39 protein-coding genes and 1 pseudogene (1 of these 40 running past the window's edge) are annotated in these 57,671 nt (G+C 64.2%); 21 read left to right on the forward strand and 19 right to left on the reverse strand.

Going from position 1 to position 57,671, the window contains the following annotated elements; translation table 11 throughout:
• Positions 1-487 precede the first annotated feature (487 nt).
• On the reverse strand, positions 488-1,654 hold the full coding sequence (locus AC1DGE_RS09285) for a TerC family protein (protein WP_476917324.1): 1,167 nt from the start codon (positions 1,652-1,654) through the stop codon (positions 488-490).
• 313 nt (positions 1,655-1,967) lie between these two features.
• On the opposite strand from AC1DGE_RS09285, the gene AC1DGE_RS09290 reads away from it, so the two are divergent.
• Complete coding sequence (locus AC1DGE_RS09290; RefSeq protein WP_441419458.1) at positions 1,968-2,861, forward strand: glucose 1-dehydrogenase; 894 nt, start codon at positions 1,968-1,970, stop codon at positions 2,859-2,861.
• Between the two features lie 118 nt (positions 2,862-2,979).
• Here the strand turns inward: AC1DGE_RS09290 and AC1DGE_RS09295 are convergent, their stop codons facing one another.
• Both AC1DGE_RS09295 and AC1DGE_RS09300 read right to left on the reverse strand, forming a co-directional pair.
• Positions 2,980-4,599 (reverse strand): alkaline phosphatase D family protein, encoded by a 1,620-nt coding sequence (locus tag AC1DGE_RS09295; protein WP_476917325.1) that lies wholly within the window; start codon positions 4,597-4,599, stop codon positions 2,980-2,982.
• 85 nt (positions 4,600-4,684) lie between these two features.
• Positions 4,685-4,879 (reverse strand): hypothetical protein, encoded by a 195-nt coding sequence (locus tag AC1DGE_RS09300; protein ID WP_476917326.1) that lies wholly within the window; start codon positions 4,877-4,879, stop codon positions 4,685-4,687.
• Between the two features lie 99 nt (positions 4,880-4,978).
• Between AC1DGE_RS09300 and AC1DGE_RS09305 the strand changes: the two genes are divergently transcribed.
• A complete protein-coding gene (locus tag AC1DGE_RS09305) occupies positions 4,979-6,823 on the forward strand; it encodes an AfsR/SARP family transcriptional regulator (protein ID WP_476917327.1) in 1,845 nt (614 codons plus the stop codon).
• A gap of 127 nt (positions 6,824-6,950) precedes the next feature.
• On the opposite strand, the gene AC1DGE_RS09310 is transcribed toward AC1DGE_RS09305, so the two are convergent.
• The 3 genes from AC1DGE_RS09310 to AC1DGE_RS09320 all read right to left on the reverse strand — a co-directional run bounded on the left by AC1DGE_RS09310 (position 6,951) and on the right by AC1DGE_RS09320 (position 9,347).
• Positions 6,951-7,415 carry a hypothetical protein gene (locus AC1DGE_RS09310; RefSeq protein ID WP_441419462.1) on the reverse strand — a complete coding sequence of 155 codons (465 nt, stop codon included), beginning with the start codon at positions 7,413-7,415 and terminating at the stop codon, positions 6,951-6,953.
• A 279-nt stretch (positions 7,416-7,694) separates the two neighbouring features.
• Positions 7,695-7,898, reverse strand: a complete 204-nt coding sequence (locus AC1DGE_RS09315) for a cold-shock protein (RefSeq protein WP_011690916.1) — start codon at positions 7,896-7,898, stop codon at positions 7,695-7,697.
• A 228-nt stretch (positions 7,899-8,126) separates the two neighbouring features.
• Complete coding sequence (locus tag AC1DGE_RS09320) at positions 8,127-9,347, reverse strand: acyltransferase family protein (RefSeq protein ID WP_476917328.1); 1,221 nt, start codon at positions 9,345-9,347, stop codon at positions 8,127-8,129.
• A 264-nt stretch (positions 9,348-9,611) separates the two neighbouring features.
• On the opposite strand from AC1DGE_RS09320, the gene AC1DGE_RS09325 reads away from it, so the two are divergent.
• Positions 9,612-10,790, forward strand: coding sequence for an aminotransferase class V-fold PLP-dependent enzyme (locus AC1DGE_RS09325; RefSeq protein ID WP_476917329.1), 1,179 nt, complete (start codon positions 9,612-9,614; stop codon positions 10,788-10,790).
• A 129-nt stretch (positions 10,791-10,919) separates the two neighbouring features.
• On the opposite strand, the gene AC1DGE_RS09330 is transcribed toward AC1DGE_RS09325, so the two are convergent.
• Positions 10,920-12,176, reverse strand: coding sequence for an NAD-dependent epimerase/dehydratase family protein (locus tag AC1DGE_RS09330; protein ID WP_476917330.1), 1,257 nt, complete (start codon positions 12,174-12,176; stop codon positions 10,920-10,922).
• 252 nt (positions 12,177-12,428) lie between these two features.
• On the opposite strand from AC1DGE_RS09330, the gene AC1DGE_RS09335 reads away from it, so the two are divergent.
• The 4 genes from AC1DGE_RS09335 to AC1DGE_RS09350 all read left to right on the forward strand — a co-directional run bounded on the left by AC1DGE_RS09335 (position 12,429) and on the right by AC1DGE_RS09350 (position 16,378).
• A complete protein-coding gene (locus tag AC1DGE_RS09335; RefSeq protein ID WP_476917331.1) occupies positions 12,429-12,881 on the forward strand; it encodes a DUF4383 domain-containing protein in 453 nt (150 codons plus the stop codon).
• 152 nt (positions 12,882-13,033) lie between these two features.
• Positions 13,034-14,614 (forward strand): alkaline phosphatase D family protein, encoded by a 1,581-nt coding sequence (locus AC1DGE_RS09340; RefSeq protein WP_441419467.1) that lies wholly within the window; start codon positions 13,034-13,036, stop codon positions 14,612-14,614.
• A gap of 94 nt (positions 14,615-14,708) precedes the next feature.
• Entirely contained in the window at positions 14,709-15,110 is a 402-nt protein-coding gene (locus tag AC1DGE_RS09345; protein WP_441419468.1) for a TfoX/Sxy family protein, read from the forward strand.
• A 47-nt stretch (positions 15,111-15,157) separates the two neighbouring features.
• The gene (locus AC1DGE_RS09350) at positions 15,158-16,378 is read left to right on the forward strand and encodes a flavin-containing monooxygenase (RefSeq protein ID WP_441419469.1); all 1,221 of its coding nucleotides are present in this window, start codon (positions 15,158-15,160) and stop codon (positions 16,376-16,378) included.
• Between the two features lie 9 nt (positions 16,379-16,387).
• Here the strand turns inward: AC1DGE_RS09350 and AC1DGE_RS09355 are convergent, their stop codons facing one another.
• The 3 genes from AC1DGE_RS09355 to AC1DGE_RS09365 form a co-directional block, all read right to left on the reverse strand.
• Complete coding sequence (locus tag AC1DGE_RS09355) at positions 16,388-16,738, reverse strand: hypothetical protein (protein WP_476893043.1); 351 nt, start codon at positions 16,736-16,738, stop codon at positions 16,388-16,390.
• Between the two features lie 180 nt (positions 16,739-16,918).
• The gene (locus tag AC1DGE_RS09360; RefSeq protein ID WP_441419471.1) at positions 16,919-17,974 is read right to left on the reverse strand and encodes a 2,3-butanediol dehydrogenase; all 1,056 of its coding nucleotides are present in this window, start codon (positions 17,972-17,974) and stop codon (positions 16,919-16,921) included.
• Between the two features lie 96 nt (positions 17,975-18,070).
• Entirely contained in the window at positions 18,071-19,861 is a 1,791-nt protein-coding gene (locus AC1DGE_RS09365; RefSeq protein ID WP_441419472.1) for an NAD(P)/FAD-dependent oxidoreductase, read from the reverse strand.
• 162 nt (positions 19,862-20,023) lie between these two features.
• Between AC1DGE_RS09365 and AC1DGE_RS09370 the strand changes: the two genes are divergently transcribed.
• The 3 genes from AC1DGE_RS09370 to AC1DGE_RS09380 all read left to right on the forward strand — a co-directional run bounded on the left by AC1DGE_RS09370 (position 20,024) and on the right by AC1DGE_RS09380 (position 24,390).
• On the forward strand, positions 20,024-21,340 hold the full coding sequence (locus AC1DGE_RS09370; protein WP_441419473.1) for a GAF domain-containing protein: 1,317 nt from the start codon (positions 20,024-20,026) through the stop codon (positions 21,338-21,340).
• 364 nt (positions 21,341-21,704) lie between these two features.
• The gene (locus AC1DGE_RS09375; RefSeq protein WP_441419474.1) at positions 21,705-23,081 is read left to right on the forward strand and encodes an FAD-binding oxidoreductase; all 1,377 of its coding nucleotides are present in this window, start codon (positions 21,705-21,707) and stop codon (positions 23,079-23,081) included.
• Positions 23,082-23,151: 70 nt separating this feature from the next.
• The gene (locus tag AC1DGE_RS09380; protein WP_441419475.1) at positions 23,152-24,390 is read left to right on the forward strand and encodes an NAD(P)-binding domain-containing protein; all 1,239 of its coding nucleotides are present in this window, start codon (positions 23,152-23,154) and stop codon (positions 24,388-24,390) included.
• Here AC1DGE_RS09380 and AC1DGE_RS09385 read toward each other — a convergent pair.
• Positions 24,381-25,319, reverse strand: a complete 939-nt coding sequence (locus AC1DGE_RS09385; protein ID WP_476917332.1) for a LysR substrate-binding domain-containing protein — start codon at positions 25,317-25,319, stop codon at positions 24,381-24,383. The two genes, AC1DGE_RS09380 and AC1DGE_RS09385, sit on opposite strands and share 10 nt — an antisense overlap.
• A gap of 251 nt (positions 25,320-25,570) precedes the next feature.
• Here AC1DGE_RS09385 and AC1DGE_RS09390 point away from each other — a divergent pair, with 251 nt between their 5' ends.
• The 7 genes from AC1DGE_RS09390 (at position 25,571) to AC1DGE_RS09420 (ending at position 31,851) form a co-directional block, all read left to right on the forward strand.
• Positions 25,571-26,689 carry a PrpF domain-containing protein gene (locus AC1DGE_RS09390; protein ID WP_441419477.1) on the forward strand — a complete coding sequence of 373 codons (1,119 nt, stop codon included), beginning with the start codon at positions 25,571-25,573 and terminating at the stop codon, positions 26,687-26,689.
• Between the two features lie 12 nt (positions 26,690-26,701).
• Positions 26,702-28,177: an SLC13 family permease gene (locus tag AC1DGE_RS09395; RefSeq protein ID WP_476917333.1), complete on the forward strand. Its 1,476-nt coding sequence runs from the start codon at positions 26,702-26,704 to the stop codon at positions 28,175-28,177.
• A 323-nt stretch (positions 28,178-28,500) separates the two neighbouring features.
• A complete protein-coding gene (locus tag AC1DGE_RS09400) occupies positions 28,501-29,133 on the forward strand; it encodes a hypothetical protein (protein ID WP_476917334.1) in 633 nt (210 codons plus the stop codon).
• A 203-nt stretch (positions 29,134-29,336) separates the two neighbouring features.
• The gene (locus AC1DGE_RS09405; protein ID WP_476917335.1) at positions 29,337-30,626 is read left to right on the forward strand and encodes an ATP-binding protein; all 1,290 of its coding nucleotides are present in this window, start codon (positions 29,337-29,339) and stop codon (positions 30,624-30,626) included.
• Positions 30,627-30,652: 26 nt separating this feature from the next.
• On the forward strand, positions 30,653-31,243 hold the full coding sequence (locus AC1DGE_RS09410; protein WP_476917336.1) for an HNH endonuclease family protein: 591 nt from the start codon (positions 30,653-30,655) through the stop codon (positions 31,241-31,243).
• 93 nt (positions 31,244-31,336) lie between these two features.
• Positions 31,337-31,534 carry a hypothetical protein gene (locus AC1DGE_RS09415; protein ID WP_476917337.1) on the forward strand — a complete coding sequence of 66 codons (198 nt, stop codon included), beginning with the start codon at positions 31,337-31,339 and terminating at the stop codon, positions 31,532-31,534.
• Positions 31,531-31,851 carry a hypothetical protein gene (locus tag AC1DGE_RS09420; RefSeq protein ID WP_476917338.1) on the forward strand — a complete coding sequence of 107 codons (321 nt, stop codon included), beginning with the start codon at positions 31,531-31,533 and terminating at the stop codon, positions 31,849-31,851. Before AC1DGE_RS09415 ends, AC1DGE_RS09420 begins: the two co-directional genes overlap by 4 nt.
• Here AC1DGE_RS09420 and AC1DGE_RS09425 read toward each other — a convergent pair.
• The 7 genes from AC1DGE_RS09425 to pglW are packed head-to-tail and all read right to left on the reverse strand — an operon-like array spanning position 31,848 to position 53,171.
• Positions 31,848-33,968 (reverse strand): DEAD/DEAH box helicase, encoded by a 2,121-nt coding sequence (locus AC1DGE_RS09425; protein WP_476917339.1) that lies wholly within the window; start codon positions 33,966-33,968, stop codon positions 31,848-31,850. The genes AC1DGE_RS09420 and AC1DGE_RS09425 overlap by 4 nt on opposite strands.
• Positions 33,969-33,973: 5 nt before the next feature.
• Positions 33,974-35,299 (reverse strand): BREX system ATP-binding protein BrxD, encoded by a 1,326-nt coding sequence (gene brxD, locus AC1DGE_RS09430; protein ID WP_476917340.1) that lies wholly within the window; start codon positions 35,297-35,299, stop codon positions 33,974-33,976.
• Positions 35,296-38,043 carry a BREX-2 system phosphatase PglZ gene (gene pglZ / locus AC1DGE_RS09435; RefSeq protein WP_476917341.1) on the reverse strand — a complete coding sequence of 916 codons (2,748 nt, stop codon included), beginning with the start codon at positions 38,041-38,043 and terminating at the stop codon, positions 35,296-35,298. Before pglZ ends, brxD begins: the two co-directional genes overlap by 4 nt.
• Positions 38,040-41,807 (reverse strand): BREX-2 system ATPase PglY family protein, encoded by a 3,768-nt coding sequence (locus AC1DGE_RS09440; protein WP_476917342.1) that lies wholly within the window; start codon positions 41,805-41,807, stop codon positions 38,040-38,042. Before AC1DGE_RS09440 ends, pglZ begins: the two co-directional genes overlap by 4 nt.
• Positions 41,808-41,811: 4 nt before the next feature.
• Positions 41,812-45,351, reverse strand: coding sequence for a BREX-2 system adenine-specific DNA-methyltransferase PglX (pglX, locus tag AC1DGE_RS09445; protein WP_476917343.1), 3,540 nt, complete (start codon positions 45,349-45,351; stop codon positions 41,812-41,814).
• A 51-nt stretch (positions 45,352-45,402) separates the two neighbouring features.
• Complete coding sequence (pglX, locus tag AC1DGE_RS09450; RefSeq protein ID WP_476917344.1) at positions 45,403-48,924, reverse strand: BREX-2 system adenine-specific DNA-methyltransferase PglX; 3,522 nt, start codon at positions 48,922-48,924, stop codon at positions 45,403-45,405.
• Complete coding sequence (gene pglW, locus AC1DGE_RS09455) at positions 48,921-53,171, reverse strand: BREX system serine/threonine kinase PglW (protein ID WP_476917345.1); 4,251 nt, start codon at positions 53,169-53,171, stop codon at positions 48,921-48,923. The genes pglX (AC1DGE_RS09450) and pglW overlap by 4 nt, the downstream gene beginning before the upstream one ends.
• Positions 53,172-53,365: 194 nt before the next feature.
• On the opposite strand from pglW, the gene AC1DGE_RS09460 reads away from it, so the two are divergent.
• Together AC1DGE_RS09460 and AC1DGE_RS09465 are read left to right on the forward strand one after the other, a co-directional pair.
• Positions 53,366-53,866 (forward strand): DUF1643 domain-containing protein, encoded by a 501-nt coding sequence (locus AC1DGE_RS09460; protein ID WP_476917346.1) that lies wholly within the window; start codon positions 53,366-53,368, stop codon positions 53,864-53,866.
• Positions 53,867-53,965: 99 nt separating this feature from the next.
• Positions 53,966-55,681 carry a GmrSD restriction endonuclease domain-containing protein gene (locus AC1DGE_RS09465; RefSeq protein WP_476917347.1) on the forward strand — a complete coding sequence of 572 codons (1,716 nt, stop codon included), beginning with the start codon at positions 53,966-53,968 and terminating at the stop codon, positions 55,679-55,681.
• Between the two features lie 121 nt (positions 55,682-55,802).
• Here the strand turns inward: AC1DGE_RS09465 and AC1DGE_RS09470 are convergent.
• Positions 55,803-56,135: pseudogene (locus AC1DGE_RS09470) on the reverse strand (DUF3427 domain-containing protein); the annotation flags it as partial.
• Positions 56,136-56,333: 198 nt separating this feature from the next.
• On the opposite strand from AC1DGE_RS09470, the gene AC1DGE_RS09475 reads away from it, so the two are divergent.
• The gene (locus AC1DGE_RS09475; RefSeq protein ID WP_476917348.1) at positions 56,334-57,656 is read left to right on the forward strand and encodes a DUF262 domain-containing protein; all 1,323 of its coding nucleotides are present in this window, start codon (positions 56,334-56,336) and stop codon (positions 57,654-57,656) included.
• Positions 57,656-57,671: the beginning of a DUF262 domain-containing protein gene (locus AC1DGE_RS09480; RefSeq protein ID WP_476917349.1), read on the forward strand. 1,940 nt of this gene lie beyond the right edge of the window; 16 of the gene's 1,956 nt are visible here — the first part of the coding sequence; its start codon is at positions 57,656-57,658; its stop codon lies off the right edge, out of view. The genes AC1DGE_RS09475 and AC1DGE_RS09480 overlap by 1 nt, the downstream gene beginning before the upstream one ends.

Consider the following 57,671-nt stretch of genomic DNA (forward strand, 5'->3'; position numbering starts at 1 on the left):
CAAAATTGGTATCAACAAACTTGGCACACTATTGAGTTCTCAAACAACAGACACACCCGGCACCACCCAAACCCAACGGTCCAGGATCGCTCCGGAGCAACTTTTCAAACTTACCCGAATCCATGAAGCTTTGCAAACCGGCGTTTCCGTCATTCACAATTCCACAGGGGGTCCCCACCCTTATAAAGCGCGCAACATTCCGCGCCATTTTCCAGGCCGTTTATCAGGGGGTCGGTCGCTATCTTTCCGCTTCAGCGGCGGCGACTCGAACTACTTTACACACCAACCCGACCCCATACAAATCGGCCCCCGCAAGCACCTCCCCGCGCCACAAGCCCCGGAAATCCGCGGGTTTCAGCCCCTGCGGCGGGGTCAAAGCGCCCAGCCGTTCGACGTCGGACTTCTGTGGAGTGGGTCACAGTCGGAATGCCGGCCCCGCCACGGCGGAGGGTGAAACCAATCCGATCAGCCCGTTGCACGCCGTCGTTCACCTGCCCTCACTCTCTGCGGGCGCGGGCGGGACGGCGTCGGGTGCCGCCGCATGCGGGTCGCCGCCGGGTTCGCCGGCGCCGGGCTTCCCCGCCTCCCCGCCACGCGCCGTCGTCGTCGTCGTCGTTGTCCTTGACGTCGCTGCCTTCGCACCCGAACGGCCCCGCCGCCACAGCGGTTCCAGCTCCGCCACTTCCGCAGCCGTGGCGGTCCCGAACGGAGCGTGGGCCGGCCCCGCGGGAGCCCTGCGCTCCTGGCCGCGGGTGGCCCAAAGGCTTGCGCCGATGGACACGCCGAGAATTGTGGCGATGACGCCCAGCGACAGCGGGGTGGGGATGTAGTAGATGTCGATCTTGAGCAGCATCTTGATACCGACCCAGACCAGCACGAGCGCCAGCCCGATTTTCAGGTAGATGAACCGGTGGATCAGGTCGGCGAGCAGGAAGTACATGGCACGGAGGCCAAGGATCGCGAAGGCGTTAGCGGTGAAGACCAGGAACACCTCGTCGGTGACGGCGAAGATCGCGGGGATCGAATCGACGGCAAAAATGATGTCCGTAACCTCGACCAGGGCCAGGACGGCCAGCAGCGGGGTGGCCAGCACCAGGCCGTTCTTGCGGACCAGGAATTTCTGCCCGTGGAACTTGTCGGTCATGGGCACGTACCGGCGGAAAAGTTTCAGCGCCCGAGACTTCTCCGGCTCCGGGTGGTCGTTGCGCTGGCGGATCATCCGGTAGCCGGTGAAGAGCAGGAACGCCGCGAAGAGGTAGAGTACCCACCCGGCGCTGGCGATAATGGCGGAGCCCGCGGCGATGAAGATGCCGCGGAACACCAGGGCGCCCAGCACGCCGAGGAAAAGCACCCGGTGCTGGTACTCACGGGGCACGGCTAAATACGTGAAGATGATCGCCCAGATGAAGACATTGTCCACCGCCAGGGATTTCTCAATCAGGTACCCGGCGAAGTACTGCTGGCCGAATTCGGCCCCGTACAGCTGCCACACGAGCGCGCCGAATCCGACGCCGAAGGCGACCCAGACGGCGGACCACAACGCCGCTTCACGGACGCCGATCACATGCGCTTTGCGGTGGGCGAACAGGTCCACCGCCAACATCAGGACGATCACGCCAAGGACGGCCAACCAGGCCCACAGAGGAACATTCATCGAAGAGCACCCGCTTCCAGTCAGTCAACACCAACTGGAGGTCTCTCCCGGCCCCAAGGGGCCTGCCCGCCGGGCCGCTCAGGGGCGGCCGTACTGACGACGGAACATTTGGGGGATACTCCCCTCCACCTAAAAAGTGAAACACACTTCACCTCTGCCGACAATGGCCGGCAGAGCATCCCCGTTGCATCCGCTCCCCCGAACTGGCTAGGGTAATTACTAAGCATGCTTAGCGTGTTGTGGGATCCACCCCGCCGTCGATGTCCGGCCCTGCAAAAGGTACCGGGCGCAACGCAACCATCGGAGGAGAACTATGACTGACCAGTACACGTTCAGGAACCCCGTTACGGCGTACGAGCAGATCGAGCCGCCCGAGCAGAGCCAGCCGGAGCCCGGCCTGGACGCCAAGCTCACGCCCAAGGCGGATCTGGGCGAGGACACGTACCGCGGCACCGGCCGGCTGGAGGGCCGCAAGGCGCTCGTCACCGGCGCGGACTCCGGCATCGGTGCCGCGACGGCGATCGCCTTCGCCCGCGAGGGTGCCGACGTCGTGATGTCCTACCTTCCCGAGGAGGAAGAGGACGCCACCCGGATCGCGAACCTGATCGAGAAGGCCGGCCGCAAGGCGGTCAAGGTGCCCGGCGATCTGAAGGATTCGGCAGTGTGCCGGGAGCTCGTCGAAACCGCTGTCAAGGAACTCGGCGGCCTGGACATCCTGGTCAACAACGCCGGCAAGCAGGTCGCGCAGAAGGCGCTCGGCGACATCACCGATGTCGAGTTCGACCACACCTACAAGACCAACGTCTACGCGATGTTTTGGCTGACCAAGGAGGCGCTGCCGCACCTGCCGGCCGGCTCCAGCATCATCAACTCCACCTCCATCCAGGCCTACAGCCCTTCGGAAACCCTGGTGGATTACGCCTCCACCAAGGCGGCGATCAATAACTTCACCAAGGGTTTGGCCCAGCAGCTGGCACCAAAGGGCATCCGGGTGAACGCGGTGGCGCCCGGCCCCATCTGGACCCCGCTGCAGGCCAGCGGCGGCCAGCCCACCGAGGACCTGCCGGAGTTCGGCAAGGAGACCCCGCTGGGCCGCGCCGGCCAGCCGGCCGAGCTGGCGCCGGCGTACGTGTTCCTCGCCTCGTCCGAGTCCAGTTACGTCATCGGCGAGACGCTCAACGTCAACGGCGGCATGCCGACGCCGTAGGCGCCGTCTCCGTTCACGCCAGTGGGCCCCTCCCGGACTTTCCGGGAGGGGCCCACTCATGTTTGCGACGCCGGCCCGCCCACCCAAGTACGACGCCGACGCCGGCCCGCTCCCAGCGCTACCGCTCCGGCTGCAGGGCCTTGCTCCACAGCACAGCACCGTTGGCGTTGCGCAGGCTGACGGTGAAGACGTCGTCGGCGCCCAGGTCCACGTGGCCGAAGTACTGGCTCTCGCCGCTGCGCGGGGATTCGTTGGCGTAGGCGCCGGCCTTGAAGAACTTCACCTCCGGCCCGAAGGTGCCGTCCAGGGCGTTGGGTCCGAAGCTGCCGGCGTTGATGGGCCCGGCGACGAATTCCCAGAACGGGTCGAAGTCGGTGAACGCGGCACGCTCCGGCGCGTAGTGGTGCGCGGCGCAGTAGTGCACGTCGGCGGTCAGCCAGACCACGTTCTTAACCCGGCTGCGCTTGAACGCGGAGAGCACCCCGGCGAGCTCGAGTTCCTTGCCCAAGGGGGCGCCGGCGTCGCGGTTGGAGAGCGATTCCTGGTTGACCGGGCCATCGGGCACCACCAGCCCCAGCGGGAGGTCGTTGGCGATGACCTTCCAGGTGGCCTTGGATTTGCTGACTTCGCGGATCAGCCAGTCGGCCTGCTCCTGGCCCAGGATGTGCGTCAGCTGCCGTTCCTTGCCGTCCGTGTTGGCGTCCTTGTAGGTGCGCATGTCCAGGCAGAAGATGTCCAGCTGCGGGCCGCGGCTGATCTTCCGGTAGATCCGGGCCGGTTCGAAGCCGGTGCCGCCGGCGCTGACCCCGGCGATGGGCTGGTACTCCTGCCAGGCCTGCCGGCCGCGGGCGGCGAGCACGTCCACGCGGCGTTCGGTGTAGCGGCTGTCGGTGAGGATCTGGCCCGGGTACCAGTTGTTGTGGGTCTCGTGGTCGTCCCACTGCGCGATCACCGGGACCTCCGCGTAGAGGGCGCGGACGTTCCTGTCCATCATGTTGTAGCGGTGCCGGCCGCGGTATTCGTTGAGCGATTCGGCCACCTTCGACACTTCCTCGGTGACGAGGTTGCGCCAGATCTTGCCGTCCGGCTCGGTCACCTGCGCGCTGATCGGCTCGTCGGCGTAGATCGTGTCGCCGGAGTGGATGAAGAAGTCCGGCGCTGTGGCGTGCATGGCCGCGTAGCCGCGCATCCCGCCGATCTCCTCGTTGATGCCCCAGCCTTGGCCGGCGGTGTCGCCGCTCCAGACGAAGCTCTGGCCGCGGGCGGCGCGGCCACTGTGCAGCAGCCCGGTCTCCGGCGCGGTGCTGAACGATCCCTGCGCGGTCTCGCCGGCGTTGCCGTCGGCGTCCTCGAAGTGCAGGCTCACCGCGAAACGGGTGCCGGCGGGCAGGTGTTCGGCGTTGATCCTTGCGGTGAAGTCGGTCGCCTCACTGGCGGCGCTCCCCCGCAGCACCCGCCGGAAGGCGCGGCCGCCGCGGAGCGGGGACCCGCCGTCGTCGACGGCCAGCAGGTTCGCCACCAGCCGGCCGGGGCCCGACGCGCGGGACCACAGCACACCGGAGCCGGTGGTGACATCGCCGGTGGCGATGCCGGAGGGCAGGGTCAGGCGGTTGCGGACCAGTGCGACGCCGGCGGGCCGGGCGGCGCTGGCCGCTCCGCCCGTTGCGGGGACGACGGCGGCTGCGCCGGCGGCGGCCAGGGCACCTTTGAGGACATTGCGGCGGGTGAAATCAGTCATGGTGCCATCCTTGACCGCCCGCGTAAACCGTCGGTGGCGGGAGCGTGAACAGCGCCGGGCCAGTGGATGCGTCCGGCGCTGGTGTCTACCGGAACCAGAGGGTGGGCGGGAAGGCCCGGTTCGCCGACGCGTAGGGTTCGCTCGGCAGGTTGCCGGCTTTCCACGGTTCGTCGGACCGGACCTCCGGGGTGTGGCCGCGGCCGTCCCGCAGGATGGCGACGAACGTGCCCGGGATCGCGACCAGGGCGGATCCGGCGAGCAGGACTGCAAGTACTTCCATGGTGATGCACCTCGGTGGTGGGTGGCGGGTGGATGGCTTCAGTGTCTGCGGGCACCGTGTGAGCAGGCGTGTGAGGACGTTCCGGCGGTAAAATTCGGTATGGCCGACACCTGGATTCGGCTCCTCGGCCCGCCCCGGATCGAACCCCCTGACCCAGCACCCACGGACCTTGACTCCGCGGGCGGGGCTCCCCCGCAGCCCCGCGGCCGCAAGGCGTGGGCGGTGCTGGCCTACCTCGCCCTGAACCCGGCCGGCGTTGGCCGCGCGCGGACCGCCGCGCTCCTGTTTCCCGACGCCGCGGATCCCCTCGGCGCGCTGCGCTGGAACCTCTCCGAGCTGCGTCGGGTGCTCGGCGGCGCGGCGATCGCGGGCGATCCCCTGCGGCTGGAGCTGCAGCCGGGCTGGCGCTGCGACGTGCTGGAGCTCCTGGGTTCGACAGGGGGCCGTGACGTCGATCCGCGTCGGTTCGAAGGCCAGCTGCTGGAAGGCCTGAACTTTGCTGATAGCCCGGTGTTTGAATCCTGGCTCGCGGACCAGCGCTACCGGATTGAGAACGCGCTGCAGTCCTTGCTCTACGACGCCGCGCTGGCGGCGCTGGCGGCCGGCGCCCCGGCGGACGCCTCCGCCCTCGCATCCCGGGCGCTGCAGCGGGATCCGTTCAACACCGACTGCACCGCCGTGCTGGTCAAGGCGCTGGTGGCCCTCGGTGAGCAGCGCCGCGCCCGCGAGCAGGTCACCAAGTTCGGCGAGCTGTACCGCGCGGAGCTTGGGCTGCCGCTGCCCGAGGAGGTCCTCCGGGCGCTCTCGGAACCGGGGACCGCCGCGGATTCCGGTACCCCGGCGAACGCTGCCACCGTGCGGTCCTACCTCGACGCCGGTGCAGCCTCGCTCTCGGCCGGCGCGGTGGACCGCGGGCTGGCGCAGCTGCGCCTCGCCGTCGAACTGGCCCAGCGGGCGGGCGAACGACACCTGCTGGCCGAGTCGCTGGTGACACTGGCCGGGGCGGTCATCCACCAAGCGGGCGGCCGCGGCGCCGAGGTGGCGGACTTCCTACACCGCGCGCTGACGGCGGAGGCGCCCGACGGCGGCTCCCGCACCGCTGCTGCCGCGTACCGGGAACTGGGCTACCTGGCGGTGCAGCGCGGTGTGCCGGACCGGGCCGCCGGCTGGCTGGAGCGGGCGATGCGGGCCGCGAGGGGGTTCCCGGACGAGCAGTCGAGGATCCTGGCAATCCAGGGCATGCTGGCCTCGGACACCGCGCGCTACGCAGATGCGGTGGCCGCTCTGACCGAGTCGGTGCGGCTCGCCGCGGAGGCCGGGAACCGGCGGCAGCAGGCGTTCGGGGAGGCACTGCTGGGCCGGGTCCACCTCATCCGTGGCGAACTTGGCCCGGCCGGGGCGTGCCTGGACCGGGCCCTGGCCGGGGTGGCCGCGGAACACTGGACGGCGTTCGAGCCGTTCGTGGCCGGGCTGCGCGGCGAGACGTATCTGGCGGCAGGGGAGCTCGAGCAGGCGGCAGCGCTGATCGACCGGTCCTGGGTGATGGCGGAGCTGGCCGGTGACCACTGCTACATGGCCCTCGCGGCCGGGGCCGAGGCGCGGCTGTTCCTGGCACACGGCGATCTGGCCGCCGCCGAACACTGGGTGGGCCGGGGCATGGCGCCCAGCCCGTGGTACCTCTGGTACTCGGCCCGGCTGCTGGACGTGGCGGCGGAAGTGGCATTGGCCTCGGGTTCGCCGCGGGCCTCCGAGTTCGCGGACCGGCTGGGTGCGTTGGCCAGCCGGTCCGGGATGCGTGAGTTTGCCGTGCGGGCGCAGTCGCACCGGGCGGCCCTCGGCGATGCGGGCGCCGCCGAATCCGCGCAGTGGCTGGCGAAGGAGATCGACAACCCGGTGCTGGCCGGGTGGGTGGCGCGGCGGCAGGCGGGGCACCGGGCCGGGTGAGGCGGCCGACGTCGGGCGCTTCCGATGGGGAAAACGGTTGGTGCGAGGCGGATGCTCTATCAGCTTTGGCTGTTCCGACGGGCTCAGACCAGCCATAACTGACAGGGCATCGGCAGCAAGGCAGCCTTCACGCGTGCGCGGTTTCCACGAACGGGACCTGGCCGGCGTACTGCTGGTAGAGCTTGACCGCTTCGTCGACGTCGATGTGGCCGATGTCCAGGGAGACGGCGAGGCTTTCGAGCTGGGCGCTGCAGGTTTCGGCGGCGCTGACCCGGTCCGCGACGGCACGCGAGGTGGCGAAGTTGGTGGACAGCGCGGCGGCGACGGAGAGGATCACGGCCAGCAAGCACAGCACCCGCCAGACGATCGAGTCCTCGCTGAGCGAGAGCAGGTTTGCCGTGGCGTGGGTGAATCCCGTGCCGCCCACCGCGGGGCCGGCGGTGAGTGCAGCGGCCAGTCCGCTGCCCACAATGCTGACGTTGGAGAGCCGGTTCCGGCGGGGCCGTTCGCGGGCCAGGTAGGCGCGGACGGCGCGTTGCTTCTCGTCGATCCGGTCGGACAGTTTCTGCCGGGCGTCTGGTGATTCGCTCATGATCCTTGTGCCAGCTTCCCTCGCCAATCCCTGGGGGCCGCGTGGTGGCGAACGCGGACAGCAACAGGATGCTCCCGCACGTGGACGGTGTCTAGGGTGTGCGGTTCGGATACGCGGCGCTCCCCCAACTGACTCGCAGTTGTTGTCGTTTTGGGGCCTCAAAACGACAACAACCGCGAGCTACTTGGGCACGCTTGGCACATCCGGGTTAAACAAAAGCAGGGCCCGTCCGAAGACGGGCCCTGCTAGAAACCTAACGGTTCCGGGTATCTAAGGAAATTAGATAGCCTGGATGTTGGTGGCCTGAGGACCCTTGGGGCCCTGCTCGGTTTCGAAGGAGACCTTCTGGTTCTCTTCGAGGGAGCGGAAGCCGGAGGAGTTGATCGCGGAGTAGTGCGCGAAAACGTCCTGTGAGGAGTCATCGGGGGAAATGAAGCCGAAGCCCTTTTCAGCGTTAAACCATTTGACGGTACCAGTAGCCATTATTTTTGTCCTTCGTGAAGGTGGAGGAACTGTCCCGACTTTCGGGTCCTCCTGTTTGGGGTGCTCAAAACCGCTGCTTCAGAAGAACACGGGCTTTCGACCGTGCGTACTGCCTGAACTACGAACTGCATAAACACAACAACAAGAACTACTCTACAGGACGGATGGGCGGAGGATTACCACTCGTCATCATCGGCACCGTTTGGGACGCCCCCGCCGCGCACCTACTTACGAGACGGATTGCCGCGTCCGGCCGAGGTCCGCTGCCGACGACGTCGTTCCCACCTCGTGCGCGATGCCCGGTTCCGCCGGGGGATCCGCGCGGTCGCGGCGGCCGCCGAGCCGTCTCTCCACGGCCCGTCCTGCGGCTATGGAGAGGCGCTGGGCGGGCTGCTCCACGAAGCGGTAGAACAGTTCGGCCACCGCGAACGAGGCAACCGCGGAGACGGCGAGCGCCAGCGGAAGCGAGACTGACTGTAGCAGGGTGACGCCGGCCAGGATGATCGGCAGGTGCACCAGGTAGAGGCTGAAGGAGATCCGGCCCAGCCATTGGGCAACGGCGGTGTCTCCGAGCTTCTTCGCGGAGCCGGACAGCAGGAACACCAGGACGAGCAACGTCGCGCCGACCGTTACCAGCGCCTCGACGCCGTCGACCGGTTTGGCGGGGCTGAACCATTCTGCGTTAGCCAGGACCAGGCCGGCGGCGGTGACAGGCAGCCAGACGAAGCGCGGCCACGAGCGGGTCAGCTCGCGGATCCGTTCGCGCTCGGCACCGAGGATCGCGCCGATGGCGAAAATGGGCAGGTAGATCAGCCAATCGATGTGCTGCACCGCGCCCACCGCGGCCAGGGCCACGACGATGCCGAGCTTCAGGTGCCAGAAGCGCCGCCAGCGGAGGGCAACGAAGACGTACACCGGCAGCAGCAGGGAGAACAAGACCTCCCACCGGAGGGTCCACAGCGGGGTGTTGATGGTGCTCGCGCCCAACAGAAGCAGGCCGTCCTTGGCGACCTGGCCCACGCTGGGGTCGGTGACGTACATGTTCGCCCAGGAGCTCTGCAGCGAAGACACTGTGCGTGGGATAGTCACGACCAGCGCGACCGCCACGGCTAAGGCCGCCCAGGCTGGCAGGTAGAGACGCAGCAATCGCTTGGCGTAGTACGTGGTCCAGCGGGTGGCCTTGTCCCCACGGGTGAACGGCAGGATCAGGACAAAGCCGGACAGCACAAAGAAGACGTGGACCGCGGGAGTGCCGTTCCAAAGGACGTGCAGCGGGGAAAATACCGCCCAGTGCCCCGCAGCGTCCAGTGGTGCGGACCGGTCATCGAAGACCACGTTCCCGATTCCCGGGAGCGTGGAGAGCAAATGGCAGGCGATGACCACCAGGGCGGCTATCCCGCGGAGGCCGTCCAATTGGGTGACTCGTTTTTGACCAGACTGATTCGGCATCAGCCCTATGTTACCAGTTCGTTACATTGGGGCGGGTGGCTGGTGTTTGCTCGCGGGCATGGATTCGCGCCCTCGTCGCGGACCATCGCAGTCTGGTTCCCGACGGAAAATTCCCGGGCACATCCTCCCGGACACGCAGCGACATGGCCTCTGAAACCGGGCGCTTTCCGGGTAATGACTACTCGTGACACGGGATCACCGCGCCTATAACTTGAGCTTCACTCGGTACGGGTCGAGGTACAGGTGCCAAGCGGGGAGGCAACCATGCGTAAGGGTGCGACACTGGCCTCCACTGCGCAGGCAATCGAGGCGGCCGCGCTCCGCGGCCCAGTCCGCAAGGGCCCCACACCGATATCCGAGAAAATACTGTTCAACTATGCCACCGTTGCGCCGATGAGCCGGGCCGCTTATGAAGCCGCACGCACATTCATGGCGGATTTTTACCTCTACGGGCCCCCCGAAGTGCTCTACCAATACGACACACTGGCAGACGACATGGCCACCGAAGCCGCACGGCTGGTCAATTGTGCGGCTGAAGAAATCACGTACCTAAAAAATACGACCGAGGGCATCATCATGGCGAGTGAGGCCCTGCCGCTGCAGCGGGGCGATGAGGTACTGGTGCTCGGCAACGAATATCCCGCGAATCTGCTGCCGTGGTTGCGCAAGCGCCACGACGGCGTGACGGTGAGGGTAATTACGGGCCGCGACAATGAAGGCGCGTTCCTGCGTTTGCTCGAGAGCATCGGCCCGCGAACAAGGGCCATAAGCATCTCCTCGGCCCAGCAGTACGACGGATTCATGCCGGCCCTCGGCTTACTTTCGCGCAAGTGCCGCGGCCTGGGCATCTTCCTGGTTGTCGACGCCGTCCAGCACGTTGGTGCGCGGAGGATTGATCTAACCAGGACCCCGGTGGACATCCTGGTGTGCGGCGGCCAAAAGTATCTGCGCGCCGGCATGGGGATCGGCTTCATGTACGTCAACCGGAACGTCATGCCCCTCCTGCGTGACAGCAAAGCGGGCATTCGCAGCGTGGAACATTTCGACGAGAATTCCTACGTGCTCAAAAGTACGGCCGCCCGGTTTCAGGATGGGACCCAAAATGTCAGCGGCCTGGCGGCACTCCATGCAGCGCTCCGGGAAACCAACGCCATCGGGATGGGCGCCATCGAACAGAAAAACCTTGAGCTCCTGGCGGGGATCAAGGGTATTCTGCACGAACACAACCTGGACTTCATTGATCACGGCACGCATCAAAGCAACATCGTCTCGCTACGCATCCCTGATCCGGCCGGCCTATGCGGATTCCTGACGGAACGGGGCGTCTACCTAAAGCCCCTCCAGGACGTGGCCCGAATCTCCTTCATCCACGAGTCCAAGCTGGAAGACGTCGAGGTTTTGGCCCGGCTCACCCGAGAATTCCTCGACGGTGGTAGGAGCTAGGGTTCGCGCAGGTGGTCGCGGGTCACGCCGTCAGTGACGCCGCCGGCGGGCGGGGCCGGGGCGGTATGGGCAACGGTTTGGCGGGCGGGGCCAGGGCGGTGCGGGCGGCCACGGGCTTAGTGGGCAGGGTTAGCGGGCAGCGGCTTGCCTGGGCGACCAATTAACTCTTGGCATGATGATGGACGGCTCGATGTTGTCTTTGTAGCGTCGCGTGAACTCGAGCATGGCGGCCAATTCTGCCTGCAGCCGGGCCTCCAGGTCCCTGTGACAGGCCCTGATTGCCTCATGCACTTCCACGTGAGGTTCCAGCTTGCCGGTCGCTTCCTGGCGGGGGTTGGTGACATGCTCGATTTTGACCGAGGAATCGATTTCTGCGAGTTTTTGGGCTATTTCACCGACACTCAAACGATGGGTGAAGTTGTGCACCATCAGGTGTTCACCGGCCTCGACGTCGAGGTCGATCAACTTGAGGAAGTTGTCGACCGTGTCGGTCAGGCTGATCAGGCCGGTCTTCTGGGTCCCGTCGCCATAAACAGTCAGGGGATGGCCGACGACGGTCTGGCAGACAAAGCGATTGATGACCGTGCCAAAGACGGCGTCGTAATTGAATCTGGCGGCCAGTCCGCCACGCTCAGGTGAATGGTTTTCCGGAATTGTCGCTCCAAAGATGGTGGCTTGCTGGACTGTCATGACCTTCAAGCCCCACATTTTGGAACAAAGGTCATCGATCAGCAGGTCAGTGATCTTCGATTGATGGTAAAAGTCCGTGGCTTGCATCGGAAGGAAGCTTTGCAGGACCTTGTGCTGCCGGCCTTCATGTTCGAAAGCGAAGTCGTGCTTACCGAGCGGGACGGCATCGGTGTCGGTGGCCATGTAGCAGCCTCCGGAGCCAAGCTTGATGTATTTAGTGGCTCTGCTCAGGTGCGCGATAGCCCACAGCACGTTGAGGTGGCCGACGATATTATTCGTAAAGGTGGCTGCCGCATTCTCCGCACTACTCATTGAGAACGGCGCGGAGGGCTGTTGGGCCCCGTTGATGACGACGGCGGGCCGGTACTTCGCAATTACCTTCTCAACAGCCTTCGGGTCCAGGAGTTCGACATTCTCGAATGAAAGATTCTGTTTCCCGAAGATCCGTTCGTATTCGGCGATGCGCGCTTCGGGGCTCCGGAGTGGCACCAGGACCTTGGCCCCAGCCTCTTCTTCCCAGCGGCGCTTGATGAGGTTATCCACCAGAACCACCTGCCGGCCGGTGCGGTTGGCCAAGGCCAGTCCCAGCGTCCAGCCCAAATACCCGTCACCGCCAAGAATCATGAGCATATTGTCGTTCGTCTCAATCATGGCTGACCCCATGAAAATCACGCTTTCCGCTTTTACAAAATGCATGAGTGGTTCCGTAATTCGAGAACGTAGAGCAAACACTGCCCATGAGTCAATGCTTTGTGTCAGCGGAAGGGACGTACCGGCTGGTCGCACGGGAGTAGTCCCGCAGGATTCACTCGCCTTGCTGCTCCCGAAGCAAAATCCACCGGATGGAGCAATCCGCCGCTCAATGTCCTCCGAATTGCTGGCATAAGCATCGGAACGGCCGAACCAAAGGTCGCTCCCTCACCGCAAGCCCGCACCCAAGGAGCCAGCATGACAACCACGACCCACAACCGGACCGCAGCCCGCACCACCGTCCAGAAGGCGAGCCTCGCCGTCGGCGCCGTCTTCCTGCTGGTCGGCATCCTGGGCTTCGTCCCGGGCATCACCACCAACTACGAGTCGCTGCAATTCGCCGGCCACCACTCCGAGGCCATGCTGCTGGGACTGTTCCAGGTCTCGGTCCTGCACAACATCGTCCCCCTGCTCTTCGGCGCCGCCGGCCTGCTGCTGGCCCGTACCGCCACCGGCGCCCGCTCCTTCCTGCTCTACGGCGGTGTCATCTACCTGGTCCTGTTCGTGTACGGCCTGGTAGTTCCCGAAGATTCGGCCGGCGACTTCGTGCCGCTGAACAGCCTGGACAACATCCTGCACCTGGTGCTCGGCGCCGGCATGATCGCGCTGGCAGTCATCCTCACCAAGGGCCGCGCCAAGGCACACGCCTAAGCCAGCGCCGCACGGAGCACCGCGCCTCCACGACAACCGTGCCCGCCGGAACCCGGCGGGCACGGTTGTCGTGTCAGGTCTTGTCACGCAGTTAACTGCGCATTCATGTCTTCCTTGGATTGGGTCAATCCGGCGTGAATAGCGTGGCGGGCATGGACAACATTTCGCGCAGATCCGTTCTTTCCGCCGGCCTCGGAGCGGGGCTCGTCGCCGCCTGGCCGGGGGCCGCCGTCGCCGTTTCCACCGCGGACGACGCCGGTCTCCGCACCGATCCGTTCCGGCTCGGCATCGCCTCCGGCGAGCCGTGGCCGGACGGTTTCGTGATCTGGACCCGGCTGGCGGTGGACCCGGTGGCCGGGGACGGGCTGGGCGGGATGCCCGCACGCAACGTCGCGGTGGCGTGGGAAGTGGCGGAGGACGCAGGCATGCGCACGGTGGTGGCCCGCGGCGTCGAGCACGCCCGGATCGAGACCGCGCACTCGGTGCACGTGGAGCTGAAAGGCCTGCGGCCGGGACGCGAATACTTCTACCGGTTCCGCACCGGCCGGCACATCAGCCCGGTGGGCCGGACGCTGACCAGCCCGGCACCGCACGAGGTGCCGGCGGCGCTGGCCATGGCGTTCGCCAGCTGCGCGCAGTACGAGCACGGTTACTTCACCGCCTACGCCCGGCTGGCCCAGGACCACCCGGACCTGGTGCTGCACTTGGGCGACTACCTGTACGAGTACAAGAAGGACAGCTACGTGATCGGCGGCAGCAACCCGCGCGACCACGCAGGACCGGAGACGGTGAACCTGGCCGGCTACCGGCAGCGGCACGCGCAGTACAAGGCCGACGCCGACCTGCAGGCCGCGCACGCCGTGGCGCCGTGGCTGGTGGTGTGGGATGACCACGAGGTGGACAACAACTGGGCGGACGACGTCCCGGAGAACCGCGATGCCGGGCAGCTGAACGACACCACCCAGCACTTCCGGCAGCGCCGCGCCGCCGCGTTCCAGGCCTACTACGAAAACATGCCGCTGCGGCGCTCGTCCGTGCCGGCGGGTGCCGACATGAAGATCTACCGGAAGCTGCAGTGGGGCCAGGTGGCCAACTTCCACATGATGGATACCCGTCAGTACCGCGACGACCAGCTCGCCGGCGACGGCTGGCGGAAGAACGTTACCGAGCGCCTGGCGGAGGACCGCACCATCACCGGCGCGGAGCAGGAGAAGTGGCTGCTGGAGGGGTTCCGGAACTCCACGCAGCGCTGGGACATTCTGGGCCAGCAGGTGTTCTTCGCCGAGCGGGACCGGAACCAGGCACCGGAGATCGACGACGTCTCCATGGACGGCTGGGACGGCTACGCCGCGTCACGCCGCCGCATCACGCAGGGCTGGGTGGACGCGGACGTGCGGAACGCCGTCGTCCTGACCGGCGACGTGCACCGCAACTGGGCCAACGACGTCAAGGTGGACTACAAGGAGCCGGCCTCCCCCGTGGTCGGCTCCGAACTGGTGTGCACCTCGATCACCTCGACCGGCAATGGCACCGGCTCCACCACGGACGCCACGATGGCCTGGAACCCGCACCTGAAGTTCTACAACGACAACCGCGGCTACGTGAACACCCGCATCACCAAGGACGCCATGACCGCCGCCTTCCGGACGCTGGACTACGTCACGACGCCGGGCGCACCGGTGAGCACGAAGGCGTCGTTTGAGATCCGGGACGGGGTGCCGGGGCTGCAGTAGCGGGGGCAGAACACCGGCGGTCTGTACCGGGCGCGGCCCCGGGCATATCCTGCAGAAAGACCTGTTCAATGGCCCCCATTTCCGGGAGGTACGCATGGAAATGCCCAAAGCGTCCGACGCCGACAAGGAGCACTTCCGCTCGCTGATTCCGGACCATCCCGGGGTGGTCATCAAGCCGATGTTCGGAAACCTCGGGGCGTTCGTGAACGGCAACATGTTCGCCGGCTTGTTCGGCTCCACCATTGGCGTGAAGCTTTCCACTGCGGATCAGGCGGCGCTCGAAAGTTCGGAGCGGACCGTTCCGTTCGGCCCGGCCGAGCGCCCTATGGGCGGCTACACCGGATTGCCGGAGGTCTGGAACGGCGACGGCGGCGGCACCGGCGAGGAGCGCGCCAGGGCCTGGGTGGAAAGGGCGTTCGAGTATGTGGCCGGGCTGCCGCCTAAGGCCCCGAAGGCGGCCAAGGCCTCCAAGGCACCGAAAGCGCCGAGGAAGTAGCCATTCCCTCCCCCGGCGCGGGACCTGTCCAGTCGGCCGACACCCTGGTGGTCGGCGCGGGGCAGGCCGGCCTGGCGACCAGCTGCTGGCTGAGCCGGTACGGCGTCGACCACTACGTGTTGGAACGGCGGAGGGAGCTGGGCGGTGCCTGGCAGGACCGCTGGGATTCGTTCTTCCTGAACACCCCGAATTTTTCGTTCCTGCTGCCGGAGCTGAGCTACGACGGTCCCGAGCCGGACGCCTTCCTCCCCCGGGATGAGGTGATCAGACTGTTCCGCGACTACGCCGCGCGGATCAAGGCGCCGGTCCGGCTCGGCACGGAGGTGACCCGGGTCGGCGTCGTCGACGGCCGCTTCACGGTGGAGACCAATCAGGGCCGCTGGCTCGCGCGGAACGTGGTCCTCGCGAACGGCGCCTTCCAGCGGCCGCGTTTTCCGGCGTCGGCAGGCAATCTCCCCGGGCACATCCGCCAGCTGCACAGCCACGACTTCCGCAACGCGCAGCAGCTTCCCGACGGCGCCGTGCTGGTGGTAGGCACCGGGCAGTCCGGCGGGCAGATCACCGAGGACCTGCTCGATGCCGGCCGAGAGGTCCACCTGTCCGTCTCCACCTGCCCCGACGCTCCGCGGCGGTACCGCGGCCAGGATGTTTTCCAGTGGATCCTGCAGGTCAACCTCCACGGCCCCGAATTCGGCATCAACGGCCTCCAGGCGGACCATCTGCCGTCACCGGCCGCGCGGTTCATGTGCAACCCGCTGATCTCCGGCAACGGCGGCGGCCATGGCATCCACCTCCGCGACCTCGGCCGCCGGGGCGTCCGCCTGCACGGTCGGTTCGAGGGAACGGACGACGGCGGCCTCGTCTTCAGCGACGATCTCCCCGCACGCCTCGCCCTGGTGGAGGCGGGGTTCCGCGAGCGCCTTGGGCGGATGGCCGACGCCTACATCGCCGCGGCAGGCATCGACGCCCCGCCCGCGGAACCCGCGCCGGCGGACGAGTGGCTGCCCGCAGACTCGGGGGCGCGGCTCGACCTGGCAGCCGAGGGAGTCACCTCGGTCATCTGGTGCACCGGCTACGGCCTGGACTTTGGCTTCCTCGACGCGCCCGTGCTGGACAAGTGGAACTACCCGCGGCACCGCCGGGGCGTCACTGAGGTCCCGGGTCTCTATGCCGTGGGCCTGCCCTGGCTCACGAAGCACCTGTCGGCCACGCTGTCGGTGGTGGGCGACGACGCGAAGTTCGTGGCAGAGCACATAGCGGGGCGGTGACGGCGTGCGCTACCTCCGGGTGGCCCCCGGTCCGGCGGCGCAGACCTGCGCCTGAAGCTCGGCGTCCCGGAAGGCCTGGTCCCAGTCGTCCTTGTCACCGGCGACGACCCACCGGCGCTGGACCGACCACCGGGACAGATAGGCCGGCGCCGGGGCGGGGCGCGGGATAGCGCGCGGGACGGCTGGAGCGTTGTGGTGGAGCTTGGCTGCCGGGGCGGCCCGCGGGGCGACGCGGTGCCGGGTGCGTACATGTTTGACGATCGCCACGGTCACCACCAGCGCGAGGACGAACAGCCACGTTGCGGCGATCACGTAGACCACCACGGCCAGAAACAACAGGAACCCAAGAATTCGTGCCATGGCAGCATTGTTCCAACCCAGACCCGGGATGGGAACACCCGACTGTTACCCGGCTCAGAAGCTCTCCGCCGAGCCAGCGTCAGGCGGCGCCATGGGGCCCCGGGAGCCGTGCAACCCGCAGCGTTGCCGGAGACCGCATAGTCCCGGCAACGCCCGGCGCACCGCACAGGGCCCCGGCCCCTACGGGTGCACCAGCACCTTCACGGCCGTGTCCTTGTGGTTGATCAGGGTGTCGAAGCCCTGTTCCACGAGGTCGTCGAGCGCGATCCTTCCGGTGATGAAGGGCTTGAGGTCCACCTTGCCCTCCTGCACCATCCTGATCACGGCGGGGTGGTCCCGGACGTAGGCGATGGTGCCGCGCAGGTCGATCTCCTTCAGCACCAGCTTCTGCATGTCCACCGTGGCGGGCGCGCCCCAGATGGACACGTTGACCACCACTCCCCCGGGCCGGACGGCGTCGAGCATGGTGTCCAGCACCGCGTTCACGCCGGCGCATTCGAAGGCGACGTCGGCGCCGGTCCCGCCGGTGAGTTCCAGCACCCGGGCCGGAACGTTTTCCAGGCTGGGGTCCAGCACGTGGTCCGCCACCCCGCTGGAGAGGGCCTTTTCCTTCCGGGCCTGGGTCAGTTCGCTGATGATCGTCGTCACGCCCATGCCCTTGAGGACGGCCGCGGTCAGCAGCCCGATGGGGCCCGACCCGCCCACCAGGGCCACGTCGCCGGCCTTGGCGCCGCTGCGCGCCACCGCGTGGTGGGCCACGGAGAGCGGCTCGATCAGGGCCGCCTCGTCCAGCGGGATGTCGCCGATGGGGTGCACCCACCGCTGGTCCACCACGATCTTTTCGCTGAGCCCGCCACCGCCGCCGGAGAGCCCGATGAAGCCCATCTGCCGGCACAGGTGGTAACTGCCCGCCTGGCACATATCGCAGTCGCCGTCCACAAAATACGGTTCGACGACGACGTTGTCCCCCACCGCGAGCCCGTCCACGCCTTCGCCCACCTCAGAGACGGTCCCGGAGAACTCGTGCCCCAGGGTCACCGGCGACTCCTCGTGCGAGAGCGGGTGCGGGTGCCCAGGCGCCGGGCAGAAGATGGGGCCTTCCAGGTATTCGTGCAGGTCAGTGCCGCAGATCCCGCACCACGCGACGTCGATCTTCACCGCGCCGGCCCGGAGCTCCGGCTCCGGGACGTCCTCGATCCGGATGTCCTTGCGGCCATGGAAACGTGCTGCCTTCATGATGGTCCTTCCAATCAGTGGAACGGATATGGGGTTTCACCGGGCCGGCCGGTGGCCGCCGGTTGGGTCCAGCCGGCGGCCGCCGATTGAGCCCGGTCAGCGGGTGTGGTGACTTGGCTGCAGTTCGTAAACAGGCGTTTCGAGTCCTTCCATCCGGGCCTTCAGCTGCAGGGCCAGATAGGCGGAGTAGTGCCGGCTCTGGTGCAGGTTGCCGCCGTGGATCCACAGGCTGGGTACATTGGTCGGCTTCCACATGTTGCGCAGCTCACCCTCCCACGGACCAGGGTCCTTTGGCGTATCGGAGCCGTATCCCCAGCATTTTCCTACTTTGTCCGCAATTTCGGGAGAGACCAGGTCCGCCAGCCAGCCGTTCATCGAGCCGTAGCCGGTGGCGTAGACAATAAGGTCCGCCTCCAGCTCGGTCCCGTCGTCCATCACGACGGCGTTGCCGGTGATCTTGGCGACCTGGCCGGACTTCAGCTTCACCCGCCCGTCGATGAGCAGCTGGGAAGCGCCGACGTCGATGTAGTAGCCCGAGCCGCGCCGCAGGTACTTCACGAACAGGCCGGACCCGTCCACGCCGAAGTCCAGGTCGAAGCCGGCGGCCTCGAGCTGGGAGTAGAACTCCGCGTCCCGCTCGGCCATCTGCTGGTACACCGGCACCTGCGCCCCGGGAAGCACCCGCATGGGAAGCGAGGCGAACAGCAGGTCCGCCTTCTCGGTGGTGATGCCGTTGGCGAGCGCCCGCTCCGAGTAGAGATCACCCAGGGCCAGGTCCATCAGCGACTCGCTGCGGGCGATGTGGGTGGAGGACCGCTGCACCATGGTGACGTCGGCGCCGTGCTCCCAGAGGTCCGCGCAGATGTCGTGCGCTGAGTTGTTCGAGCCGATCACCACGGCCTTCTTGCCCGTCCAGTCGCCGCCGCCGGGGTGTTGCGAGGAGTGGCGCTGCTCGCCGAGGAAACTCTCGGCGCCGTCGAAGGCGGGGATGCTCGGGTAGCCGGAGACGCCCAGGGCAAACACCAGCTGCTTGGGCCGCAGCGTCACCGGTTCGCCGTTGCGGACGACGTCGACCGTCCATTCCTGCGCGCCGTCGTCGTACGCCGCTCCCACGCACTCGGTGCCGGACCAGTAGTTCAGCTCCATGATCCGGGTGTAGTGCTCCAGCCAGTCGCCGATCTTGTCCTTGGCGGCGAAGACCGGCCAGTCGTCCGGGAACTTCAGGTACGGCAGGTGGTCGTACCAGACGGGATCGTGCAGGTGCAGGGACTTGTAGCGGTTCCGCCAGGAGTCGCCGGGGTTCTGGTTCTTCTCGATGATGATGGTGGGCACGCCGAGGCGCCGCAGCCGGGCGGCGAGGCCGATGCCGCCCTGCCCGCCGCCGATGATCACGCAGTACGGCTGCTGCTCGTAGCCGAGCCGGGCCTCCTGCTCTTCCTTCAGTTCCAGCCAGGACCGGCGGCCGCGGACGATCTGGTGAGCCACGCCCTGCTCACGGCGCGGGCCTTTCTTCTCCTCGAAGCCCTTCAGCTCCTGCATGGTGGTCAGCAGCGTCCAGCACTTGCCGTTCCGCAGCCGGAGGTGGCCGTAGCCGCGGGCGTCGCCGGTCTCGAACGTGATCCAGGCTTCCACGGCGTCGGCGTCCCCGGTGGCATCCTCCGCGAGCGCCCAGCCCGCGGGCTGTACGCGTTCCAGTGTCGCTTCCAGCATGCGTCGGATGTCCGCCTTACCCTCGAGGGTCTTCAGGTTCCAGGTGAACGCCACGAAGTCGCGCCAGTAGCTGTCATCCTCGAAAAGCTCCAGGGCCGCGTCCAAGTCGCGCCGTTGCAGCGCGTCATCAAAGGACGCCAGCCAGGCCTGCGCGGCAGCGGTTGGTGTTCCGGTCATCTCCACTCCTTTGTGATGTTGCCAGGTGAGCCCCGTCCCGCCGGTACCCTGCGATATGCTGGGGCGAGCGTGAGCTGCATCACCATTGGAGCGCGCCGGGGGTAACAGCGGCGTTACACGCCCACCGGTCCGGCACTGCCGCCGACTGCGGGGAGGAGCTGAGTGGACTACGGCCTGAGGTTCTCTGACCCGGCACGGTATGCACGGACCCTGCGCCGCGCACATGAACTCGTCATCTCCGGCGTCCCGCGCCCCGAAATCCCCGCCAGCCTGGCCGATTCATGGCACCGGGCCATGGCCTTGGGCATCAGCCCGGACCAGCACAGCCCGCGGCACCTGCACGAGGTGTCCGAGGTGCTGGAGCTCCGGCGGGAGCACCGGCTGCAGCGCGTGATGCCGGCCCTGCATGAGCTGCTGGCCGACGATTCGCGGAGCGGCCGGCACTTGCTGGTGTTGACCGATGCCAGCGGCGAGATCCTGTGGCGGGTGGGCAGCCCGGCCGTCCTGCGGCAGGCTGACCGGCTGGAGTTCCTGGAAGGGGCCGACTGGTCCGAGGCCGGGATCGGCACCAACGCCATCAGCGAGGCCCTGGTCACCGGTAGCCCGGTGCAGCTGTTTTCCGCGGAGCACCTGGTCCGCACGCACCACGAGTGGGCGTGTTCGGCGGCGCCCATCACGGATCCGGCCACCGGGCGGGTGCTGGGGGTGCTGGACGTCTCGGGGCCGCTGGACACGATCAGTGCGGACACCCTGCGGATGGTGCGGTGCGCCGTGCGGGTGGCGGAGTCGCTCCTGGGGACGCCCGACGGCGGGACGCACGACGGCGGGACTTCCGCGGGTGCGCCGTCGGGCCCGGGCGGGCAGCGCCCCCGCGAGCGCCTGCGCGGCCCGGTCGACTCGCCGCCGAGGGCGGCGGTGGCGTCCCTGGAACTGCTGGGCGACAAGCCATCAGCGTTGATGGCCGACGGCAGCCGCGTGCCGCTGACGCCGCGCCGCGCCGAGATCCTGGCGCTGCTGGACTCCCGCGCGCAGGGCTGGGCGGCAGAGGAGCTGGCCTACGAACTGCACGGCGACGCCGGGACTCCGCAGGCCATCCGCACCGAGATGTTCCGGCTCCGGTCGCTGCTCGGCGAGGCGGTGCTGTCCAACCCGTACCGGCTGGCCGCGGACGTGGCCGGACGGTCCGACTCGGGGCGGGTGCTGGGGCAGCTGCGCGAGGGCCGGGTGGCGGAAGCGCTGGAATCCTACCGGGCTCCCCTCCTCAGCCGGTCCGGCGTCCTAGCGGTCCAGCTGCTCCGGGACCAGTTGGACCTGGCCGTGGGATCGGCCGTGCGCGCCAGCGCCGACCCCGGGCTCCTGATGCGCTGGCTCTCCACGGACATGGGATCCGCCGACGCCGAGGCGGCGGAGGTCCTGGGAGCGCTGCTGGGTCGCGGGGACCCGCGGTACCTGGCGTTCCGCGCCTCCGCCGGCGCCTGACCGGGCCCGGAGACAGGCTGCCGGGGCTGGTGGCGAAGTAGAACCCATTGGCCGAACGGACGAGGCGGGGGCCGCGCAACAGGTTATTGACCGCCGTATGGGGCGGGGGTAATTTACGAGTAGCCGTGCTGTAACCCGTTGAGACGAGGGCGAACCCCGTCTCGGAATCACGCCAAGGCAACCCGCGTAACGATGCTGGGTTGCCAAGGTGCATAAGGTCTCCGCCGCTGTGGAAGCCTGCGGCATAGGCTTTTGCCCTCCACGACCCAGGGCCCCATCGGCTGCTAAACCCATTACCCGGCACGACCCAGCGGCCGTGCCCAGTTGCCCGGGCATGCCCGGCCCGGGTGAATCGGAGTACACGGTGGACAACAGCTCTTTCCAGGCCCTCCAGGAGAAAGTGCGGGGCCACGTCATCACGAGCGATCACGCGGACTACGACACCGCGCGTGCCGTCTTCAACGGAATGATCGACAAACGCCCCGCAGCCATCCTGCGCGTGTCGCAAGTCGCGGACGTCATGGCAGGCGTGAACTTCGCGCGGGACACCGGTTTGGACCTGGCCCTGCGCGGCGGCGGCCACAGCGCACCCGGGTTCGGGACCTGCGACGGCGGCCTCGTCATCGACTTCACTGGCTGCCGGGGCGTGCGCGTGGATCCTGCCAATGCGACAGCACGGGCCGAAGCCGGAGTGACGTGGGCGGACTTCAACCACGCCACGTGCGCCTTCGGCCTTGCCACCACCGGAGGCATCATTGGATCAACGGGTGTTGCTGGTCTAACCCTCGGCGGAGGCATCGGCTACCTCGCCCGCAAGTACGGACTCTCGTGCGACAACCTGAAATCCGCGGACGTAGTGACCGCCGACGGGAAGTTCCTCGTCGCCAGCGACACACAAAACGAGGACCTCTTCTGGGCGCTGCGCGGCGGGACCGGCAACTTCGGCGTCGTGACTTCCTTTGAGTTCAACCTGCACCCGGTGGATGTTCTCTACGGCGGAGTGATCATCCACCTTCTGGAGCACGCCGACGCGGTGGCACGGCTCTACCGGGATTACATCGCCACCGCACCGGAGGAAATGGGAGTTTTCCTGGGCTTCCACCAGGGGCCGCCTGTCCCCTTCCTGCCTGAGGAATATCACGGGAAGCCCGTGGTGGTGCTGGTGGGCGGCTGGGCTGGCCCCCACGACGAAGGGGAGCGTCAATGGCAGCCGTTCCTCGACGTCGCGCCCGCCGCCGGTTCCTTCCTGGGCCCCATTCCGTACACGGTGCTAAATACACTCTTCGACCCCATGTATCCCAAGGGCCTGCAGGCCTACTGGAAGTCCGCGTTCCTGCCCCGCCTGAGCGACGACGTCGTCCGTGTCGCTGAGAAGTTCGGCGAGGCCATTCCGAGCGTCCAGACGGCCAACCACTTCTATCCCATTAACGGTGCCGTCCAGCGGGTCGGGCGGGACGCGACCGCGTTCCCCTACCGCGACGCCGACTTTGCAGTGGACATTGCCTGCCACTGGGAGGATCCGGCCGACAATGACGCCAATAGGAAATGGGTGCGCGACTACTATGCCGAACTCCACCCCCTCGGATCCGGCGCAGGCTACGTGAACTTCCTCGACGCCGACGACCAGCCACACATCGAGGACACCTACGCTGGGAACTACGCCCGCCTCGCCCAAGTCAAAGCCAAGTACGATCCCGGCAACCTCTTCCACATCAACCAAAACATCAAACCGGCGGGCTGACACTTCCAACAACCCGGCGAGTGCATGCGGTTGGTGCGCCGGGTGGGTCACCGGTTCCCAGGAGCTGAGCATGCGGGAGCAGCAGGACATTGTTGTCATCGGCGGCGGTCAGGCCGGGCTCGCGATGAGTCGGGTGCTGCAGCAGCAAGGCCGCGACCACGTCGTCCTGGAGCGCGGGCGGGTCGGTGAGCGCTGGCGGACCGAGCGATGGGATTCCCTCCGCTTTCAGTTCCCGAACTGGACCCTGCAGCTGCCTGGCTACGCATATCAGGGGCCCGATCCGGAGGGGTTCGCCCACTACCGCGGGATTCTCAGTCTCCTGGAGGACTATGCGGGGCACCTGGCGGCGCCCGTGCGTGAACACGCCGAAGTCCAGGGTCTCGCGGCGCTTGGCGGGGACGAGGGCTTCGAGCTGTCCCTGGCTGACGGCTCCATCCGCGCGCGGAACGTCGTCATCGCGACGGGGCCCTTTCAGCTTCCCCGGATCCCCGCCGTGGCGCACGAGGTCCCACGATCGGTCCTGCAGCTCGACCCCACGCGCTACCGGCGTCCCGAGGCCCTGCCGGAAGGTGCCGTGCTCGTTGTCGGCAGCGGCGCCTCCGGCACCCAGATGGCCGATGAGCTGCTCCGTGCCGGACGCCGCGTCTACCTCTCGGTTAGCAGGCACCGGCGCGTCCCGCGGCGCTTCCGGGGCAAGGACGCCTACTGGTGGTTCGACGCACTGGGCCGCTTTGCGCAAACCATCGACAGCTTTCCCGAGCGTCAGTACCCGCCGTCGACGGTCGTGACAGGGGTGAATGGCGGCTACGACGTCGACGTTCGCAAGCTTGCGGCAGCCGGCGCGAACGTGATTGGCCGGGTCACCGGAGCGTCAGGCGGCGAGCTGGGGGTGCAAGCCAACGCGAATCAGATCCTCGATGAGGCCGATCAGGCGTACGCCGGCTTCGTGGCTGCAGCCCGGGACTTCATCACCAGAGGCGGTGAGGATGGGTTCGCCGAGGCGGATTCGGGGGAACCAGAGCCTCTTCCCGGTGTACAGGAGGTCGAGTCGCTGAGCCTCCCGGCGGAAGGCATCACCACTATCATCTGGGCGACGGGGTACGGCTACGACTACGGCTGGGTCAGGATTCCGGTGTTCGATGCCCGCGGCCGGCCCGCCCAGCAGCGCGGCGTCACCGCCGTTCCGGGCCTGTACTTCCTTGGGCTGCACTGGATGCACACCTTCAAGTCCGGCCTGCTCTCAGGTGTGGGCGACGACGCCGAATTCCTGGCCGATCAGATGTCTCGGGGGCGCCCTCCCTACAGGTAGTCCCCGGCGCGTTCGCGGGCGATTTCCAGCAACGTGGAATGGAAGGCGACCTCTGCCGGGGCGTAGACCTTGTCCTGGCGTTGGGCCAGGAGTACCCGCCGCAGGGGCGCGGCCTCGCCGAGGCTGATCACCCGGACGTCCGGGTGCTGCAGGGCCACGGCCGTCTTCGGCACCATGGCCACGCCCATGCCGACACTCACCATCGCCTGCGCTTCCTGGTAGTCGTTGGCCAGGAAGCCGATGGTCGGTTCGAAGCCGGCTTCATGGGCGGAGCGCTGCAGCACTTCGACGACGGGGTGCGCTTCGGCCCGCACGATCCAGGATTCCTTGCGGAGCTCTTCCATCCGGATCTCGTCGCGGTCGGCTAGCGGATGGCTGCGGGACACCAGCAGGACCGTGCTTTCCTGGAAAACCTCCGTGATCCGGATGGAATCGTCGTGAAAGCGGTTCCAAGGGTAGTCCCACAGCAGGCACAGCCCGGTCACTCCGGACTGCAGGTCGCTCACCAGCTCATCGAACCGCGCGCTGCGGAGGGACAGGCCGATCGCCGGGTACCTCTTCTTGAAGGCCCGGATGACAACCGGCAGGAACGAGCCGGCGAGCGTCGGAAAGGTGCCAACCGTCAGCGAGCCCCGCTTGAGGCCGGCGATCTGGTCCAGGTCCGACTGGGCGGCGCGCATCTGCCCGATGACCTTGCGCGCGTGCCCGGCGAGGACCTGCCCGGCCTCGGTGGGCACCACTCCGCGGGAGCGGCGGTTCAGCAGCGGCTGGCCGACTTCCTGCTCAAGCTTCCTCAGCTGCTGCGAAACGGCGGAGGGCGTGTACATCACCAGCTCGGCCGCAGCGGTGATCGACCCCTGCTCCACCACCTCCACCAGCAAGGCAAGGCGCCGAATGTCGAACAATTCCCGATCAGGATCGTTAAGCAACGCTATGCCCTTCTGTTGAATCCGTTAATTCTATACATTCACGCTCTCTTCCGGGGGTGAAGCGAACAATTTCCGACGGCGGCACTCCGGTAGGCAGGATGGCCTGAGCTTCAAAGACAATGAATGAAGCATCACTACAGTCCCGTGCAGAAATCCAACCTTGTCTTCATTTGTGATCTGGATCAATCTCGAATCAAGCCCTTGAACACCATTGGGGCAGATCTATGCAGAACCGAAGCTAGGAACAGACCATGAAGATCGAAGCGGAGTGGATGCGCGGAGGCACCAGCAAATGCTGGGTCTTCGAAACAGGCCAGCTGGACGAGACCGGGATCAGCCCGGACGTGCTGCTGCCCCGGCTGTTCGGCAGCCCCGACCACCGGCAGATCGACGGCGTCGGCGGCGCCACCTCCACCACCAGCAAGGCGATGATCCTGCACCGCCACGCCGACGCCGGCGTCGACGTCGAGTTCACCTTCGCCCAGGTGGGCATCGAGGAGGCCGCCGTGGACTGGGGCAGCAACTGCGGCAACTGCTCCGCCGTCGTCGGCCTGTACGCGATCGAAAAGGGCTGGGTGGTTCCCGACGGCGACGTCACCCGGATCGTCACCCGCAACACCAACACCGGCCAGATCATCATCCAGCGGGTGGCGACGCCGGCCGGCGCCCTGCCCATCGTCCCGCAGGCAGAGATGCCCGGCGTCCCGTTCCCCGGCTACCGGGTGGGGCTCGGCTTCCTGGACCCGGCGGGCATGACCACCGGCCGGCTGCTTCCCACCGGGTCAGCCACGGACACCATCGTCGCCGGCGGCACCCGCTGGACCGTCTCCATGGTCGACGCCGGGGCCCCGGTCGTGATGCTGCGCGCGGAGGACCTGGGCCTGGACCCGGAGCGCCACGCCAGCTGGACCGCCGGGCTGGACCTGCAGCTGGACACCCTGGAACACATCCGCCGCCAGGCCGCCGTGCGGATGGGGCTGGCGGCAACTCCCGCCGAGGCCGCCCGCGCGGTCCCCAAGGTCGCCGTCGTGGGCGCCCCTGCCCCGTCCGACGCCGAGTCCGACGTCGCCGTCGTCATGCTCTCGATGGGCAAGCCGCACCCGGCCCTGGCCATCACCGGAAGCATCGCCCTGACCCTCGCCGCCCGCACCCCGGGCACCCTGCTGGGCGACATCACCGGCGGCACCGCCGGCCCCACGCTGCGGTTGCGCACCCCGGCCGGAGTGATCGAAACGTGGAGCGAGGCACGGGACGGGCAACTGCTCGTCGGCGTCGACCGCACCGCCCGCACCATCGCAACCACCACCATCCACCTGCCCGAGGCCCTCGGCACCGCCGTCGACGCCTCCCTTGCCAGCGCTACTCGATGAGGAGAACGCATCATGACTAACATCGCAGAAAAGACTGCGGAACAGCCCACAGAAGAGGCGTCCGTACAGGCCGCACCCGGCGACACCCGCGTCGAGCCCTCCCGGCGTCCCGACCGCCGCCGCCGTATCCTGCTGGTGACGGTAGCCGCGATCGCCGCCCTGGGGCTGGTCGCCCTCCTGTTTGGAGGTGGCCTGTTCAACCCCGCGGCCGCCCCTGAATCGGAGCCGACCATGACCGCCACCCAGATCATCCCGCTCGTCATCCTCGTGGTGATGTTCGTCGTCGCCACCAAATGGCCGCTGAACATCGGCGTCATGGGGCTGGTGGCGTCCTTCGGCGTCGGCTACTTCATGCTCGGCATGAGCGACAAGGAAATCCTGGAGGAGTTCCCGGCCAGCATCGTCCTGACGATCATCGGCGTGACCTACTTCTTCAGCATGGCGCAGCGGAACGGGTCGATCGACATTATCGTCCAGACCTGCGTGCGGCTGGTCCGGGGCAAGACCATGCTGCTGCCCTGGGTGTTCTTCCTCCTGGCCGCGGCGCTGACGGCGCTGGGCACCTTCTCCCCCGCCGCCGTGGCGCTGCTGGCCCCGGCGGCGCTGGGCCTGGCGTATGAATCGCGCATCCACCCGGTCCTGATGGGCGCCTTCGTCATCAACGGCGCGCACGCCGGCGGCTTCTCCCCGCTCTCCGTCGCCGGTGTCCTGGTGCACGACATCGCCCTGAAGAACGGCTTCCCCATCTCGCAGGGCTCGCTCTTCCTGGCCAGCTTCGCGCTGAACTTCATCCTGTCCGCCCTGACCATTGTGGTGTTCGGCCTGCTGGGCAAGCTGCGCGACAAGCACAGCAACGAGTACGCCGGCCTGGAGACGCCCCGCACCGGGCGCCCCACCGGCCAGCAGATCTTCACCCTGCTTCTGATCGCCGCGATCCTGGTGTGCACCCTGGGCTTCCACATGCCGATCGGCTTCGTGGCCCTCTCCGCCGGCCTGCTGCTGGCGTTCGTCAACATCAAGGAACACAAGACCTTCATCGGCGGCGTCTCCTGGTCCACCGTGCTGCTGGTGGCCGGAATGATCACCTACGTCTCGCTGCTCCAGCACGTGGGCGTCATCGACACCCTCGCCGAGATGGCCCTGGCGCTGGGCGCACCGCTGCTGATCGCCCTGGTCCTCTGCTACGTCATCGGCGTCGGATCCGCCTTCGCGTCCTCGACGGCGCTGCTCACCGCGTTCATCCCGATGGCCGGGCCGCTGCTGGCCACCAGCTCACTGAGCGCCTCCGGCACCGTCGCGGCCCTGGCCATCGCCGCCACCGTGGTGGACGTCTCCCCGTTCTCCACCGACGGCGCCCTGGTGGTGGCCAACGCCCGCGACAACGACCGCCAGCGCGTCTACCGCCAGCTCATGATGTACGCCGGAGGTGTGGTCCTGGTGGCGCCTGCGCTTGCCTGGGCGCTGCTGGTGTTGACCGGGATTATGTAGGGGCTCCGAACCCCGCATGCACCCAAGGCAGGCCGGCTTTCATAGCCGGTCTGCCTTTGGCGTAATGCGACCTTTGCGTCTTACCAGTTTCACGGCGGCGGCAGAGCATCTCGCCGCCAACGGCCGTGTGTCCGTCAGCTCCCACACTTCACAAGCGGTGCAACCATGACCGCCCCAGGCCGTTGAATGCGGGGACATTGGGACCAGGCTTGCGCGCCCCACGAAGCGACGCCGCGTTGTCGCCGAGAATGTCGGCGTCGCGAGGATGCTATTGGGGTCGCTACTACCGCTGATGGCGGCTTTCAGTTGGGGAGGGACAAGAAATGACGACAGAGACCAAGTCGCTCGTGCCGGTATGGGCAATCGCTACCGACGCCGTGAGCGTGTCGGACGTGCTAGGCGAAGAGGGCATGACACCGGCACGACTCGCCGAATTGAGAACTGTCCTCGCAGCGCTTGCGAACTCCCCAGTCGTCACTCTTGAAGTCCTCCGCGGCTTCGTATACAGCATTCTGGCGGCGGTGGCTCTGCCGGGACTCTTGCTCGTGGTTCTGTACATTGTTGCGTCCGTTGTGCACAGCCGGGACGTCAGACGCCGGGACCCGGTCCGGCGCTTCGGCCGCCAGCAGCGCCGGGAAGGAATGACGCGGGCGGGCGGCCAGTGCGAGATGGAGTCCCGTCTCGGGCGGCGGTGCCCGCAGCCCGCCGAGCACGGTGACCACTTCTTCCCATGGTCCAAGGGCGCGCTCTACAAACCTGCAAAACTTCGTCGCCGCCTGTGCCAGATGCAACCGGACCAAAGGCGCGAGGACACCCTCGCCCGGTCAGCAGGCGAGGATCCATCGCCGACGGCGGGAGTACCCGGCGTCGGCCGGTCCCATCAGCGTCGGCGAACGGCAGCCGTCAGCCTGAGCGGCATGGATCGAGCGAATAACTGGCCCCGGCTGAATGCCTGAATAAATCGGGGCCCTTTACCCGTTTCCCGGCTAGGGCCGTGAAGCGAACGCCTGGATAGCCTGCAGGGAGTCCGGCCCCTGACCCCGAAGTTCCCGACATACCCTTGTAAATGCGGCTTGCCACGCTTTGCTTAATCCACGAACACCAATCTGCGTTCCACTAATATGTTGGCTAAATGATCGAACTCTGAGATTGAGGCGCATTGTACCGCTTACTCCACCATCAAGACGAGTCACTCCGCTTTAGGCTCGATTCAGATGAAACTAAAGGCCAAAGATTTACCGTCGTCCTAGGCCCTAACGGAACTGGGAAGAGTCAATTACTACGTAGCATCGCCGAGATGTACCGCGCTGGTAGCGCCAAGTCGGAAGCGCAAGCTCCAGACCCGCTCGGCGGTGCTCGTTCGGAAGATGCTCCGACAGCGCTTCTGGTCCTCTCGAACATGGTTACCGATGTTTTCGTTAACACGTCGAAGCGGCGTGATTCTTACCGATACCTCGGACTGCGCCAAGCGAGTAACAATACGTCGACCGGTGCACTCCGAGACGTCACGAGTGCTGCCATTCTCGAGTGCTTCAAAGTCTCTGATGGTAACCATCGCCTAGGGCCTGTTTTGAACGCTTTAGGTGGGGACCAGTTCTTCGTGAGCTTTGAACGGATTCGCGCGCGATCCAAGCCAGCCCAGGATGGGTCTAAGCTTGTCAGCAAGTTCCTAGACGGTCTTGAATTAGATGACAGTCGCAGCCATTACTCGTCCAGTGAGGCGCTCCTCACCGAGCTTCGTCACTTTGACGCTTCCATTCCGCATAGTCGCAAGATCTTTGATTTCGACGCAGCGGAATTGGCGTTCTTCTGGAGTATCTCCGCGCGCTTCCAGCTCGAAGCCATGGACCTTATCAGGCTCCTCAGACAACTTGGCTTTGCCAACGTGCGAGTCCATGTACGCCTAGGCGACCGAATTGTCGATCTCGATGAGCTGAGCACTGGGCAGCTTCTTCTACTTTCCACATTTGCACGAGTCGCCGCCTATGCGCGCCCCCGTTCGCTGGTGATCATAGACGAGCCGGAGGCCGGACTTCACCCCAATTGGCAATCAGCCTGGATACCTCTCATGCGCACTACGGTCCCAGCAGAGTACGGGTGCCATTTTTTCATCGCGACTCATTCGCCGTACTTGGTTTCCGATGCGGACGACGTGCTTGTTCCCGGCGAGGAATGGGGCACCTTCGTTCAGTTCGACGAACCCTACCAGGGTCGCTCGGTTGAAAACATCCTCTATCGAGTGTTCAGTGCCCGAGTGGCCGGGAATCTGATGGTGGAAAATGACCTACGAACGCTGGTGCAGCTCATCTCGCGCGGTTTCCCCGAGCCCTCTCCCAAGCAGCTAGAGCAGGCAGCGGCCGCGCTTCACCGGTTGCGTGGCATGCAGGGTGACGATACGAAGGACCTTAACCTGATCATCGAACAGGCTGAGGAGGTGTTGGCGCCGTGAGGACCCTCACAAAACCTGCCCCGACAATGGACTTGACGCCGCAACCACGAGCAGATGGAACACTTCCGAACTGGTCAAGACAGACAAATAAAGTCAAGGCGTTTGTAACTTGGGCACTTGCAAACCAGCGCGATCAGTGTGCCTTTTGCGGTTATTTCGTTGGTGATATCGCCAACAGGAGAGCTTGGTCCGTCGATCATTTTGCACCCAAGGGAAAAAAACGCTTCCCGCAATGGACGTTCGAACCGATGAACCTAGTCGTTACCTGCCATAGTTGCAATTCGATTTTCAAGCTCGAATACAACTCCGTCGCAACGGTCGCTCCGAACTACGTGGACTCCGAATTCGTGCTGGTGCATCCGTACTTGGATCTAGTTGATGACCACATGTTGGGTACGTATGCGGGCGGAAGTCAACGAGTCGGAGCGCCGAAGGTGCGCTCGTCCAAAGGACGCGAGACTATTGAGGTGTTTCGCCTCGATGACGTCAATTACCTTGCGGCGATCAACGGTCAGGCGCTGCGCATTTCGATAAACGATTGGAAGGCTAGGATTCCGGGCGCCGCTAGGTCCCTGTTTCGGAACGCGCTGGCTGAATTATCTGGGCGGACGTATTAGCCGGGCAGTCCCGCCGGTGTTTCCCGTTGGTTCCGTCGGAGGTTGGGCGATGCATTGATTCGGTGTCCATCTCGTCCTGGCAAAGGATTGTGTGTGGCCTCCGAGGTTGCGAAGATGAACAGCTGCCGTGTCGCCCTGGGTCATCGCGACATAACCGTCGAAGACCGCTTCGATGCCCTTGCCGAACGTCGCAGGGTCGATCAGGACCACCGGTTCGATCTCGAGCCCCAGTACCAGGCCGGTGCAAAACAAGGCCCCGTCGGCTCGAACAACGTATCCTCGTCCTTGTGACTGACGCATTATTCAACATTGCCCCAGAAGAAGAACCCACTCAAAGCGCTGATCCTGCAGAGCTTCCGATTCGAGACGACCAGGTGCGTGCCATCCGCGAAGCATTTACCACCGCCGGTATAGAGAGCCAGGAACGTCGCCAAGAAATAGCACAAAGCTGCGTCGTTCGGCCGTTGACATCGCTTCGAGAACTGACAGCAGCCGAAGCCCACCGCGTCCTGAAGCGGATTAGGGAGAATTCGGCGGCAAAGCCGCGACCCGAAGGAGCTTCTGCCTGGGATCTCCGAGAAGAAGACACCTGGATCGACAAGCTCTAGCTCAAATTGAGGAAGCCCCGCGACGCAACCGCCGCTGCAGCCTCGTAGTCGGTCATGCGCTCTGCCACCGTCCGCATAGCCAATTCCGGCGGCAGCATTTCGAAAAACTTAAGCTGTCTGACGGCGCGCTCATCAACGCTCGGTACCACTCCGCGGAAGTCCGCTCCGAATGCGGCCTTGGCCGCGGTTACAGCGGATGCCACGGCACCTGCGGTTGCGTCGCCGCGCAGGGCAATCTGCCAGTTGTCGTAGGCGGTGTTCGTTTCAAAAAGTTCGGGGCGGACGGCGGACAGCGCTGCCGCTAGTACTGCATTGCCTTTTGCGCCAGCCCAGGTCCACCATCGAACTCGGCTTCCTCCACCGGATCCGACGACGGTACGAGTTTCGTCCACCCTGTTTGAGTACTCGTCCCGGAGTTCCAACGCCATGTTCTCAGCCCTCTTGGTCGTTCGGACTCCTCGGGCATCCGCACCTAGAAGTACACGCCTGATCGCGTCTGAGAGCGCAAACGAATACGGCTGCGGAATGCTGGTCCACTTGACCACCCCGCCCCGTATTGAGGGCTCGACGTAGGCCCGACGGCGCTTCCAATCGACGTACGTCACTTCCCAAGGCCTTCCTCCCAACGTGATGAGCCTCGGACCGTCCACCTTCCGTTGAAGCAACATCGGGTCCACGGCCCCGACCTCTTGGCGACCATGAAGAATCACCACCTGCGGATCCGCAGTAAATACCGCCATCAGGTCCCTGTAGTGAATCCGACCGTATCGTTTTTCGGCTTCAGGTCCTGCGAATAACATTCCGCCGTCCGAATCAAGATGGCCTTGGTCGAGCAGCCACTCCTGAATCGACTGCCATTCCCCCGGGGCCGCCAGTTCGAGTCCTCCAAACCAGGAGGGCCACTGGCTCTGACCAATGCGCCGTTCTTGGAGGGTGACGCCGAGTATCTGCTGCGCGGCGACGTGCCGGGGTGACAGCGGCGGCACCACAGGCTCGACGTATCCTTCAGACCAAAGCAGCAGCAAACCGGAGGCCCGGAGGAATTCGGACTCCTCGGTGGCGAGGAACAACATGTTTCGCGTCGTCTCAGCGCGCCGGCCGGTTCGGCCCAGTCGCTGCAACAAAGAGGCAACCGTGCGGGGGGAACCCAGTTGAATCACCCGGTCCAGATCCCCTACGTCAATACCGAGCTCGAGTGTTGAGGTGGAGACAATGACGCAGTCGCGCCCGACGGCGAACGCCGCCTCAGAGCGGCGCCGGGTGTCCACCGACAGCGAAGAATGGGAGACATGGGTCTCGACGCCACTGTCATGGAGTGCCAGTGCCAACTCTTCGACTACTCGGCGAGAGTCGGCAAAGACCAAGCGCTTCTCGCCGCGGTGGAGTCCAGCGACAATCTTCGCCGCGTTCGAGGTGCTTCCGACGAAATCCAGGTCCATCTGCGGGGCACCTGCCGCGCTGGCGTCTGGAGACACCACCGCGGCCGGTCTTCCTGCTGCGCCTCCCTGCAACCAGTGAAGCAATTCGGGCGCGTTGCCAACCGTCGCGGAGAGACCAATTCGCTGGAGCGGCTGGCCCGACAATTTGGTGAGTCGTTCGAGAACACCGAGAAGGTGCCAGCCCCGGTCATCGCCGGCGAATGCGTGGACCTCGTCCACGACGACGGCGCGGAGATCAGCAAAGAATCGTTTCGGATCGCTGCTGGTGGAGACCAGCATGGACTCGAGTGACTCCGGGGTGGTTAGCAAGATATCTGGTGATTCCAGAAGCTGCCGGCGCCTCACGCCTGCCGTCGTGTCTCCATGCCTCACCGAAGCCGTGCGGCCCAGCCAAGATGCGTATGTGCCAATCCTGGGTTCCAGGTTGTTCAGCAGCGCCCGCAACGGACATATGTAAAGTACCGATGTTCCGCGCCATTCCTCAACGGACATGCGAGAGAGCAGCGGGAACATTGCGGCCTCGGTCTTGCCGCCGGCTGTGGGCGCGAGTAGCAGAGCGTCGTCACCTCTTAGCAGAGGTTGTACGGCTTCGTCCTGCAGCGGACGAAGGGCCGGCCAGCCCAGGGAATTGACAATGTGATGCTGCACTGCCGGACTCAGCCGGTCGAATCCGCTCATGCGAGCTAGAGTTCCAGCTCGATGTCACCGGCTGAGAGCTTGCTCGCGTTCTGTTCTACTTCGCTCATGTCCTCGCGGGACAAAGTCAGTGAGTAGTGCTGGCGCGGGTCGAAGTCAGCAAACTGGTCGACGCGATCCAGTACGTCACCCACCAGCTTCTTCAAGAAAAGCCTGGGTGCAATGCCAACCCTTCCCCCCAGTCCTCCAGCGACTGCCGAAGCCAGATCCTTGAGGTAGGCGTCGTCCACCAGAGCCGCGATGCGGTCGTCAGAGGAACTTCCTGCCGAGTACAGATTCCTCACGCGTTTGCCCAGCTCAACCAAGGAATCATGGTTGAATCCGGCCAGCCTGATCTGGACGGCACGCGGATTGTCGAAGCGACCTTCCGTGGCGAAATCCGTGGCTAGCCGCTGCGCCAGCGGGGGCAAACGCGGCACGCCGGAGGGCCCGTCGAAGAACGCAGGGGTGCCGGTCATGACAAGGTACAGGCCGGGGAACCTCCCCGAATCCACTTCATCCATGAGCTGGCGCAGCGCATTCAGCGCCTTGTCCCGGACGTCGCCCCGGACCCGCTGCAGTGTCTCGACCTCGTCCAGAACGACCAGCAGACCAGGATGCCCCGCGTCTCGCAGGACGAGCAGTAAGCCCTGAAGGAACCCCAGTGCGCCGAAATGGTCGAGGTCACCGCGGACACCCGCGATGCGCTTTGCTGCGGCCGAGACGTGCGGCTGGCCGCCCAGCCACGCTGCAAGCCCGTCGGCGGCGGGGGCATCCCCCGTGGCGACGGCGGAACGGTAACCGCGCAACGCCTGCGCGAAGGCCGGCGTCTTGGCACTTACCGAGGCCAACCGGTCGTCCAACAGTCGGGCCGTCGCCGCTTCGAGAGCAGCCGCCCCTGCATCAGCGAGGCCTGGCTCCGCGGCCAGGGCGTCATCTTCCAGTGTGAACAACCAGGCGTCCAGGACGGAACGGAATGCGCTGGGGGCGACCGATGCAGTCCGGAGCGATTCTGTAATCCGCCGATAGACAGTCTCGAGCTTGTGGAGTGGAGTCTCCGTTTCCGAGATCTGCACTTCCGCGGTGGCGAAGCCATTCTTCAACGCCAGCTCGGACAGGTATCGGGCGAAAAACGTCTTGCCTGTGCCGTATTCGCCTCGCACTGCTTTGACCGTGGCGCCTCCGGACGCCACTGAGCTGAGCTCGTCGCTCAACGCGACGTGGAATCGGTCCAGGCCCACGGCTAGCAGGTCCAAGCCGTTGGCGGGTACAGTGCCACGGCGAAGCGCGTCAATTACCTCCCTACGGCGACGAGGCGAAACGTCGGCCGTCACGTCCCGACCTCAAATTGCTCGCGGAGCAGTGGTTCGTCGATGACAAGTGAATTCCCGTCCAGCCGCAGAACTGGGTAGCCTTCCACGTTCAGCAGCTTCTGCAACTGTGCAACAGCGCCGCTGATGCGCTGAATGGGCACGCCGATCGCGACCGCAGCAGCGTGAAGGGGCAACCGTGAACCTGCCGCAGTAACCGCAGCGTCGACGAAGGCTTCGATCTGACCATCGAGGAGCGTCACGCGCCCCGCAATTTTTCGTTGGGACTTATAGCCCGCGGTGGCCACGACGCGAGCCCCCAAGTTGGCGGGCTTCGTTCCGGCTGTACGTGCGTTCGCAGAGCCTTCCAGCTCCGAAAAGAGGTCCGGGCCTTCGTCACGAGCCTTCTTGCTTTTTGGCGGAAGCGGCGAGGGCTGCGCCTGAGTGGTACCCGACGAAAGTGACCACCACAGCGGTTCTTGGGGTGGCGCCAACTCCCACCCCTCGGGCACCACTCCGTCCGGAATGACGACGGCGAGCGGCACGACCGCTTCAGCCGGCGATCCTCCTCCGTGGTATCCGGCCTTGAGCGGCCCGTATCGGAGACTCTCGTCGACCGCCAGGATGGCCTTTCCGCCGTGGTCCAATACTCGTGGCCCGGCCACGGCGATTTCGTCTTCACCAGGGGTTCCGAATGCTGCGCGGGACCGTGCGCTGGATGTCTCGTCAAAGCTCCGCTGGGTTCCGGCGCGCCGCTCCACCACATGCCCGTGGTCGGCAGTCAATACCACCGTTCGACCGGCCGCAAGGGCGGCCGATAATAGGGGACGTAAGTGACGAACGGCGTCGTCGGTCCAGGACGTTCCGGCGGGATCGCTGCGATCCAAAGCGTCGTCGATGGTGTTCAACACGGATCCCACGAGGGGAAGCCCCTCTGTGTCAGCTATGGCCGATGCCACATCAGCAGCGAGCAGGTGCCCGGGACGCGAGGAATCGAGCGGCTTCTTGTGAAAGAGCACCGAGCCCTTCAGGCCGGCTGACTTGGCGACGGCGGCGAACCCAGTCCGTTCCTCGGACTGTCCGCCCGAGAGCAATCTGCCCGTCAAAAGAGACGTACGGCTGTGCTCGGTAATTGTCGGCAGCACCGCCAGTCCGCAGGCTCGCCTGCTGGTTCCCTTGGCAACTATCTCGGCCCATCCGTCCGGACGAGCTAAGACGCTGGCCATCACCTGCGTCGCGACGCCTGTGCTCATGCCGTCGAGGACAAGCAGCAAGGTTGGACTTTGTCTCGCGAGCTTGGCGACCACCTTGGGCAGGAGATCTTCGATCAGCCAGACGGGCTCACGCCCGGAGACTCCCTCGATGAGGCTCGCAGCAGACGTGGCGATGGCCAGCTTTTGCGCGAATTCCCGGTCATGTAGGGTCCTGCGTTGCTGAGCTCTGACAACCGTTGATTCGATAGAACGCGCCAGCTCGGGTTCGTCTATCCCCTGTGCCGCTGTGTTGATGGCGGCATCAACCCAAGCGTCAGTATGGCTTTGCCGGAGGGCCAAGGAGGCCAGATCATTGCCGTCGGCAGAATCCTCGGCAAGCCATCGCTCAAGCCGCACCGCTGCTTGGAACGGCTGCCGTCTGGAGTCCTGGGCGTCCTCGAGCCCTACGGCGCTCAGCGGGTGTTTCGTGACGAGTTCCCAGGCAGCTTCCACCGACTGGATAGTCCCGCCGAGGGCGCAGCCGAGAACCTGGTATGCCCGGTTCAGGGAGGACGGCAGCAGGTAAGAGTCGTTTGCGAGTGGCTGGGCATTAACGTCCTTCAAGACGCGGTCGGCGGCCGCAAGTGCTGCCTGACCCGCGCGCCAACTCTCCGGGCGCGCCAGCATATCCTTAACCACGCCGATGCACATGGCACCGAAAGCCTGAAGTTCCGCGCCGGTGATGGATTCGCCGGCCCACCGATGCTCCAGTCGCGCCAGGGCGAGTTCTGCCTGCGTTCGTCGCTCACCCGCTCCAGTTGCCTTCGCAGAGGTCAACAAATGGAGGACGACGCCGAGCGGCAGCACTTGTTCTGGCTGTCCGCTCGTCAGTAGATGCAACATTGGGCGTTCGCCGTCACCGAGACGCGCAGCGAGCCAGCGGAGGACCGCATCGGCCAAGGCATCGCCTGCGTCACGACGAAGGTCGCCGATCGTTGCGGCCGCCCCAAAGCCGGACGTCCAGGAGAGCACCGCAAAAGCGTCGATCCCGTGAAACGGCAGACCGAGCTGCTTACTCGCAACTGAGCCGAGTGCGTGGTCGCGCGACAATACGCCGGCCGGCGCCGGCGGCCATCCGTCCTCGGGCGCCGTCCTAAGAAGCCCGTAGGCAATCTCCGCACGGCTCCCTTCACGAAGCAGTGCACGGTCCAATGAAATCGCTGCGAACCTCTGCCGTACCGCGTCCCAGGGGTCCGGGTTGCGCAGCTGCTGCCAGACGAAGTGCGAAAGGATACCCGGGCCGAGGTCGGACTCCGTCCGGTCGGTGAGAATAACCAGCCACTCGGCGTCGCGTCGCTGATGCAGTGCGTCCCGAATTGCCAACGAGGAGACGCAGGGCACGACGTCGATTCTCTGACCTTTGTCCGTGAGCGTCGCGGCGCCGTCGGGATCAGGGAGCGCACGAATGCCAATGACGCCGCCCTTACGCCGCCCATCCGTCCCTCGGGCCTTAGCAACCATCGCTTGAATTGCGGCCGGGGTCACGGAAACAGCCGCAGGCGCCAGTCCGATCATTCGATCACTCTCCACTGAACCTCAACGGACTTGACGCCGGACGAGAGTATCTCCTGTAGTTGAACTTCCAATAGGCTCAAAGCATCACCAGGCTCGAGAACTGTCTGCTGCCAGTGGCCAACTCGGCCGCCCTTCCCTCCGTTCGAGCCGCCAGTGCCGCCCCCACCTGGACCTGGTGGTGTCACTGCTCCTGCAACCCAAGCGAAACCGTCTCTGTCAGCCTTCTCAAGAGCCGCAGTAGCCCGGTCCGCCTGTTCGTTCGCCCGCAAAGATCCCCGAAGGTCGTCCAGGATGCGGCGCGCCCGAGCTGACCGCTCGTCCGCGCCCGCGCTGCTCTGCCTCAGCGGCCCGAGCCGCTCCCATTGGAAGTCCCGGAGCTTTTGGGCCACAAGACCTGCGGATGACAGGGATTTGGCTGCCTCTTCGTCCTGGCCTGGCAGCTCGAGGCCAGCCAGATGCCTGATGAGGACGACACCGCTTTGGTCTCGCAGCACGCCGACCAGTACAGACGTGCGGCGCGCCATCTCAAGGCGGTCTCCGTCCGAGATCTCGAGCCGGGAATAGGCGCCTTCGAGGCCCGAGACCAGCGTCTGTGAGGGCTCGTATAGGGCCTTAGCACGCTCCTGAACGTCGCCGGACAGCGCAGCAACTGCCGACGGCGTCAGGTATGGACGGTCGGCAACACCAAAGATCGTGGCGGCACGCTTTCGCGCCTTGTTCCACTCCTCAGCGGTCGGCATCGGCTGAGGTCGCAGCTCCATCCCCGGCTGCAGCGTGCCTGGCACCGGCAGTCCTGACTGTGGTGCACCGAAGCTGAACCAGGCACGCTGGCGCAGCAGCCCCCACCCCAGAATCACCAGGTCAGCAACCTCCGGTCGCAGTCCCTGGGATGGTTCCACGGCATCGATGACCGCGCGCAGCTGCGCTACGGTTACGGGGCCGTCTTCATCCACGCCGTTGCGGGACAGACCGCGTACCAGCGTCGGGCCCCAGTCGCCGAAGCGGTCATCGCCGAACAGGAAATGGGTCTCCGTGGCTTCGCCGACGCGGAGCGCGTTGGCCACGCGCCGGATGCTTCGCGCATCGCCTTCGAGCTGGACGCGGTGCTCAGGGTCGCCTACGGCGCGTTCCAGATGCGCGACGACGGCCTTCAGCTCAGGTTGGCGCACTTCGGCGTCGGCAGGCTCAAACTTCGGGTGCCCGGGGTACGTCGCATCGAATGCCTTCACTACGAGCTGTTGAAAGGCAGACGCCAAGCCTGCCCCCACTGGAGGGGCAGGATCGAAGCCGGGGTCCAGGGACCACAGAACCTGGCCCGTGCCGCCGTCGTCGAGCAATGCCCCCGGTTCTGCCGATGCTGCACCGTAAGCCTGCTGAATGACTCGAAGCAGGCTGTCTCGGAGCGAACTATGCTGCGCTTCCAGAATATTGCGGGCCTGGGCGCGATCCACCTCTCCCAGGTGGTCCGCATGGCTCGCCCACCGGTCCCCGCTGCCACCGAGCAGCCAGTCAAGGATGACCAGCCGGCGCAAATCCTTCATACGGTCTCCGGAGAGGAAGCGCGGCAACCACAGCACCGTCCGCGAGGTGAAGTTTCGGGACCGGAGCGAATCGATGCGCTGTATATCCTCCACCGATGAGTGCCCGGATTCATCGAACGGGTGGTCAATCACGAAGCGCCAGGCACCTGCACCGGCCTGGAGTCGGTCCTCCGTGATGTCGCCTGCATCCCGGACATTGCCGAAGACGATTTCGATTTCGCGCTTGGAGCCGCGCCAGATGACGCTGTGACGATGTGCGCCGCTGATGTCCGGTGAGCCGAGATCAATTCCCAGGCTCTCCGTGATCAGGGCACGAAGCAGCTCGCGCTGCCGGCCCGCGTTGTCTTCTCCCTTGGCCCGCTCCACGATCGATTCGTAGTCGACGTCTGAGAGCTGAACCCGAATGACAGGGTTGCGGGGATCCGCATCCACGTGGATTTCAGGAACGTGGCGTGCCCAGTCGCGCACCTTGGACAGAACGACGCCTGCCTCGCCGCCCCGGAGTGGGGAGACGATGGAACCATGATTCAGTGATGCCAGTCGGGCGGCGGTAAGTCCCTTCAGCGCCGGAACTTTGGGCGCGACGGCGGAAAGCAGCAGTGTCTTGGCCAAGCGGTCGTCGGCGAGGTAGCCGCTGGTGACCCGGTCCGGCTGATCTAGATCCGCCTGCGTCAAGCCATGAACCCTCAAAATGAGGGGACGGAGCTTCTCCTGGTAGAGCTGCGTCGCCGAACGGAACAGGGCGGCAGCCTGCGGGTCGAGGACAGCGTCACCTTTGCCCTGGACGATGTAGTCGAAGGCGTCACCCACTGGAATGACGTCGTCAATCGTCAGCGCATCACGGCGGTCAACTAGCATCTGCTGCATGACCTTCAACGCGGTCCTGTCCCTTTGCATGACGCTGGACAAGGAGCGCAGAGTGGAGACTAGCGCCGGCGAAAACGGGTATGTCATCCGGAAGGCGGCCTCGTCCGATCCGCGGTGCTGATCGTCGGCATTGACCCCGTCGAGAAGCACATCCCAGACGGCAGGCGCACGATCAAGTCCGGAGAACGCGTCCTCGATGGCGTGGCGTGCGGCATCGTTCTTGGGCTTGAGAAGTCGTCTGCTGGCTACGTACGGCAGGTTGTCGTCGCCCAGGACGATGGACGAGAACCGTCCTTCCTGGTGGCGGAAGGCTCTGTCCAACGCTTCCTGTTCGCTACCGCTGGCGCCCGAGTCCGCAAACCAGCGACGGAGGTCCATTTGGCGGGCAACGATGGAAATGAGCGGTGCCGCAAGCCTTTCATATTCACCTTCGACGAGCTTCGTGAGTTTCTGCGATTCCCGGCGGAAGAACTCAGGGGTCTGCATGGCGAACGCGAGCCAGAGAACCAGTTCGTCGAGAAACAGGACGACGGCGTCGTAGCCGAGAGACTTGGCGTGGTTGGACATCGCTTCTAGTCCGGTGTCCAGATCCACGTATTCGGCATGGCGTGCGTAGGACTTGAAGTAACCGTCAACGAGAGCGCTCACCAGTTCCTGGCGTTCCGCGCTCTGAGGTGCCGCTGCCCGGGCTCCGTCATAGCGGGCACGGTCCCAAGAGCTGGACCCCAGGAGTCCTGCCCACTCGTCGTCGCCGGCCTCGGAGCCAAGGCCGGCAAAGAAGGCGTCATCTCCCAGCCGCTCTCTCAGCCCCTCTGCATCGCGCAAGAGGGCGTCGGAGGGGAAGAAGGCAGGCAGGGGTGCCTCCGGGTGGAGCGCCTTGATCTGCTTGATATAGCTGTCAAAGAGTTCCTGCTCCATCGAATCGGCGTCAAGAAAGTGGAATGCCAGCGGCAGAATCTTCTTGTTCTCCAGCGTCGGATCATGACGCGCGACGACGGATTGCAGCTCAGGGAGCGAGCGTGCCTCCGGAGTGTGCTGTAGGAGTGCGTGGAGGACCGCCATGAAGTGCGACTTACCGGAACCAAATGAGCCGGCTAGGAACGCGCCGCGGTTAAACCCGGTGCTGAGTGCATTGGAGACGAGCCCGAGCGCGGCATCGAAGGCATCAGCAATCGCGGGGGTGACCACGTAGTCTTCGACAGCATGTTTGGCACCTTCGCCGGAAACGCTGTCCGTCAGCCGAAGGACATAGTCTTCGCTTCCGGCACGATCTGGAATCTCAAAGACATCCCTCAACAACTCTGGCATTCTGCCTTCCCCATTCCGGCTCTCGTTCTTGTCGTTCGCGAAGCTCATTGTGTCACCTTAGCTCTACGCCCGCGGCCGTCGTTGTGGGGCGCCAAGCTTTGAGGTGGTCAAGGGATCGACCGATTTGGGCCGCCCGCTCTTCGAACTGCTGCGCGCAGAAGTCGGCCATGCTCACACCGTAAGCGGGGTCGATGTCGGCGTGCCACTGTTTCACCCACGGGAGTATTTCGACCATACCTGCCACCAGCGGAATTAGTTTCTCGTCCGGTGCGCCGTCTGCCACTAGCTGATCCATGATGGCGGCCAGCGCCAGGAACTGCTCCACATGGTTCCAGCCGGCCCATCCAAGCAACAGTGTTTGGTCGGTGGAGCGGCCCGCGCCGGGGTAGAGGATGAACCGTTCCTTGGGCACGTCGAGCTTTCCGCGGGCCTGCCACCACGATGCCTTCCGGAAGTCCGCGGAAGTGTATTTGGGTGGAACCGGGATGGAGCCGACGTCTTCGCCGGCGTCCTCGCGGCGCTGCAGCTCCCATGTCCGCTCCCACGCTTCGAATTTTCGGAGGCCCGAGTCCTTAAGTCGTTGCGCTGCGAGATACGGGACAGCTTCGTCGGTCAGGAGCTGAGTGAGTGCCCTGACGACGTCGACATCCCGGCTGCCGTCCCACAGGGACAGAACAGACAGGAAGTCGTCGTCGCGAGAGACGATATCGGCGAGCTGGCTCACGCTTCGGGCCGCCGGCCGGCCCTGCCGATCGAACCACAGTGACCGATCCTCTAAGCGCTCCAACAACCAGCCACGGAGGGCACGCTCCTGCTGCTTCTCCCACGGCTCCATAGCCCAGCGACGCTTGTACTCCGGACGCTCCAGCAGGCGGATTGACGGGTTCGAATCGATCAAATCAAGCCGGCGCTGGACGAGCGACTGGTACTCGCACGGCCACTGCGGCGGGACATCGTTGGTGGCCTTCGATCCGTGCCGATCAAACCACGCCGAATCAGCGTTACCGGCCGCGAGCTGTCGAGCCAGCGCAATCTCGAAGGCGCGTTCGCCTAGGGCGACCCCCGGAGTAGAGTCGCCACGGCAAGTTAAGTCATTTTCGATAAGTCCGTACAAGCGGTAGGTCTCCCAATCCAGTTCCTCCTGCTCGGCGATCATTTGCCGACGGGTGGATTCATAGACCTTCCGCGCATCCGAAAGTGACTCCAGGTTAGGGATGTTGTTGGCGGCAACCGCCGCCGGAGTGTGAGACGCAAGAAGTTGGACCAGAGAATCCAAATTCTTGCTTTGCTTAAGAGGAAATGAGTCGGGCAGCGGAATCTCGGCGACGTTCGTCGAGTTGAAGTTAAACCGCTCCATCCACGCCTCGGCCTGTATGCCACGCCCGATGCCCGATCCGCCCTTGGACCCACACACTTGGCGCAGCCAGAAGCCAGCTACGGAGGAGTTAAGGACCCCGAGGAGAGCGAGGTGGTCGTCTTCGGTCGCGTCTTCAGGCAGCTTAATCACCGGTGCCGAGCGGATGAACAAACTAGCATCTCGGTTCATGACAAAGTGATTGTGGGTGGCCACTTCTGCGAACGAGATTAGTAGGTTCGCCAGGTAGCGCCTGCGATTCAGTTGTGAATACTCCCACCATTGGAGGCCCTGTTCAGTCTGGAATCCACTTAGCGCACGCCTGTTAAGTAGGTGTTGCTTTACGTTCCACAGCAGGCGCTCGGCCGGCTTGTCTAGGGATGCACTTCCAAGTTCATCGTAGGTGCAGAGAGCCCGGACCCCCTCATAATGCGTCCAGTCCCTCAGGTCACTGCCGCTGAAGACATTTCGTCTCAAGTCATCCGCAATTCCACGACGCCGCAGGAGAGCATCGCCAACCAGGTAGGCATCGTCTTCTCGGGTGACGACCATGAATCCGATGTCGCCGGTGATATCCGAAACCCGCCTTGTCGAGGCCGTTTCTATGGTCCGACTCACGGCGAGAGCCCCACCACCGGCGAGGCTCCAAGGATGATTGTCGAGCGCTCTACGAGGAATATCTGCAACGCTGACCCATTCATCGTCGTAACCGGGGTTCTTTACATTTTGTGTTATCGATCTCCATACGAGGCCAAGCGCGGGATCGGCCGGTAGGCCCGGTTCTCCGCGGACCCCCAGAACTGCACGGACGGCGGGCCCAACCGGCAGCTGGTTACGTCCGATAATGATTATTGTCGGTGTGCCGTGGCCAGGGATATGTGCGCCAGCAGTGTCAGCAACGAGCCGCAGGTCTTGGCGGGACAGGAAGTCCTCGATGAGTTTGGAGCCGAACTCCCGCTTCATGAACGAGTTTGACGTTATCTGCCCAGTCCACCCGGCAGGCTGGGATGCGGTACCGTGCTTGGCGAGTCCGAAGAACCGCTCCATAAATGGAACGGTCATGGCATACGTGCCTTTGCACGTCGTGTACTGCTTGCGGTAGGCCTCGTTAAGGGTCTTGTCCTTCACCGTGATGTATGGCGGGTTGCCAACGACTACGTCGTACTGTCCGGGCTGGAGAATGCGCTTGAGTTGCTTGAGGTCCTCGGTAACGTATGAGAATCCTGAGAGCTTTGAGTCGGCGTCGAATCCGTCGAACTGGAATTCCCTCTGGATGTGACCATGGAGGAGGGAATCACCGGCGGCAAGGTGGAAGTTAAAGGCCGGCGCGACCTCCAATGAGCTCTCGTTGCAGGCCTTCAGAGCGGCAACCGTGAGACGGAACCGGGCGATGGCCACAGCAAACGGATTCAAGTCCACGCCGTGGACTGCGTCTAATGCTTTCTGAACCCGGGCGCGCGCATCCAAGCCCGGCGCATGCCTTGCCCATTCATCGGTAAGACGCGCGAACGCACCAAGAAGGAAGTGGCCCGAACCGCAGGTAGGGTCAATCAGCTTGAACCCCTCCAGAGGGCGCTCAGTCAGGGCCGGAGTGAGGGTCTGGTCGAGGATGAACTCCTCCACGAACTCCGGCGTCTGCAGGAGCGCGAACGTCTTCTTCGCATAGTCGGACAGGTCCTGGTAGAGGTCGCCAAGGAATCGGGTCGACAGCCCCGGGTCCGCCAGATCAAAGGACGGTAGTCCGGCGGCGTCCGTCTGCCGCCAGAACTCTAGGATCTCCGTGGCCATCCTGCCAGAGGGCTGGACCTGCCACAGAGCCGAATGTTCCCCCACCAGGTCCTTGGTGGCGGGAAGCTTCGTCAGATACTCCACCGGCTCGAGCAGCCACTCGCGGTCTGTTAGTTCAGGGTGGGAACGGAAGAACACAATCTGCGCATCCAGCGCCTCCTGGCGCCGCGCCCCAGGACCGGAAATCCACACAGGACGGACCAGCCCATTGTCCTCAGCGAACCGAACGAACACCGTCGTCAGAATCCACGCAACCGCGGCCTGGGTGATTTTGTCATCCCGCCACGCTTGCCATGCCGAGGACGTCCGCTGTGCATCCAGTGCAGCCTGGTGCTCTGCCTTCCAGCGCGACAAGTTCTCGTCGTCCTGCGCCAACCGGTCGCGCAGATCATCCTCCAACCGCAAGACAAACTTGCGCAGATCAGCGGTCAGCTGAGACGAAACAGTCATTCAAAAACTCCTATAGCGGGCGCGGTTGTCAGCACGTCGGGCGGCGCAGATTCATGCTGTCACCTTGGCTTTGCGTCCTCTAACGGCCATAGAGGGGCGCCAGGCCTTGAGCTGGCCATGGGACCGATCGATCTGGGCTGCCCGCTCCTCGAACTGCTGGGCGCAGAAGTCCGCCATGCTCACGCCGTAAGCAGGGTCGATGTCGGCGTGCCACTGCTTTACCCACGGGAGTATTTCGCCCAGACCTGCCACCAGCGGAATAAGTTGTTCGTCTGGTGCGCCGTCCGCGACGAGCTGATCCATGACGGCGGCCAGCGCCAGGAACTGCTCCACATGATTCCAGCCTGCCCACCCGAGCAGCAGAGTCTGGTCAGTGCTACGGGCGGCATCCGGGTAGAGAATGAACCGTTCTTTTGGTACATCGAGCTTTCCGCGAGCCTGCCACCACGACGCCTTCCGGAAGTCTGCCGAGGAGTACACCGGCGGGACCGCAATGTTGCCGACGAATTCGTCGGAGTCTTCACGCCGCTGCAGATCCCAAGCCTGCTCCCAGGCCTCATACTTCCGGAGTCCCGACTCTTTGAGTCGGTGCGCAGCAAGATACGGGATAGCCTCATCGATCAGCAGCCCGGTGAGAGCCTTGACAACGTTGACATCCCGGCTGCCGTCCCACAGCGACAGAACGGACAGGAAGTCATTATCGCGGGAGATCATGTCGGCGAGCTGGCCGATGCTGCGTGCGGCGGGCCGACCCTGCCTGTCAAACCACAGCGAGCGCTCATCTAGCCGGTCCAGCAACCAACTGCGCAGGGCACGCTCCTGCTGCTTCTCCCACGGCTCTGATGCCCACCGACGCTTGTACTCCGGACGCTCCAGCAGGCGGATCGACGAGTTCGACTCGATTAGCTCGAGGCGGCGCTGAACTACGCGTCGATAATCCTCCGGCCAGCGCGACGGGATCTCGGTGATAGGGGTCGAACCGTGTCGGTCAAACCACGAACCGTCGGCGTTCCCTTCTGCCAGACCACGAGCCAAAGCGATCTCAAAGGCGCGTTCCCCCAAACGAACGTCGGGGAGATCCTCACAGTAAGTCAGGCGTTCGGTCACCAAGCCGTAAAGCCGGTAGTAGTCCCAGTCCATCTCCTCCTGGACTGCGATCATTTGGGAGCGGAGCGACGTAGTAGCTGCTTGTGCTTGTTTGAGAGACTCGGCAGTCAGCGCCTGCCCTGACAAAACGGATGACGTCGACTCTAGCCGTGCTGCAAGGCTGGACATTATCCGTGCAAGATGGATTGGCCGGACGTTCGGAAGCGGTAGCGCTTGCACAGTTCCGCCTGTGTATTCATATGTCCGAGACCAGGCGCGCTCGGCAGCACCGCCCTTGGGCTGGGAAAGTTGCCTCATCCAAAGGCATGTCAGGGAGCTACCGAGCACACCTAGCAGAGCCAGGTGATCATCCTCTGTCGCATCGGCTGGCAATTTGATAACCGGGGCGTGCGAGCTGAAGACAGTACCGCCGCGGTTCAACCCAAAATGGTTGTGTGACGCAACGTTCGAGAACGCTATAGACAGCGGCGTCTCGTATGCGCTGGCGGTGTGCTGCATGAATTCCCACCATTTGCGTTTGGCGTCCTCCATGTTGCCGCTGAAGGTCGAGCGCTCACGAAGCGTCGTTCTATAGCGCCACAAATACTCCGGCAAGGCGGAAAGTCCTGCGTCGTCATGTTTGTACGGGTACAGGACAAATTCGCGTGCATTGGCGGCATAATCGCGCACGGCACCCCCTGTGAGAAACGGGACTGCGCACACAGACTCAGGGCCGTGGCCAGGGCGATCGCGGAGATAGGGCTCGTCGGCGCCGATCCGAACTGCCCGCCCGATCTCTCCGTCGATCAATTGATGAAGCTTTAACGGATTCTTGGCGATTATCCCGATAGTCTCAGTCACGCCATCGCCACCTAGCACCCAAGGATGTGAAGCCAGTGCGTTTCTCGGGACGTCGGAAATAGATATCCACTCATCCTCGTATCCGTCGGGAGCATCAATGAATTGCGATATTCCGTCCCAATACGGTCGCTCGCCGCTCTCAGCCATTGTCCTAGTTTCGCGCTTCCCCTTGCTGAGTGCAGCCCGAACCGTGCTTCTGACCGGCGACTGATTACGGCCAACAATGATCGTCGTAGGCGTTCCGTCAGTGTTATGTCCTGGGATCCAAGCCCCCTCGGAGTCAATGAGGGTGCAGAGATCCAAGGTGGGCAAAAACTCTTCAATGAGTTTCGTGCCGAATCCGCGCTTCATGAACGAGTTCGATGTTATCTGCCCCACCCAGCCTGCTCGTTGAGATTCTGTGCCCCTCCTGGCGAGTCCGAAAAACCGTTCCATAAATGGGACGGTGAGTGCGTATGTACCCTTGCAAGTTGAGTAGATGTTGCGGTAGTGCCGGTTTAGCGTCCTGTCCTTGACCGTGATGTAAGGCGGGTTGCCGACCACGACGTCGTACTGGCCCGGCGCGAGAATGCGCTTGAGCTGGTCGCTGTCCTCCGTGGAATAGGCGAACCCAGAAAGCTTTGCATCGGCGTCGAAGCCCTCGAACCGAAACTCCTGTTGCACGTGCCCATGTAGCAAGGAGTCACCAGCTGCAATATGGAAGCTGAAGGCGGGCGCGAGCTCCAAGGACGTCTCGCTGCAGGCACTCAGAGCGGCGACAGTGAGCCGGAAGCGGGCGATGGCCACGGCAAACGGGTTCAGATCTACACCGTGGACCGCGTCCAAGGCCTTTTGAACCCGGGCACGCACGTCCATCCCGGGCGCCTCGGCTCCCCATGCATCCGTCAGCCTCGCAAACGCTCCGAGCAGGAAGTGACCGGACCCGCAGGTCGGATCAATCAGCTTGAAACCCTCCAGCGGCCTCTCCGCCAGAGCCGGAGTCAGAGTCTGGTCGAGAATGAACTCCTCGACGAACTCCGGCGTCTGCAGGAGCGCGAACGTCTTCTTCGCATAGTCGGACAGGTCCTGATAAAGATCACCCAGGAAACGTGTCGACAGCTCAGTGTCTGCCAGATCAAAGGACGGTAGTCCGGCGGCGTCCGTCTGCCTCCAAAACTCAAGAATTTCCGTGGCCATCCGTCCTGACGGCTGGACCTGCCACAGCGCCGAGTGTTCTCGCACCAGATCAGCGGTGGCCGGCAGCTTCTTGAGATACTCCACCGGCTCGAGCAGCCACTCCCGGTCTGTTAGTTCCGGGTGGGCACGGAAGAACACAATCTGCGCGTCCAGCGCTTCCTGCCGCCGCGCCCCAGGACCGGAAATCCATACCGGTCGGACCAAAGCGTTATCCTCAGCAAACCGAACGAACACCGTCGTCAAAATCCAGGCAACCGCGGCCTGGGTGATCTTGTCATCCCGCCACGCCTGCCAAGCCGAGGACGTCCGCTGCGCATCCAGCGCACCCTGGTGCTCTGCCCTCCAACGCGACAAATTCTCATCGTCCTGCGCCAACCGTTCGCGCAGATCGTCCTCCAACCGCAAGACAAGCTTGCGCAAATCAGCGGTCAGCTGAGACGAAACAGTCATTCAGGAACTCCAATAGCAGGCGTGGTCTTGAGGATTGTGTTTGCCTTCGTGTCGACCCAGATGTGATCGAAACGGACAAATTGATTCGGTGAAGTTTGCACGGGAACACCGTCCAGCAGCGGGCCTTGATTCGCGGCCAGCTGCGGTACTACCAGCCAAACTGCCTGTCCTCGGGCCACGGCCAAGTCGCTCAGCCGTCGCAGAACGTGGGCGTGCCCGTACCGTGCCAGTGGAGCGGCTTCGGTGAGCAGAACCGGGCGCGGAGTGCCGCCGTCGTCCTCTTGCATCACGGCCTCTGAAATGGCGAGTTCGACTGCCGGCAGGGCTCGTTTCACCACGGCAGCGAGGCCCTTCCCGGCGCGGCTCTCCCCCAGTTGTGCGTCGGCTGCCACGAGGACGTCCCACGGCGGAACCGCGCGCTCGTTGGCCAGGCGCTTCATCTCGTCCATGAGAATGCCAGTGAGATCAAGAACCCGCGCGTTAAACTCGTGTTCGAGCACGTTGACCAGCTTGTCGATTCGATCCGCTGGACACCCGAGGGTGAGGAAAGAGCGTCGAGCCGAGCTTTCTTCGAGGCGCCGGGCCACTGAGCCAGCATCGATATCGTCCGTCTGGGAAGCCACCACGGTCGGCATGTATGAATGAAGACCTGTGGTGTCGCCGCCCTCAGTGGGACTGTAGTACCACTGAGAAGCCTCATCGAATTTCAGGCCCAAGCCTGCCTGGTCCAACACCATATCGAGGGTCGGCCGGCGCGGCAGATCCGGCAGCGCGGGGAAGCGCGCATGGACCCGATCCTGAATTTCTTTGGGGCTGAGCCGCTCCCCGGTGCTAATTCCCTGGAACGTGAGTGCCACAGCCTTCGCCTGATCCAGATCGCGCCGGTAGAGTTCGGCCGCACCGGTGAAGGCGGCAGCCCGGGACATTTCCGCCGCCAGCCGGACCAGTCTTGTGCCCTCGAGAAGTCGAGGATTATCCGCGGCGACCGATTGTGCGGTGGGCAGGAGTCTTGTCCGGGCACGGTCCGCGGGGATGAGCGCCTCGCCGAATGAGCCTCCGCTCAGTAGCGCGTCTGCATCCCTGCCCAGCGCTTCGGCAATGTCCAGGAGACCTGGCTCCCGTGCGATGGCGAGCGCCCGGCCATCGCGACGCCGCAGCTCCATGGCACCGAGCTCTTCTTCCGCACGCAGCTGTGCACGCCGTCGATCCACAACGATGCGGAGTAGTCCTAAGGCGGAGCGGCGGGCGATGTCATCCCGGGTGCGGGCGCCCGTGCTGGATCGAAGAATCTCCGAAGCCAGCTCATTGATGCTGGCCACGCTACCGAGGGCATCCAGCCGTTCATCCACGATGCTTTCGAGGCTGCGGAGAAGCCCGAGTGCCTCTGCATCTTCGGCCCACGACTTATGGAGCGCTTCGAGAACCTGATTGGCTCGGCCGGAGGTCACTGGAGTCGGAAGAGCAGCCGCCAGCTGAGCCTGGGTGGCAAATGCGTCCGTGTGCCCTTCAGTGCCCAGGATCAGCGCCACCATCTGCCCACGGCCTGGCGACCGGGTGGAAGACACGCTGTCGGTCAAGATCTTGGCGACGTCCTCCACAGGAGGCAAAGCACCAAGTTCCGTGCCACGGTCCCCGGCGCCAAACCGGTCTCGCCATTGTTTGGCACGGCTCTTGACTTCCTTGCGCGTGGGCTCGGCAACACCCGACAGTCGGTTGAGGCGCACGGCGTCCACGGCCGCCAGGTCCCCTACCGTGCGAACGCCGAAAGGTTCCAAAGCAGACAAGGCCCGGGCGGATAGGCCGGCTGCCTCGAGCTCGGTCTCGACTTTTGCCTTGGCTGCGAGCTCGTCAGCATCCTCCGGCGCTGTGGTCGTTCCGTGGGTAAAGGCGCCCCGCCACAGCGAGAGCATTTCCGCCGCCGTGTCGTGACGCAGACTCGCATCGCGGGCAAGCGCGCGGCGGAAGAAATCAGCAAGCGAAGCTGCTACCGATGGGTCAAAGGACTTGGGCTCAACGGTAGCCTCGTCCGGAACAGCTGCCGGGTTTGCCAGCGGATCGCCGTAGTAGGGCCGGTGTCCAGTTGCCATTTCGAACAGCACTACGGCGGCGGCGTACCGTTCGGCAGCCGAGTCGAAACGCGGACGAACTCCCCCGAGAAACGGGTCAAGGTAAGGCGGCGTGCCGGCGTCGAGGGCGGCAGCCGGCGCCCGGGAAAGCGAGAAGTCAAAAAGAACAAGGTGCTTGGCCTTGCGACTGTCTTCCCGGACGCCGAGGTTGCTGGGCTTGATATCGCGGTGATCGATGCCAGCTTTATCCAAGGCAACAACGGCGTCAAGCAGGTCCGCGCCGAAGCGTTCCAAGAGGTCAATGGAGAGTCTCCCCCCACGATCTCGGATCAGTTCGTCGAGGGTCTGGGAGCCTGCACTCTCCAATAGCAGTACTGTACGGCCGTTGAGATTGAACGGCCCTTCAACGAGAGTGGCCAGGCGGGGGCCTCGAAGCCGCCCGATCACTTCGGCTTCGGCTGTCAGCCGGTCCGCAGCCTTGTCATTGAGTGCGACCTTAAGCACCCGTTCAGTTTCGGTGCCGTCGGGCCGAGTGTCCTTGACCATCAGCCCCTGGGCTGTTGATCCCTTGCCGAGCCTGCGGACGACCGTGAACCGGCCGTCTCCCAGAAGAGTTCCTGGCACCGCATCCAGCGGATCGGTATCTGGCTCGCTGTCCCTCGGTCCAGGCGTACTGCTGTCCAAGGCATTGAGGAAATCCTGCACCGTGCGCAGCCGCTCGCGCGGGACCGGGCGGGTGGCGTCCAGTACCGCTTTGCGCAGAGCCTCGCCGACTTGGGGAAGTACCGGGGCGATATCCAAGCCACCCTGCTCCCGCAACCGCTCAGCTAGCGCCAGTGAAGAGGCCGCCGGCCGAACCATGGTGACGACGTAGTACGCCAGGGCGCCGAGCCCGAAGACGTCCAACCCCACGCGGTCCGTGGCAGCCGCACTCCACCGTCCCTCAGGCGCACGGAACGCCTCAGTCAGCCAGGCGTCATCTCCCGCTGCGGACGCGACGAACGTCTGGTCCGCGCCGAAAAGCCGTGTGACGCCGTCGTCCCCTGAAAGTCCGGTCCCCACCGCGGCGGCCGCTCCCGCCGTTTGCCAGTCACTTACTTGCACGCGAAGGCGACCGTTGGACCGTGCAACCCATACAACCTTTGGCGACAGCCCCCGGTGCACAACTGCGTTGCGGTGCGCGTAGTCGATAACTTCTGCAACCTGCCGGATGATGCTGAGTTGGTCCGCCAGGCTGACGCCGTTCCCCTGCTCGGCAATCCACAGATCAAGCCGCTGCATGGACTCATCGAACGGATAGACCAGCCCCACACCGAGGTCGGACTCGACCATATCTCGGGGTTTGAGCAGCCCGTCGTGGGACAGTCGGTTCATGACCCGGTATTCGTGTTCGGCGATCTTTCGCGCACGGACTCGCTCTGCATTGCCTGCCCCGGGGTCTGACACCTGGAAGCGGATACGGGCGGTGTCCTGCTTGACCACCTGGTGGTAGGCACGCCAGTCCTGCCAGCCTTCGCCCTCGTCCAGAGCGCCGTCTTCGATAATCCATGAACCTGCGGTGCGTTCGCGCCGCTGGACGAGACCGATCCGAGCCATCAGCTCGGCGAGGATGACTTCCTGGTTTTGACCGATGGCGCGGTCCGCGCGGGGCTCCTCGAGAAGGAGGTCGCTGATTCCGGGAAGATTCGACTCGTTTTCGCGTTCGTCGAGACCGAACAGATGCGAGGCAGCGGTGCCACTCAATTCGCTGACCATGCCCGGGTGGTGCAGGAACACTGATTCCTGGACGAACGGAATGATTTTGCGCTCGTCCGCGATGTCGACTTGTTTCTCGCGCGCCCAGGACCGGAGCTCATCCTTGAGCTTGGAACTGAAGCGCTGAGCTTTACGCCTTGCAAGGAGGAGTGGTGATTCCTCGGCCCGTCGGCCGTCACGCAACCACTGGGTGTCGTTTCCATGCAGTCGGCCGGAGTAATACTTCAGTTCGATGAGGTGAAGACGGCCGCGCGCAAGCACTAAGGCGTCAACTTCATGCCACCTACCTTGGTTGTCCAGGAACTCGAAGTTCGTCCATGCTCGGAAGGGCGTGGTGGTGGGCAGCTTCGACTTGAGATAGCGCAGTCCCTCGATCTCATGGGGAAACTGCGACGGGCTGACTTCAACCCAGCGTTCTTCAGTCAATGCTCCCCCTGTGAAATTCGCCGTCCGGCACCTCCGTGGGGGCGCGGCCAGCATTGAGACTCTAGCCTTCCGATACTACTGGGTGATGCGACAATCCTTGAAGCTGGCTCGCGTGAGTTTCGTTCGGGTCCTCGGTGGAGCGATCGACGGATACCGGGCTCGCACAATGGTGGGCATCCGCTACGTTTGTTCCCATGCATTCTGAAGTTCCCGCGCCTCTTCCGAAATCCTCTGGGACTCTCTTGATCATTGGAAGCAACCCTCCCACGACCAGCGGGCAACGCACTCTTGCCCGCGCGGAGCAGGCGCGTCAGGTTCTAGGGTTCGATCGCCACGAGATCGTCAATCTGTTTAGTTTGCCCACCTACCGCACCTCCGGCGTCACCGCTGCCGGAACCTCGCCCAGCGGCTGGCTGGACGCCCGCCCAAGCCTTGCCCATGCGCTTGATGGAGCGTCAGCCGTTCTCATGGCCTATGGCATCAGCAAGCCATCGGGCGAAGCCGCCAAGCATCATGTGGCCCAGGTGGAGTGGCTCGACAGCGAGATCGTCGAGAGGGGCCTGCCTGTTTGGTGGGTCGGCGGAGCCCCTCGTCACCCTTCGCGCTGGCACCGCTATACGCACCGAGTGCATCCAGAGACTGCATTCGTCACCGCGCTGACGGCTGCGCTCACAATGCGGGTAGGCCCCGACTGATCGTCTTTCCGAGCGGTACTCGCAAGCCAATTCAACGTCTGGGTGACATAGATGGATAGTCTCTAGTCAACACAACAGAAGAACAATGGGGAAGCTCGCATGGATGCACGTAATCGTTCGCTCGCCGACTGGTTCACACGAGTTAGAACCGGCCAACTCCGGTTGCCTCGTTTTCAACGACATGAGGCGTGGAGCCACAATGAGGTTGCTGGCTTGATGGAGACGGTACTCAGAGGACTTCCGGCTGGGGCTACACTCATCCTCGAAGTTGGGGACAACGAACCATTCATTTCTCGAGCCCTTGAGAGTGCTCCTTCCCCTTCTGAACGTGTCCACGAGCACCTCTTGGACGGTCAACAACGGCTGACAGCACTCTGGAGGTCTCTCCACGACAATTACCCGGATCGGACGTATTTCCTTCGTCACGAAGAGGACGAGTCAACGGGTGAAAAGGTCCCGCGGGTTCTGGCCCAGAACCGATGGCTGCGTGGGGAGACCAGGTACCCAATCTGGTGTGACAATCCCGTCGATTGCCGGGAACGCGGTTACATTCCTTTGCGCTTGCTCAACCCTGAAAGCAATGAAGACGTGCGGGCCTGGGCGGACGCCGCGGCCGGAGATGATCTTCGAATCAGCAGGGACATAGAGACGAGCATCACCGACCTCAGAAGTAAGGTCAGGAACTACAACATTCCCCATCTGAGCCTCCCAATGACGACACCGAAGGACGTCGCTCTGGACGTCTTCATAAAGATGAACACGTCCTCGGTAAGGCTGAGCGCATTCGATATTGTCGTCGCCCAGCTCGAGGAAGCGGTCGGCCAGTCCTTGCACGAGCTGGTCGATGACCTCCGCGCCCAAGTCCCGTCACTCCATCGTTACGCTGACGCAGGAAACCTGGCCCTGGATGTTGCCTCACTCCGGTCAGATCGCCCCGCCGGCCAGAGGAGCTATGAAAAACTCGACCTGTCCGAGGTCGCCCAGGAATGGGACGACATCGTGGAAGGCATCTCTTGGGCCATCGGGTTCTTGGAATCGGAGAAGGTATTTGACGCTCAGCGTCTGCCGTCGATCGTAGTTCTGCCAGTTCTGGCCGCGATACACCAATTCATGCCCAAGTCCTTGGACGCTGCGGGGAACGGAAGAAAGCTTGCTAGGTCGTATTTGTGGCGTTCCTTCCTTACCCGACGCTACGATCAATCAGCCGGTTCGAGGGCACACCAGGACTTCCGTGGGCTGAAGAAGATTCTTGTCGGGGACATATCTGAGTGGGCATCTGCCGCGCCGATATTTGACGAATCGGTCACCCCACTCCCAACCGAGTTCGATCTGACCAGCGCTGGCTGGCCGAAAACGCGGGAGGTAGTCGCCCGGGGAATCCTCGCTGTGTCGCTTCGACTCGGCGCACGGGATATTGCTGATGACCACGCTGTCACGCCTGAGCACCTGAAGGTTCGGGAGTATCACCACCTCTTCCCTGACTCGCTCCTAAATGTGGAAAGCCAGATCGGTAGTAACAGATCAATGCGGGCCCTGAACTGTGCCCTGATTACCTGGAGCACGAATCGAAACATTTCAAACAAGCCTCCGCTGCAGTATCTGGAGGAGCGAACCGATCGAGCGGATCTTGGAACGGAGGCCATAAAGTCACGCCTGGCCTCGCACCTTATCCCCTTCGATGAACTGGCCATGGCGGGACCCTACAGTCCGGAGAGCTCAAGACAGATCGGAGAGGACTACGAGCAATTCCTCCAGGCTCGCGCGTCCATGATGATGCCTGTCATTCAGTCCCTGTGCCTTGGGAATCATCCTTGAGCTATAAGCCACAGACTAAGCGCACCGCGGTCGGTGCGTGAACGATACGCACCGACCACGGCTTTCTAGTGAAGGCCCGCCCACCACTTTCCCAACGAGCTCCACCCAAGCGCGTCGTGAACATGTAGTGGGCGTGCTGGACGGAGACGCAGAAGCCGATGGCCCGCATCTGCTCCGTGCTGGTGACCTTGCCCCGGGGTTCGCGGATCACCTTGGCGGCGCGGGCGTCGTTGCCGGTGTAGAGGTTGTTCAGCTGTGCGGTGTCGTAGTTGCCGCGCTTCCATTCCAGCTGGCTGAGGTCGACGTCGTCGGAGACGCCGAAGTAGTGGAACGGCATCAGCAGATCCGCGTCCAGGGCATTCCAGAGGCGCAGTTCGCAGGCGGTGCGGCCATCGAAGAACTGCTGGGCGACGTCGACACCGTCGCCGCGTTCCGGCGTAGTGGTCCGACAGAGGCGCCTGAGTCAATTCCACCCATGTTGCCACTTCCTCCACCGCGGTTCCTTCGGACTTGCAGAATAGGCGCGCCAGACGTCAGCAGCCATCTCCCCCACGCGGTCAACAGTTCTTGTGGAGTTCGGGAAGATCCAATGGGATCTACGACAGCCCAGAGGTAGGCTCTTGAGAGCTGTCAACTAGAAGGAGTCTACGCAGTGGCCATACACGATCGCGGGGTCCGTGCGGCGTCTGTCGGCGAACTCTTGGACGATGATCTTAAGATTCCCCACTATCAACGGCCCTACGTGTGGACACCGTCCATTGCCCTTCGCTTAGTTCTCGACATTCGAGACGCCCAGCAGGCGGCCACTGCAAGCGTACAGACCCAAGCCGCGCCCTACGTTCTCGGGGCAGTAATTCTCCACGAGAATGGCACGCACGTCGATGTCGTCGACGGGCAACAACGACTCCTAACCCTGCGAATGCTGCTCCGCATTCTCAATGGAGAGAAATCGCCGTCTCTCACGACAGTGGACGGTTCGTCACCCGTGGCGAAAGTATGGCGCATGCTCCAGGACACGGCGGGATCGCTGCAGCTTGCCGAGCGACAAGATCTTGCATCTTTCATCCGTGACAACTGCCAAGTGGTCCGGGTGACTACAGATGACGTGGATGAAGCGTTCCGGGTCTTTGATTCGCAGAACTATCGCGGAAGGCCTCTCGCGCCACACGACCTGCTGAAGGCGCACCACCTTCGCGAAATGCGCCGCGAAAGCGATGCGCTGAAATCTGCCACGGTGGAAGAATGGGAGTCGGCCGGAGATGACAATCTGGACGAACTCTTCTCACTCTATTTATACCGTGTTGCAAAATGGTCAAAGGGTGAAACTGCGCCAGGATTCACTATCCACGACATAGACATGTTCAAAGGAATCTCCTCCACGGGACGTCTATCCCCGAGTTCCCGGTATCACGCCGCTGCGCAGAGCATGATTCCACTGATGAGCCAGTGGCAGAGCTCTATCAACTCCGAGGATGAGGTTAATGTTCTCCGAAGCCGATTTCAAATTGACGCCCCGTTGCTGGCTGGGCGGCCATTCTTTGAAATGGCTACTTTCATGCTGCAGGAAATAAGCGCTCTTAAGAAGCGCTCATATCCCATCAAGAATGAATTAGAAAATAATCCAGAAGTAGTAACCTTCGAAGATAAACTCACCCAAGGTCGATATCGCAAAGTTACGGAACTGTACCTTGCGGGAATGCTCTACTACACCAATAAGTTTTCGGACGAGGACATTGATCTTGCCAGCAAGCATCTCTTTGCCTGGTCTTTCGACCTTCGCCTCCGTCACCTCCGCGTAGTTCAGGCGTCCATAAACAATGCAGGATACGGGAAGGATGACATGACATCTCCTTTCGTACAATTCCGAAATTCATCAGATGGTCGCGTTGTGAGAACATTTGGTTCGACAGGGAAACAATACAGAGACGGACACGAACCTGAACTTTTTTCACACCTGAATGGAGGTGCAACCTAATGCAGGACGAAGCCC

The sequence above is a fragment of the Arthrobacter sp. 05N425 genome (genome assembly GCF_056397125.1).

Coding starts and splice junctions, on each gene's coding strand:
- AC1DGE_RS09465 (WP_476917347.1), top strand. CDS start 53,966: ATGGATGCACGTAATCGTTCGCTCGCCGACTGGTTCACACGAGTTAGA.
- AC1DGE_RS09460 (WP_476917346.1), top strand. CDS start 53,366: ATGCATTCTGAAGTTCCCGCGCCTCTTCCGAAATCCTCTGGGACTCTC.
- AC1DGE_RS09305 (WP_476917327.1), top strand. CDS start 4,979: ATGGCCGACACCTGGATTCGGCTCCTCGGCCCGCCCCGGATCGAACCC.
- AC1DGE_RS09335 (WP_476917331.1), top strand. CDS start 12,429: ATGACAACCACGACCCACAACCGGACCGCAGCCCGCACCACCGTCCAG.
- AC1DGE_RS09310 (WP_441419462.1), bottom strand. CDS start 7,415: ATGAGCGAATCACCAGACGCCCGGCAGAAACTGTCCGACCGGATCGAC.
- AC1DGE_RS09400 (WP_476917334.1), top strand. CDS start 28,501: ATGACGACAGAGACCAAGTCGCTCGTGCCGGTATGGGCAATCGCTACC.
- AC1DGE_RS09315 (WP_011690916.1), bottom strand. CDS start 7,898: ATGGCTACTGGTACCGTCAAATGGTTTAACGCTGAAAAGGGCTTCGGC.
- AC1DGE_RS09380 (WP_441419475.1), top strand. CDS start 23,152: ATGCGGGAGCAGCAGGACATTGTTGTCATCGGCGGCGGTCAGGCCGGG.
- AC1DGE_RS09360 (WP_441419471.1), bottom strand. CDS start 17,974: ATGAAGGCAGCACGTTTCCATGGCCGCAAGGACATCCGGATCGAGGAC.
- AC1DGE_RS09390 (WP_441419477.1), top strand. CDS start 25,571: ATGAAGATCGAAGCGGAGTGGATGCGCGGAGGCACCAGCAAATGCTGG.
- AC1DGE_RS09285 (WP_476917324.1), bottom strand. CDS start 1,654: ATGAATGTTCCTCTGTGGGCCTGGTTGGCCGTCCTTGGCGTGATCGTC.
- pglZ (WP_476917341.1), bottom strand. CDS start 38,043: ATGATCGGACTGGCGCCTGCGGCTGTTTCCGTGACCCCGGCCGCAATT.
- AC1DGE_RS09300 (WP_476917326.1), bottom strand. CDS start 4,879: ATGGAAGTACTTGCAGTCCTGCTCGCCGGATCCGCCCTGGTCGCGATC.
- AC1DGE_RS09340 (WP_441419467.1), top strand. CDS start 13,034: ATGGACAACATTTCGCGCAGATCCGTTCTTTCCGCCGGCCTCGGAGCG.
- pglX (WP_476917343.1), bottom strand. CDS start 45,351: ATGACTGTTTCGTCTCAGCTGACCGCTGATCTGCGCAAGTTTGTCTTG.
- AC1DGE_RS09355 (WP_476893043.1), bottom strand. CDS start 16,738: ATGGCACGAATTCTTGGGTTCCTGTTGTTTCTGGCCGTGGTGGTCTAC.
- AC1DGE_RS09425 (WP_476917339.1), bottom strand. CDS start 33,968: ATGAGCGGATTCGACCGGCTGAGTCCGGCAGTGCAGCATCACATTGTC.
- AC1DGE_RS09440 (WP_476917342.1), bottom strand. CDS start 41,807: ATGAGCTTCGCGAACGACAAGAACGAGAGCCGGAATGGGGAAGGCAGA.
- AC1DGE_RS09330 (WP_476917330.1), bottom strand. CDS start 12,176: ATGCATTTTGTAAAAGCGGAAAGCGTGATTTTCATGGGGTCAGCCATG.
- AC1DGE_RS09325 (WP_476917329.1), top strand. CDS start 9,612: ATGCGTAAGGGTGCGACACTGGCCTCCACTGCGCAGGCAATCGAGGCG.
- pglX (WP_476917344.1), bottom strand. CDS start 48,924: ATGACTGTTTCGTCTCAGCTGACCGCTGATTTGCGCAAGCTTGTCTTG.
- AC1DGE_RS09345 (WP_441419468.1), top strand. CDS start 14,709: ATGGAAATGCCCAAAGCGTCCGACGCCGACAAGGAGCACTTCCGCTCG.
- AC1DGE_RS09295 (WP_476917325.1), bottom strand. CDS start 4,599: ATGACTGATTTCACCCGCCGCAATGTCCTCAAAGGTGCCCTGGCCGCC.
- AC1DGE_RS09395 (WP_476917333.1), top strand. CDS start 26,702: ATGACTAACATCGCAGAAAAGACTGCGGAACAGCCCACAGAAGAGGCG.
- AC1DGE_RS09290 (WP_441419458.1), top strand. CDS start 1,968: ATGACTGACCAGTACACGTTCAGGAACCCCGTTACGGCGTACGAGCAG.
- AC1DGE_RS09365 (WP_441419472.1), bottom strand. CDS start 19,861: ATGACCGGAACACCAACCGCTGCCGCGCAGGCCTGGCTGGCGTCCTTT.
- AC1DGE_RS09320 (WP_476917328.1), bottom strand. CDS start 9,347: ATGCCGAATCAGTCTGGTCAAAAACGAGTCACCCAATTGGACGGCCTC.
- AC1DGE_RS09410 (WP_476917336.1), top strand. CDS start 30,653: ATGGACTTGACGCCGCAACCACGAGCAGATGGAACACTTCCGAACTGG.